Below are 56,868 nucleotides of genomic sequence, written 5' to 3'. Positions count from 1 at the left end.
GCCGTACACCCATTGGGTCTTGTCCCAGACGGTCAGTTGGTCGCCGTCCCAGCGGGCGATGGTGGCGTGCGGCTCCATCGCGTTGTGGTGGTTGCGGGCGGTCCGGTAGGTCATCTCCATGTGCACGGCGGCGGATTCCAGCGCTTTGTCCGCGTCGCCGCGGGCGTAGGTCTGGGGCTCGCCGGCCGGCGCGTCGGCCATGTCGGTGGAGGGCTGCCGGGCGTCGTAGGTCACCGTCACCAGGTCGGCGGCGTGCTGGGCGGCCTCCAACGTGGTGGCCACCACGACGGCGACCGGCTGCCCGTGGAAGAGGACCTTGTCGTCCTGGAAGACATGCAGTCGCTCGCCCGGCGGGTTGAGCGAAAGCGTGTTGGGCTGGTAGGGCAGCGCGGGGGCGTTGAGATGGCTGATCACCTTCAGCACGCCGGGCTGGGCGAGCGCCGCGCGGGTGTCGATGCCGGTCATGCGGCCTCGGCCGATGCCGCTGTCGACGACGACCGCGTGCACGGCTGTGTCGCCGGTGTGGTCGCCGGTGTGGTCGAGGGCGTACAGCGCCTTGCCGGTGACCTTCAGGCGGCCGTCCACCCGGGAGAGGGGCGCCCCGACGGCTTCCTGCGGCTGCGGACTCACGGGGTACCTCCTACGATGCGCAGTTGACGTTCGACGGTGCGTTTGAGGAGCTCGATCTTGAAGCGGTTGTGCTCCAGGGGGCGGGCTCCGTGCGCCGCTCGTTCCGCGGCCTGTGTCCACAGCGCCTGCGAGGGACGTTCGCCGATGAGGTGCCGCTCCACCGCGGGCAGCCTCCACGGCACGGTGCCCACGCCGCCGGCGGCGACCTTCGCCTCGTGGATCACACCGCCGCGCAGGTGCAGGGCGACGGCCGCGGAGGTGAGAGCGAACTCATACGACTGCCGGTCGCGTACCTTGAGGTAGCCCGACTTCAGCGGACGCGGATGGGCAGGAATCTCCACCGAAGTGATCAACTCGCCCTGCCGCAGGGCCTGTTCACGGTTCGGAGTGCTGCCCGGCCGCAGCAGGAAGTCCGCGAAGGCGACGCTGCGTGCCCCGTCCGAGCCGAGCAGGTGCACCCTCGCCTCCAGCGCCGCGAAGGCCACGGCGACGTCGGAGGGGTGCGTGGCCACGCACTGGTCGGAGGTGCCCAGGATCGCGTGGGCGCGGTTGAAACCTTGTGAGGCGGCGCACCCGGAGCCGGGCTCTCGCTTGTTGCAGGCCGCGGTCACGTCGCGGAAGTAGGTGCACCGGGTGCGCTGCATGATGTTGCCGCCGATGGTGGCCATGTTGCGCAACTGGGCGGACGCGCTCAGTTCCAGTGCCTGGGAGATGACCGGGTAGAGGGCGCGCACCTGGGGGTGGGCGGCGGCCTCGGCCATCCGCACCAGCGCACCGATGCGCAGGCCCCCGCGCTCGGTGACGGTGACCTCGTGCAGCGGCAGCGCGCTGATGTCGACCAGCGTCTGGGGGCGTTCGACGGTCTCGCGCATCAGGTCGACCAGGGTGGTGCCGCCGGCGATGTAGCGGCCGCCGCGCCGGCCGGCCTCGAGTGCGCCTTGGGTGTCGCAGACTTTGGTGAAGTCGAAGGGATACATGGTGGCCCCGGCCTCATTTCCCCTGGGCGCTCTGCTCGATGGCGCGCACGATCTTCGCGTAGCAGCCGCAGCGGCACAGGTTGCCGCTCATCCACTCGCGGATCTCCTCGGCGGAGCCGGTGTGCCCTTCCTCGATACAGCCGACGCCGGACATGATCTGCCCAGGCGTACAGAACCCGCACTGCAAGGCGTCCTGCTCGACGAACGCCCGCTGCAGCGGATGCAGCTCACCGTCCTCGCCCCCTGGGGCGAGCCCCTCGATGGTGGTGACCTCGGCGCCCTCCAGGCGCACGGCGAGCGTTAGGCAGGAGTTGACCCGCCGCCCGTCGACCAGGACGGTGCAGGCCCCGCAGGCACCGGCGTTACAGCCCTTCTTGGTGCCGGTCAGGCCGAACTGTTCGCGCAGCAGATCCAGCAGCGAGGTCCGGTTGTCGACCTCGATGTTCTCGAGTACGCCGTTGACCTTCAGCGCGATCCTGCTGGTGGGCCCCGCCTGGGTGCGGCCGGGAATGCGGGGCTCGCCGACCCGAACGCGAGAATACCCGCGGTCACGGTCTCCGTCGCCGCCATGAACGTTGTGTCGAGGCAACGGCCCATCAAGGTGGTGTGTGTCGTCAGTGGACATGTGGGTCTCCCTTCTTGGCATAGGCCGGTGCCCCGGATGTTGTTCGCTCGGTCGAGGTGTCACGCCTCGTTGCGGGCTGGTGTGAACGTGTTGAGCATTGCCGCGAGCTCTGTGGGGCGGCTGAGGGCGGGGCAGTGGCCGCTCGCGATCTCGTCGGGGGTGATGCCGAGTCGCTCACGTACGAGTCGGCGCTGGAATGCCGCGGGGAACAGCCGGTCCTCGGTGCAGAGGATGTATCGCGTCGGCGTGGTCGGATAGGTGTCGAGGGGCCAGGGCTCGTAGTAGGCGGAGTCGGAGGGCGGGGGCGGTTCCCTTCTCGACACCTGGTCGGCCAGGTGCTTGGGCACGTCGTGGAAGTAGCCGACGTATGGGTCGGAGGAGCCGGTGAGGCCACCGTCTTTGGCGGCCTGGATTCGAACAGCCTCCGGGTGTCCGGTGTTGCTCCACCAGTCGGCCGGTGATTCGCCGGGCCGGGGGATCATGGCGGTGACGTAGATGAGCCCGGCGGTGGGGAGACGTTCGGCGACCAGGGGTGCGGTGAACCCGCCGAACGAATGGGCGACAACGAAAAGCTCATCCTGTGTGTCGATGGTGTTGACGACGGTGTCGGCGTAGTCGTTCAGGGTCGCCGTATCGTCGCCGGTCCACAGGGTGGGGGCGACAGTGGTGTGTCCGAGGGATCGGAGTTCGGCTTCTACGAGGTGCCAAAACCAGCCTCCGCCGACGCCGGCGCCGTGGATGAGCGCGAATGTACTGATGGCTCGTTGCCTCTCTTGCCGCGGTGAGGGTGATGGACGCCATTCCCGGCCATGCGTCACGTACGGCGATGCCGCTGTCTTGTGGCTCGCCGGGCTGGGCCGGGCAGGGCTTGTTCAGTGCGGGGTGGAGGGCTCTGGGCCTCGTCACCTCGCCTGCCATCAGGGTTCGGGACGCCCGGGTTGTTCGGCGAGGAACATGGGCTTCAGCCTTCTTCGGTGTGCTCGACGATTGCCGCGATGGCCAGGTCCCAGAGTTCGCGTGGCGGTTGTTGATGCCCGGCGCCGGGGAGGGGGACCAGCCGCGCGCCGGGGATCTCGGCGGCGAGGGCTTGGCCATGCTCGAAGGGGAACATCGGGTCGGTGGTGCCGTGCAGGACCAGGGTGGGGGCGGTGATCTGGTCGAGCCGGAAGCCGGCCGGGGTGTCGTAGTCGAGGACGAAGTGGTTGGTCATCGAGGCGGCCATGTCCCGGGTTCGATCGACCTCCTGGGCGGCGAGCCGTCGGTAGTGCGGCTCGTCGAACCCGAGGCTTCCCGCGTACGGCCGTTCGGCCTCGACCCGATAGACCACCACTGCGTCGCGGTCGGTCCAGTCGGGCCCGGGTTCGGGGTCGGTGAACGTGGCCATCACCTGTGGACTCGGCGGTGGGAGCTTACGATCGTGCTCGGCCGGGACGGCGGGGCTGGTTGAGGCCAGGCACAAGGTGATCACCCGTTCGGGGTGTTCGAGGGCGATGCGCTGGGCGATGTCGCCTCCCTTCGACAGCCCGACCAGGTGTGCGCGACGCACTCCCAGGGCGTCCAGGATTCGCAGCGGGTCGGTGGTCAGATCGTGGGCGGTGTACGACGGCCGCCCGGGCGGTGAGCTGGCCGACCGGCCGGTGTCGCGGTGGTCGTAACGCACGACGTGGCGACCCGCCTCGGCGAGCCGGGTACAGAACCCCTCTTCCCACCAGACCATCGACTGTGCTCCGCCGGCGATCAACAACACGGTGGCATCGGCTGGGTCGCCGAACGTCTCGTAGCACAGGTCTATCCCGTCGATGGTGATCATCTGCTCGGTCATGGTGCGTTCCTCTTGGTCGTGGCGGGCCGGGTGCCGGTGGGCCGGCCGCTGTCGGTGCGGTGGGCGGTGATCAGCCATGCGCGTGAGTCGAAGACGACCCCCGCCCCGCTGGTGTGGTGGGTCTGGAGGGTGTGCCGCAGTCGTGCCCGGGCCTGGGCGGCATCGGGCGGCCTCATGCTTGCAAGGGCGTTCTGGACGTTCTGGAAGGCGTGCACGTGTTCGAAAGCTGAGGCACTGTCAGGGCCGAAGACCATGGGTTCGTGGACGTCGCCGAAGGTGATGTCGTGAAAGCCGGAGCGGCCGAGGATGGCCGAGGTGGCCGACTTGTCGGCGAGAGTGAACGGATCGAGCGTCGCGGGGGGCCTGGATTCTTGTGCGGAGGTTCCGAGGGCCGCGTAAAGGGCCGATGCCCACTCGTTGCGCTCCCGGCTCTGCCAGACGAGCATCACCAGGCGTGCGTCAGTGCGCAGCGCCCGTGCGATGTTGGTGAACGCCGCGAGGGGATCGGGGAAGAACATCGTTCCGAAGCGGCTGATGGCGAGGTCGTAGTGCGCGTTGGGGAAGGCGTACACCTGGGCGTCGCCGTGCCGGTAGGTCACGTTGTCGAGATGTGCGGATGCAGTGAGTGCGCGGGCACGCCGCAGCATCGCGGCGGAGAGGTCGATGCCGAGCACGGCCCCGGGCGCGGCGATCCGGGCGGCCTCGCGGGTCGTTTGCCCGGTGCCGCAACCGATGTCGAGTACCCGGTCGCCGGCGTGGACACCTGTGGCGGCGCGCAGCCGTGTGTTGTGCGCGCGAAGTTCGGCGTCGTAGGCGTCCGCCGGGTCCGGCCCGTCTCTACGCTGCGCCGCCAGGGCGTCGCGTTCAGGTTCGGTCATGGTCCCTTCCTGATGAGTTCAGGCCAGGTGCGATCTGGTCCGCCGTCGCAAGTGGTGCCTTGTGGGGTCGGATCCGGTGCGCGGCCAGCGGGATCCCGATTGACATCACCGCGGCCAGGACGAGCAGGCCACTGAAGCCCCAGAGCGCCATGAGCGGCCCCGCCGCCGCGGCCGCGGCCGCGGCCATGACTGTCATGGCGGTGTCGGCGCCGCCTTGCACGCGGGTGTCACCCATTGAGCATGCGGCGATGTGCGATGAGGCCGCCACGGTGCACACCGACCAGCCGAGGCCGACCAGGAAGAGGCCCAGTCCATGCGTGAACGGGCTCTGCCCGAACCAGCCGGCCAGCACCACGAGTGAGACCAGCAGCACGGCCCCTCCCGTGACCAATGCCGTTGGCACTCCGGCTCTGTCGGACAGGATGCCGGACAGGGGGGCGAACGCGTACATTCCGAGGAAGTGGGCTGAGAGGGCAGCGCCGATGGCGGTATGGGCTGCGCCTTGGTGGTGCATTTCCAGCGGCGTCATGACCATGACGGCCACCATGGTGGCGTTGGCGAGCATCAGTGCTGCGATAGCCGGGCCGACCGGGGAGGCATGAGGCTGAGGTCGCACACGGTGGCGTTCGGCTTGGTGGCCGGCCGGCCGTCCCAAAGTTCGGGCGACGATCAGCGGGTCGGGTCGAAGCAGGCTGAAGATCACCAGTGCCGCGATGAGCGCACCGGTCATGTCGACCAGCAGCGGACCAGCCAGCGGGTGCAGGCCGAGCCAGGTGGACACGGCCTGGGCCGGGCCGACCATCAGAGGCCCCAGCACCGCACCCACCGTGGCGACCCACACCACCATCGACAGCGTGGTGGCGTGGCGGTCCTCCGGGGCGAGGTCGGTGGCCGCGTATCGGCAACTGTTCGTTGACGCCGATGACGCACCGAGCGCGCCCATGCCGACAATCAGGAGAGCGAAGCTCTCGGTGGTCGCGGCCACGACACACATACCTGCGCCGATGGCGCCGATCAGGTAGCCGGCAGCCAGTCCGCCGCGCCTGCCCCTCCTGTTCATCAATATGGCCAGCAGGTAGGAGGCCGCCCCAGCACCCAGGATCAGGGCCGCCTGAGCCAGGCCGGCCGCGCCGGAGGAGCCGGCCAACTCGGCCGCCAATATCCCGCTCACGGCGAAGGTGAGCGCGACCGCGACGCTGCCGACGACCTGGCTCACCATGAGGAGGATCAGTGTTCTCCTCCGCACCCTTCGAACGTCGAACGGGAGTGTCATGACGATGACCTTTCGGGGCAGGTGGAGCGCTGGTCCGTGTGGGTGCTCAAGTGGGCCCGGACGCGGACTACGCGGCTCAGTGGCCGCGGCGGGCACGACCGGGCCGCCATGGGATGGCCAAGGCTGTGCCGGCCTCAATAACTGGGTGTCATTGGCCGGCGTGGCCGTTGGAGAACGACACGGGCTATCCGCTACACCCGCCCTGAGACGGACTGCCTGCCGTGATTACTGCTCTTTGCCACGCTGCATGATGTCTTCCTCCTTTCTTCGCCTGCCAGATGTGTGATGCCTTCGGGGGTGAGGCGTTCTGGTGCGGTCGATCCCCATGGCGACGGCGATGCGACGGCCGAATGCCAATTCCCTGTCGGCTGCGGACCCAAATGGCCTGCCTGTGGTCGGGCCGCACATCAATAACGAGCTGACAATTCGGAGATGTTAGCACGGCCGTGAGTCCGCGGGCGGCTGCCAATTGTTCGGTGTTTCTTGAAATATTTGCCCGGCTCTTTGGCGTCAGATAATCTGGGTTTCCGTATGGCGCGCGGAGAAAAAAGGAAGTTATCTGTGCTTCGGTATTCGCGATGCGCAAGTTCTCGCGTCGCGCCCGCCGTGGTCCTGCGGTGCGGCAATTGCGCGAAGGACCACCGGGCCCCACCCGGCCGACCGCGGGCACCGGGGCCGGACGGGTCGACGCAGCGGGGGAGAACGAATGGCCAAGGGTGCCGGACGGGCGCTTCCTGACGTCGCGGCCATCGAAGAGGCGGCTGTCCGGCTGGGTGGGCTCCCCGACCACGAGTTGGCAGGGCGCACCGCGGCGCTCCGCCGACGGGCGACTTCTGGCGAGAGCCTCGATGAGCTGTTGCCGGAGGCGTACGCGTTGGTGTCGGAGGCGAGCGCGCGGACGGAGCTGGGTCGGCGCTGTTCGCCCGCGGAGCTGCGGGCGGCGATCGCGATGCACCACGGCGCGGTGGCGGAACTGGCCGATCGCACCACCTGGGCGCCGGCGGTGACGCTGACCGTGTGCCTTGGCGCATTGGAAGGCCGTGGCGAACACCTGATGACCAGCGACGCCTCACCCCACACGGCCGAGGTGTGCCTGCTGCTGGGACTGACCGTCGGGCACCTCGTCGAGCGTATGGACGACAGGGAACGCCGCCGGGCGTACGCGGCTGACGTGACGGTCGGACACGTCGATTGGTTCGGCGCTGACCATATGAGAGACGATCTGGGCGCCGGCCAGGGGCAGTGGGTGAGACGCGGGACGCGCCGGGCGGTGGTGACCGACGCCGACCACGTCCTGCTCGATCGGCCGTTCATCAAGCATCTGGCCCTCCAGTCCGGCGGCGAGATCGTGGCGGCGCTGAACCTGCGCGGCTATCTGCGGCTGTACGACCACCTCGCGGGTGTGAGCGCGACTGCGGCCGGCGGAGCCGCCGAATTCGCCCACCTGTACGGCCTGGAGGTGGAGCCGATCGCCGAGGATCGGGCGGTGACCCGGCTCGACCACGGCATCATGGTCTTCGGCACCGCCGACGGGCATGGCCACCCCGCAGACCATCGGCCGGCACGCCCATCCGAAAGCCAAGCCCGAACAACCCGCGGCCGCTGCGCCGGAACCCGGCGCCGGGATCGACTACCTGCGCCTGCTCGACGATCAGCAGACCGCCACTCTGGCCACCCGGATCAACTACACCGCGCTGACCAGCAAGGACACCGGCCGGCATGGTGAAGACGAACAATCCGCGTCCACGCACGGTGCGGTTCTGGCCGGAGAGGAGCAGTCGTGACCGACCGCCTGCAAGGCTTCTTCGGCTTCACCAAGATCCCGTTCGGCCGTGACCTGGCACCCGGCATGATGCACCGGCATGCCACTCACGGCGAGGCCACCGCCCGCATCACCTGGTGCGTCGCCGAACGCGCCCTGGGGGTGGTCACCGGTGAGGTCGGCGTCGGCAAAACGGTGGCCACCCGGGCCGCGATCGCCTCGCTCGACCCGGCACATCCCGATCTATATCGGCAACCCTGATGTCGGCGTCCGCGGTATTCACACCGCCATCGTCACCGCTCTGGGCGGCGTCCCCAAGCCACCCAAGGCCACGTTGATCCCGCAGGCCAACGATGCGCTGGCCACCGAGCCGGCCGTACGCGGCCGCACTCCGGTGCTCATTCTGGACGAGGCGCACCTTCTGGGGCACGACCAGCTGGAGTCGGTCCGCATGCTGACCAACCATGAGATGGAATCCTCCAGCCCGTTCGCCTGCCTGCTCATCGGGCAGCCGACCCTGCGCCGCAAGATCAAGCTCGGTGTCCTGGCGGCGCTGGATCAGCGCATCGCGGTCCGCTACCACATGAACGGCATGGCCCGCCAGGAGACCGTCGACTACCTCCGTCACCACCTCGCCCTGGCCGGCCGCACCGACCCTCTCTTCACTGAAGACGCCGCCAATCTGATCCACATCGCCAGCCGCGGCTATCCCCGGACCATCAATAACCTAGCCATTCAGGCTCTGCTGGCCGCCTTCATCGTCGACAAGACCATCGTCGACGAAACCGCCGCACGCGCGGCCGTCAACGAAGTCATCACTGCGGAGTGAAAGGTCGCGGACCGACGCTCGGGAGTATCTCTGAACTTCAACGCATGTCGCGTGATCACAGCCAGATCATCTCGCAATCGGTCCCTGGTGCTTGACCTCAAGCCGAGTTGAGGTTGGATGCTTCACCCATGCGAGCGATCATGGCGACCCGGTTCGGCGCCCCTCATGTTCTAGAACTGTAAGCGGGCCGGGTCCAGGGGCGACTCGCCCTCTCCGATCATGGAGCCTGACCATGGCAGCCCAGATCACCACTTGTCCTCTGAACTGCAGAAACCGTCCCAGTGGTTCAGTCAAGAAGAAAACGCATCCTGCTTGCCGACTGATCAGGGTCCGATCACGAAATATGTGCCTGATCCAGTAGTCGCCCATCGTCGACACCGATGCTCCGAGTTTCGGTTGATTCCTTGGTCATTCGTCGTCCGGGCCGACCGCCACACAGCGGATCAAGCATCAGACGGCAGGGCTGATCGACCTGTCACATCCAACGTATTGGCGGCCGATGTGGAAGGCAAAGTTGGCCTGCATGACCATCTCGCAGATCCTTTCCACCGTCCAAATATGGTGTGCTATATGGCCCACGTACTGTCTTGCGGCTTTAGCCGGCGCGTCTCCTTCTACGGCCAGGGTCAGGGCCGCTATCTCAACCTTTAGCGCGTCTAGCGTGCCAGTTCCTATATCGCTGATGGCGTACCTGTGTATGAAACCGAATAGTCTGTCCAGAAGATCGGAGGCTGCGTCGCCTGCTGTCCCCATCCTATCGATGATGGTGCGGAAAACCAGGCACGGCACGATCTCACCCTGCTTGGCCCTGCTGGACGAAGCGGAGGCGATCGCCAGTCTTTCGCAGGCATATTTGCCTGGCGTTACCGGTGTGCCTTTCATGCGCATTTCTTCGTCCCAGTACGCCTCGAATGGAGCAGGCTTGAAATGCAGGCCACGCACCGAGTTGCGCCCGATCAGCGCCATTTCCACAAAGGGGTGACGCAAATTTGCTATCTCCCATATCGGCAGGTCCGCCGTCACGACGGATCCGCTCGTCAGATCATCGCCTTGGAACATGTGGTCTTGAACAGCGCATAGTCTCCCATAGACCTGGGCCAGGCGCTCAGCATCCAAATATCCCCCTGCCATTTGTGGCATGCTCGATCCAAGTTCGGTCGAGCACAGCAGATCTCGTCCGACATCTATGACATCTGTGCCCGGGCCCGTCATCGCGAGATCCCACATCATCTGACGATCGTGACCGCTGTTTTCTCTTTCCTGGACACAATAGCCGAGAATGCCCGAATCGCAGAGCTGCTGATGGAGAAACTCTTCGCGATTCTGCTGAAGCATCAACTGTACCGTCTCGCCTCCCAATCTCGCTTCCTGTATGGCTATCTCCAGATCCGCTTTGTAAGCCGTGTACAGTGAGTTTATTGCTGTCGCGATGGCGCGCTCTGCCGATGGCGGATGCTGCAAACTTTCGTGCATTGCCAGCCACCACGCTTCATACCACTCCCGCCCTTTCACGGATCCCGTCATTTGTGCAAAGCCGTGCTCGTAGAAGAAGAACGAGTCCTGAACTGCATTCAGGTCAGCGGTACAGTTGTCGGCGCCGGCCACCAACCATTGAGTCGCGGTTGTTCCGCAGGCCACATTGGGCGCCCTATAGATATTGCGCAACATGAACCGGTCCGCTATCTCCGTCCACGGGCCGGCCGGAATATGCGTGCCGTCGCGCTTTTCCATAGCGAGCCTGCCAGAGGTCGTCAATTCCTTCGCCATCCGAGCAGCTGACGTATCGCACTGCCCGACGGCCACCTGCGCCAGGCCGGATTCTTTGAGGCTCAGGGAACCCGCCGGGTGGACCAGCCTTTTTCCCAAAGCCTTTTCGAGCCGGTTGCATGCCGCCGTCACCCACTCTGCGACTCCTTTCAGAACGGTGTTGCCGCGCACCGCCTCTGTGATTGCGGTCTTCATGGCAGGCGTCAACGGGCTCAGGGGGAAGACATCGCCGTATGGCATGCTCAGGCGCGGGCACGTTCCCTGCGGGCCGGTACGACCACCAGCGGCAGCTCTGCCTCCACCGACATTTTTCGCCATAGCCTGTTCGTTGCCCGCAGCCCATCCACTGAGAAAGTCGAAAACGAGACGCGCATGCGTCGCTTGTTCATATGCGTCAGTTTCTCGACCTACTTTGAATGGTTCGGGAATTTTTGCCTCAATGAGTCGTAGGCGCTTAACGGATATTCTCGGCTCGTGCTCACAAGGGCTACTGCCGTCGTGCCGCTGCGGGGCGATCGTCACCTCGCCGTGAGGCGACCGCTGTGCCTGGCACGTTCTCCAGTCGCTCCCCGCCACGGCAGCGGCGCAGCGAGGCATTCCCCGTTCGGCCAGCCATTCTGCCAGGCTTCCTTTTCCTGCTGTGAAGCCTGTAGCCGGTATGGTGCCGTACTCTCCGCCCACACAATCGCAAGACTCGGTCAGGCGATCATCCCCAGTCCTGTGCTTTGATACGCGGCATAGCATTTTTTCGTCGTCGGCGAGTTTGGGCGAGTTCACCATCGGGTTCATTGGTCTCGTCCTTCCGTTTGTGAGCGCTTTGGAAGCTTCCCCCGAGGTCGGTGCTTTTGACCAGCTTCAACTAGCGCAGGCCGTGGCGCCTCGTAGTAGTCGCGTCAAGCGCATGGAGCCGCGTTCGGCCGTAACCGAGCCACCAGTCCGCTATCCCTTTGATTCATGACGCCGCTACTCACGGCGATCCGCCATTCCGGCGATAGCGCCATCCCGCACTCGATCCGTGGGAGCGTCCAACGGTATGTGATCGCGTCTGAGCATTGATTCCTTCGGACCACGCTATGAAGGTCTATGCCGCTTCGAGGGCATCCGTTCCACATGTTGGAACATGGGCGACACTTCCCATATCCATGTGATGGAGGTGTATCGGGATAATGGCCGAGCAGAGCAGCGGGTGGCGAGAATCACTGATCATGGTTCTTGCCTGGCTGACATCGAAAGAGACGCTGAGCGGGACGACCTGTGAAGACGCACCGGCGGTTTCATCGTCGTTCCAGGCTCGCCCTTCCGAAGCGAGTCCGGAGGGCCCGATTGCCCGTCAGAGCGATCAAGCCGCTGACCAGGCTGAAGGCTCCCTGCCGCTATTGACCGCTCAACTGTTTCCCGACGCTGTACAACAGCATGCCGGTCGACCTCGACCGACTCCGGGCGGAGATCGACTCCGTACGGCCAGTCCGGGCAGGCCTTCCTCCATGCCTTCTACGCGCTGCGCCTTTGGCGAGCCGCGAAGCCTGCGGCTTGCCGACATCGTCGACAGCCAGTCTCCAGATCGGCGACCGGTGGTCCCCTTGGATTGCCGCCCATTCCAGGCAGGTGGAGCCGATGCCGGGGCGGGCTCGGCTGGTCGGTTTGGATGCCGGGCCAGCGCTCGGCCCCAAACTCGCCGACGAACTCCACGACGTCTTGGAGGCGGCCGCGGCACCAGGCCCTTCAGTTAAGGCTGAGGTAGCGGTGTCAAGGGCTGGCCGGGATCATGTTGATGCTGTGATGGTGGCCTTGTAGGTGGTCCGGTCGATGGCGGGTCCGCGGGCGTTGTATGTGGAGATCGCGCGTTTGACGATGCGGTCTTTGGTGCGGACTCGCCGGGCGGGCAGGAGATGGTCAGGACGTGGCGGCCGATGGTGCCGATCAGGTCGATGTCGGTGCCGGTGATGACGCCGGCGGCCGGGATGAGCTGGTCGTGGGCGGCGGCCAGGGCGGTGGTGAAGCCGGGCCGGTCGGGGTCGGTGCCCGGGACGCTGTCGGTGGCGTCGGTCATCGCGGTCCGCAGGACCTGGTAGGCGGTCGGCAGGGCTCAGACCTCCTGTTCGATGCCATCCGGGGTGCGTGAGCGCAGGACGTGCCCGTTCAGGATGGTGGACTTCAGCTCCGCGTAGGTGGTCTCGATCTTCCAGCGCTCGTGGTAGAGCCGGATGAGGTCGCTGCGGGGGGTGGCGGGAGGCGTCGGTGAGGGTGGTCAGCAGCCGGTAGTGGCCTCTCCGGGCGCCCGCCGTGGTGCGGATGGTGATCTCGGCGTCGATGACGCGGACGGTCAGTGCCGCTCCATGATCGAGTTCATTCGCTGCACCCGGATACCAGGGAGCCACCGTCTTGATGCCGGCTTCGGCGAGGATCTTATCCATGAGCGGCGGGAACTTCTCATCCCGATCTCGGATCAGACAGCGCGCTCGGCTGTGGGCTCGAAAACTCGATCCATGCGGTGACCTGCGGCTCTTGGGCGTCGTTATTCGAGCAGTCGCTCAGAATAGCTTGAGCGGTCGCTCAAATCGAAACGTCGGGATTTCAGTGCTGCTGCGAATCTGCAGGGTAGATACGTGACTGAATATTCGAGCTTCGCACCGTACGGCCGGTTCGAGCTCGACATGAACAGCCGTCTCGATCTTGGCCTCGCCACGCCCATCCCCGGCCAGCGGACGGAGGAACCGCAACCCGCAGCCGCCGGGTGAAGCGCCGACGACGCGGCGGAGTGGTTGAAGCCGGCTGCCGTGGCTTCGACCACACCAGGGCTCCGGCTATGGCGGGGCCGACGCCGAGCCAGCTGCCGGCGTCGATGGTCGGCCGCTGCGGACCAGGCGGTGTCGATTCAGAACCGGGAGCTTTTCAGGCTCCGTGCGGTGAGTTGGATGAGCGTTGGTTTTCTCGCAGGGGAGCCTCCCAGGTGGCGGTGATGTCGCGGGCGACATCATGGAGGAGGTCGATGAGCATGTCTGCGAGTGGTGTGAGGCTGGCGTCGGTTTTGGTCACGGCGTAGAGCTGGCGGTAGGGCCTGGGGTGGGCCAGTTCGCGATGGGTGGTGCCAGGCGCATGGGTCAGGGCCAGACGCGAGACCAGGGCCACTGCGATGCCTGTGCCGACGAGGGCCTGGGCGACGTCGTAGGACTCGGTCTCGAACCGCACGGTGGGAGTGAAGCCGGCCTCGCGGGCAGCGTCGTGGAACTGTTCGCGGGCGGCATGGCCGGCCAGGATGGAAACCCATGATTCGTCGCGCAGTTGTTCCAGGTGAAGTTCGGTGTCCGCGGGCTGCCCGGTGGCCAGTGGGTGGTCATCGGGGAGAACCACGACCATCGGGTCCAACAGGAGCGAGTGGGCCCGTAGGTGTGGGGGCGGCGCGAGCGGTGTGCCCCAGGACGCGACGATGGCGAGGTCTAGGCGCCCCGCGCTGATCTCGTCCGCTCCGCGTCCGGACACCACGTCTACGACCGAGACGTCGGCGTCCGGATGGCGGTGCCGCAGGGCCGTCAGGGCCGGTGGCAGCAGGTGCAGGGCAGCCGCCTGGAACGTCCCGATCCGCAGGCGGAGCGAGAGGTGACCGAGCAGTGCGGCCAGTTCCGCCTCGGCCCTGTCCGATGCCTCCTCCACGGTTCGACCGTGGGAGGCCAGCAGCGCACCGGCCGCGGTGAGCGTTGCTCCGCGAGGACCACGGATGACCAGGGGCACCTGCCAGTCGCGCTCGGCCTTGGCCACCTGCTGGGTGACCGCCGCGGGCGTGAGTTGGAGTGCGTGAGCCGCCGCCGTCAGGGAGCCGTGCCGCTCGATCAACGCGAGAAGCCGCAGCTGTCCCGGATCCACCACCATTCACTAATCTTAACGCTGCTCCCTTCTCTTTTAATTTCTCTTACGAGTACGGGAGTGGAAGGCTGGTGGGACACCCATCGGCCGCAATCCCCGGAAGGGGTTCTTTCCCCATGCCCACGCATGTGCCCGTTTTCATCGCCACCACCTTGCTGCTGGCGATGCTGCCAGGCGCGAGTCAAGCCCTGATGATCCGGCAGGTTCTGGAAGGCGGGCAACGTACAGTCCGAGGCACGCTCGCGGGCAACGCCACCGGCTTCCTGCTGTGGTCCACGGCCGCCGCGGCCGGGCTGTCCGCCGTCCTGCTGGCCAGCCCCACCGCGTACGCGGTGCTCCGGATCGCAGGCGGCATCGTGCTGATGATCCTCGGGGTGAACACGCTGCGGACCGCGCTCACCACCGTCACCACCCGCCCGCTCCGCGAGAGCGGGCGCCGCACCGGCTTCGCGGGCGGATATCTCACCGGCCTGAGCACCAACCTCGCCAACCCCAAGGCGGGCGTGTTCGCCGTCTCGGTGCTGCCCCAGTTCGTGACCGCGAACGGCCCGGTGTTCCTGTCAACCGTCGCCCTGGGAGCCCTGTGGGCGCTCGTCAGCGCCTCCTGGTACATGTTGCTCACCTGGGCCGTCAGCCGAGGGCGCGCCCTGATATCGCAGCCGACCGTCCTGCGGGGACTCAGCGTGACCACCGGCGTCGTCCTGCTGGGGCTGGGCGCCGCGGTGGCAGCAGGTTTCTGAGGGCCGGGCCGGTACTTCTTCCAGCGCCCGACCGGCCCTTGTGTACTGGCAGCGATCCACCAGCCGCTGTCACCCTGAGCCACTCGTCCCTTCGTCGTAGCTACGCGAGCGCAGGGCCGTTGTAGGGCTCTGCTCGGACGGGAGGTCGGGGCGGTTGTTGCTTGACACCTGCTGGAGTGAGGCACCTGCAAGCGCGATGGATAGTTGGGCGGACTGATCGTCAGCGTCCGCAGGTCGAGGACCAGGTGCTGGTATGTGCCTCGATGGCGACCGGCCTTGCGCACTCGCTCACACCGCAGCATCGAATAGGGCGACGGGGTCGTCAGCAGGAAGGCCTCGATCTACTCAGAAAGATGGCGCTTCACAACCGAGTTACCGACTGTGACCGCTTCCCAGCGAGTGCTCAAGAGCCCATTTCTCTGACACATCTCACCCACGGCCTGGGCGTGGCCCGCCGTCTGAAGACGGGCATCGTGCACGTCAATGACCAGTCGGTTGCCGACGAGCCTCAGGCTCCGTTCGGCGGCTTCAGGTCCTCCGGTTATGGCCGGTTCGGTGGCCGTTGGGGCATCGAGGCCTTCAGTAACATCCGGTGGATTACCCTCGCCTGCCAGCATGTCCGCTACCCCTTCTGAGCGTTCGGCGGCACAACGCGGATGACGTCCGCCAGCGGAGTGGCGGCGCGCCCGATCAGACGGGGGAGGTCGTCGCTCACGCCGTCGAGTTGCCCTGCCGCGATGGCCGTGTAGGTCGACACCCATGCGTCGACCTGCCAATTCGGGACGCCGTAGGAGGCGCGCGATCGATAGGCCTCCTCCACGGTCTCCGGGTGGTAGGTGATCGTGCGGCCGGTGGCCGCCGACAAGATGCCGGAAATACCGGTCATGGACAGCGACTGCGGACCCGTCATGTCATAGGTACGGCCAGCGTGCTTGGCGGCGTTCAGGAGTACGGCGGTGGCGGCGTCGGCGATGTCGTCCTGGGCCACGACCGCTGCCCGGCCATTCCCCGCGGGGCCGCGGATGACGCCGTCCTCGCCCACGAGTGCTGGCATGAAGTCGGCGTAGAAGTTGTCACGCAGGAAGGTGAAGGAGAGTCCGCTGTCGCGGATGTGCTGTTCGGTGGCCCAATGGTCACGAGCAAGGGTGAAGACAGCGTCCGGCGCAGCGCCGAAGAACGACAGGTAAACCACGTGCCGCACGCCTGCTTCCGCGGCGGCGTCCACGAACGCCTCGTGCCGGCTCAGGCGGTCGGGCGACTCTGAGGCCGAGACCATGAAGAGCACCTCGATGCCCTCCAGCGCACTCGGGGTGTCGCGGTCGCCGTACGCGCAGCGGACCGCGGTGGCGCCGGGTAGCTGAGGGGCCCGGTCGGGATGACGTACCGTCATGCGCTGTATCGCCCCTGCCGCCGCCATCCTGCGGGCGATCCGGCCGCCGATGCGGCCAGTGGCTCCCGTGATGGCGATCTTCGCATTGTCGGGTCGGGTCATTGGTGATCTCCTTCGATGAGTGCTGCGATCAGGTGGCCTGCGTCGCACTCGACGGGCAGGGCTCGGCCAGTGAGATCGCCGGGGATCTGCGGATGCGCGAGGTTGACGCGGACCAGGCGGGCGCCGGTGATGGTACGCGTGATGTGCTCGGCGGGCGGACGGATGACGCTGGGCGTGTTGAACCCGGCACCGATCTCCAGCACGAGCAGCCTGTTGACATTGTTCAGCCAGCCTTGCGGCCGGTGCCCGGCCGGTAGTGGATGCGTATGGCGTGGCAGCCCTCACGCAGGCACGGCCCGGCCGCATTGTGGATGGCGTTGTCGATGCACGGGTGCAGGGGAACGAAACAGCCGAGCAGCGCGCTGTTTGCCGCGTCGACGACTGTGTCCGCGGCGAGGCGGGTGATGTCCCCCCTGCCACAGCGCGGTGTGACCCGCCGTCGGGTAGCCGGTGTCCGGGACCTGATGGGCAATGGCCGGCAGGTCGGAAGACTCGGTGACGGAACGCGCCAGACGTTCTCCGCCGAGCAACGCGTCCAGGACCACGCCAGCGTCGTCCAGGTGTGACGCCTGCGCCGAGGGCGGTCCGAGACGGCTCGCCGCCGGGTCGTCGCGCAGCAGGTCGAGTGCCCGTCGCGTCAGCGTTCCCAGCCGCTCGGCTGGTGCGGGATCGGCCAGCGGTTCGACCGGCTCGTCCAGGCCGGTCAGGCCGCGGTAGGTCGACAGGGGGCAAGGGGCCGGGCATCGTGGCCTCCTGCTGCATTGCGGCCGGTGTCAGAACAGGCTGTTGCTGTGCGGGACGGCATCCGGAGCGGGGATGGGCGGCGTGGCGTCCCAGTGCTCGACGATCTTGCCGTTCTCGACACGGAAGAGGTCATAGAAGGCGGTCGGGGCGGAGCCGAGACGTCCCTCCGAAACCGTCAGGACGAAGGAGCCTTCGGCAACGACCTTGTGCACCGTGTCGTACACCATGTCGATGCCCTGCTCGGCGAAGGCCGCCAGAGCGGCGCCCAGTCCCTCCAGTCCGTCGCCGATGAGTGGATTGTGCTGGTGGTAGCGCTCGGTGCTGATGTAGTCGGTGATCGTGTCCACCTTGCCGCCCTGGAGGATGTTCTGCACGAACGCTGTCACCAGCGCGCGATTCGGCTCGGTCTGGTCGAGGGCGTCGACCTCGGTCGGTCCGTCTGTCTCGGAGCGGCCGCTGACGGTGGTGTCCGCCTGGGGCTGCAGGGCGTCCCAGTGCTCGGCCAGTTTGCCGTCCTGCACTCGGAAGATGTCGAAGCCCACGAGCGGCTTCGGCCCGAATCCGCGGTACGTGCCGTGGAGCGCGACGGTGTCCCCGTCCGTGATCACCCTGGCGGGCTCGTAGCGAAAGTCCGGCCCCAGGGCGGAGACCAGCACACGCAGTCCTTCAGCCCCATCGGCCGCCATAGCGCTGTGCTGCCGGTAATCAGGAGTGGCCCAGCGGTCAACCGCCGTGGCGTCCTTGTCGCCGAAAAGCTCACCCGCAGCCTGCAAGACGATGTCCTTGGCATAGCTCATCTCATTTTCCTTTCGGTCGCCGTCTTCTGGGAGAGCACATCCACGCTAGGGCCGCGACAAGGGACCGGCCGGGTAGGCTGCGGACCGATGATGGTGAAAAACCGACAATCTGCGATCCCGGAGCTGGCCTTTGCCCCGCCGGTCGGCACTCCGGCGGGGATGGAGGTGATGACCTTGAGCCGGCTCCGCGCCCGGATCTCCCGGCACCGCCTGGCGTTCCCTCAGCGGCCCGCCTTCCACCAGTTGATCACCGTCACCAGGGCCCTGTCGCCGACGTGGCAAGGGACCTCCGGGGCTGGAGGGGCCGCCTTCGGGCGCGGGGGTCATCTGAAGAGGGCGAGGTCCTCGATGTATAGGAGGGTCCCCGCAGAGAAGAACCATACGATCACGGCCGCAGAGAAGGCCAGAACTTGGGTTATGAGCAGCCTGCCGACGATTCCCGTTCTGGAGAACGAGCAGTGATAGGCGAAGAGTAGGGCGGCGACGGGAGGCAGGACGAGTGCCGCCTTCAGGAGGTTGACGTGCCACCCTCCGGCACAGGTGTTGCCACCGCACATCCCTGCCCAGCCGATCTCGATGAGGCCGAAGAAAATGATCACGAGCATGACGAGCGCACCAACACTGGCCACGGTGATCAGCACGAGGCGCTGCCGGGACGTGATCGGTAGCTGGTCGTAGGGAGCGTTCTGCGGTGTCAATCGTCGCCTCCGAGTAGCTCGTGGTGGCCAGTTGTCCTCATCCTGGCATCGATCACGCGCCTACCGGGGACGCCAGGGCCAGGGCATAGTGGATGTTTTGTTCGGTTCCTTGGTCATGTGAGGCCGATGGCGAGGCTGCGGGTGGCGTCGCGGGAGATGTGGCGGGCGGCTTGGGCGAGGTTGTCGGCTCCGGTCAGGCGTAGGGCGCCGATGGCAAGGTTGCGCAGAGTGGCCATCGCGTATGGGCATTGCCGGTGCGGATTTGGGAGTGGTCTTCCCCGTAGGTGACGTCGCGGACGTAGTGGAGTCGGTTCTCGATGCTCCAGTGGCCGCGGATCCAGGTGGCGAGGTCGGCGGGGCCGGCCTGCCAGGCGAGCAGGTTGGTGATCGCGTAGACGGTCACGGTCTGCCACTTGCCCGTCTTGCCGTCCCTGACCCGCCGTCTGATCTGCATCGCCTGGTCGGCGTGCGGGAACAGCAGTCCCGCCTTGACGGTGACGACTTTGAGAGTGCGGCGTTCATCGCGTCCGTGCCCGCGGTCACGCTCGCGGTGCTGGATGGGGATCTGTTTCCATAGCAGCCGCTTGATCTGGGTGTGCGGGGTGGGCTGGTCCTTCTTGACGATGAGCACGTAGTGCGCTCTCTTCTGCTCGACCAGGTAGGTGGCGTGATCGCGCTGCGTGTGCAGGGCGTCGGCAGTGATCACGCAATCGTTGAGATCGAGAGGTTGGAGCAGAGGTTGGAACCGGGTGATCTCGTTGGTCTTGCCGTTCACGTCGGTCTGGGCCAGTACCAGGCCGGTGATTTGGTCGAAGGCGGCCAGCAGATGAACCAGCTCACCATCGCGATCGCGTGCCCCACGCAGCGCCTTACCGTCCACCGCCACGCCTCGCCGGCGCATTCTGCCGGGGGCAGCGGGAGCGGACGCAGCCATGCCCGCTCGCTCGGCCAGCCACGAGCAGACCGCTTCGTCCAGCGCTTGGGCGTCGATCTGCTCCAGCACCCGCCGCACGGTCGACTCATCCGGTGGTTGCCAGTGCCCGCTCAGTGGGTCGCGCCGGACTCCCAGGGCGGCCATGACCTGGGCGGGTGCATCGGCGATCCACTCGCCGATCGCGGTGAACGACCGCGATCCTGCCAGCACGGCCGCCGAGGCGAGCGCCAGGAGCGAGGCCAGCGTGTGGCGGACACCTCGCGGGTCGCGTGGATCGGGGATGTGCTGGAAGCGTTCCAGAAGGTTGAGGCCGTCGGTGGCCGAGGCGGCCATCGGCGGCTGTTCGACCAGGTGGCAGAGGGCATCATCGATCGGCGATGATGACAGGGCAGGCACGGTCTTCTCAGGTGATCATTTGGCGCAGAGAACCTCGTGATCTCGAAGGGCGTGCCTGTTCGCCTACTTGAACGAGCTCCTAGCAACCTGCGGCATCGCCGGATCACTTACCCCCTGAAACGGACACTCAGGCCATCAACGCCACCTCGCCGGGGCCCTGGCCCGGCCCCGGCGTGCTGGGACACGAAGGCGCCGGTGTCGTGACCGCCGTCGGCCCGGGCGTAGCCAGCGTGACAGAGGGCGATCATGTCGTCGTCGGATGGCCCTGGTGCGGTCAGTGCCGCAACTGTCTGGCCGGCGAGCTCCGATACTGCGTCCGGCTCGGCGAGCTGCTGGTCAGTGGCGTCCGACCTGGCGGAGGACCGTCCGCACTACGCCGCGCCCTGGAGAAGGCGCCGCAACGTCGTCACGTCGAGGGAGGCCGCCACGCAGCGATTCTGGCAGACCCGGCCGCCCCCTTGCTGCGGTCGAGTTCTGGCCGCTCCCGCTTGGCTGGACCTCGAGACGGCGCATCCTGCAACGGCTGGGTGCACCTCGGCATCGCGGCTATGCGCCAACGCGGCAGCAGCCAGCAACACCGCCAGCTGTCGACGACGGTGAATACTGATGTGGCCCATCCTCGTGATCTTCCAGCCCATCACTTCGTTCCAGGCCGGACACTCGTGAACACCCGGGATACGGTGCACGGTGGCCTGCGCGAGCTGTAGGTCGGCGGCAAGCCGAGCTTGCCCGTGCTTGGTCTGCCGCCGCAATGCCTTCGCCAGGTCAGCGATGTCCTCGGGGGAGCGGGCCGGGCTGCTGGCGGGAGGAAGGGTCAAGCAGGCCGTTCTCGCCGTGTGCGCGCCAGCGGGCGTACCACTTGGCCAGGCAGCGGCGCGATAGCCCGGCCTCGGCAGCGACGTGCGCGATCGGACGGCCGGCGTCGATCCGCAGACATCCCTCCGGGGTCAGCGGTGCGTTCCGGTGTCCCCTGGCGGTGGCGCTCCTGGACTCGGTGGCCGCGTTCACCGGGAGCTCTGGGATTTCAGGGCTCCCGCGTGAGCGGCTGTGCGTGGCGTCAGCGTGCGAACTTTTCGATGGCCGCCGGCGTGACGGGGGTGAAGAAGTTGACGAGGTTGCCGTCGGGATCACGGAACAGCAGCGACCGGTTGCCCCAGGGCATCGTGGTGGGCTCGCTGACGAAGTCGGTGACGAAGCCGGTCAGATTCTGGTGTACGCGGTCCACGTCGTCGACGAGGAACTCGGTGATCACGCTGTGGTTGTCCGCCGAGCGGGCAGAGCCGGCGGCGAACAGCGGGACGGTGCGGGTGCTGGCGATCGCGAGGGTGGCGGCCGCGGTCTTGAGTTCGGCGAAGTCCTCGGTGGCCCACATCGCCGGCACCTCTGTGGCTCGCTCGTAGAACGCGACGAGGCGCGCCACGTCGCTGGTGATGATGCGGATTGAGACGAAGTCCATGGGGATCTCCTTGACTGTGATGGAGGCGTGCCACGTCGCAGGCTAGGAGAAATACTGGACAGAATCGGTCCTGTATTCGCATTAGGCTGCGAACATGTCTCGACCCACCGGCCGCGTGCTGACACTCCTGGAGCTGCTGCAGTCGGGCGGAACGCGGACGGTGGCCGAACTCGCTGACCGGCTCGGCGTCGAAGGGCGCACCGTGCGGCGGTATGTGGACCAGCTGATCGACCTGGACGTGCCCGTGGAATCGGTGCGCGGCCGCTACGGTGGGTACCGGCTCGCCCCCGGGTACCGCTTGCCTCCGCTCATGCTCAGCGACGACGAGGCGCTGGCCGTGCTGCTCGGCCTGGTCGCCTGCCGCCGAGCAGGGCTGACGACGACGCAGGGCACGGCAAGTGAGACGGCATCGGCGAAGATCCGGCGGGTGCTGCCCAAGCACATCGCCCGCCGGCTGGACACGCTCCTGGAAGCTCTCGCCTTCACGGATCAGCCCGGTAAGTTCGCCACCCCGGACGCTGGGGTCCTGCTCACCATGGCCGATGCGGTGCGCCACCGCCGACCGGTCTCGATCCGCTACAGCGACCGCGATGGACGGCGCAGCGAACGCACGCTGCACGCGTACGGGATCGTCGCCCATGCGCGCCGGTGGTACGTCACGGGCAAAGACCCCAACATCGGCGAGGACCGAACCTTCCGGCTCGATCGCATCGCAGACGCGAGGACCCTGCCCGGCTCATTCGAGGCGCCCGTGGGTTTCGATCCGGCGCAGCGCGTCTTGTCAGGATTCGCCACGGCTGAGTACCGGCATGAGGTGACCTTGCGGATCTACGGGACAGTTGAGCAGATCCGCGCCCACCTTCCCGCCAGCGTCGCGAGCCTGGAGGAGCACGCGCCCACGACAGGCGAGGACCGGGCGACCGCGTGCTGGCTGCGCGTCGAACTACGGGCGGAGCGCCTCGACTGGTTGCCTCCGGCACTCGTCGCACTCGACTGTCCGTTCGTCATCGAGCGCCCCGATGAACTGCGCGACCTCGTCATTGCGCTCGCCGATCGCCTCGCTTCCTACGCCCGCCAAGCCTGACAGCGAGGAACCGGTGTCATGAGATGCACATCTAGTGGGCGATCAAGATCTTCAAGGGAGTCTGGGCCCGCAGCACGCTGGCGCGGCGGATCGAGGCGCTGGATCCCGCGGCTGCCGCCACGGCGTGGGAGGGCACTGACCGGGCGCGGCGTCTGAGGTCGGTGGGTGGCGATCCGCCAAGGATCGAGGGCCTGTTGCAGCAGGTGCAGATCGACCACACGCCGGTCGATTCGGCGTGCATGGGCGGGTGTTGGTCCACGCGGGTGACGCGCAGCAGCCGGGCGGGCGTGCTGCGAACGGCGGACAGGTGCAGGCTGCGTTGCTGCTCGGTGCAGTGGCGGTGGCAGTCCAGCAGCACGTGCAGGCCCGAGCTGTCGATGAGGGTCAGCTCCGACAGGTCCAGCACGACGTGCTCACCTGGCCGCAGCACGTGCTGCAGTTCGTCCGCCGAAGGACTCGCCGCACTGTCCATGCAGCGGGTCCCGCAAGGGCAAGGCGACGCTCGGCATTCCCGCTTCGCGCACGCTCCATAGCACCCTGATGGGCACGAATCACCCGTCGTCGACATCGACGGGCGGGTTCTCCTCAAGAAGATGGGGTATGGGGCCGAACGTGCGGCTGGGTCTTCTCGCGCATGGAGTGCCGTTGCCGTGAATGATGGCGCGGCACCCCAGAGCCGCCCGCCTCATCCTGGCCGGCAGCCGAGGCCGGCCGGGGCGATTCACTCCTGCGAGAGCGAATCGCTTGATCACCTCTTTGCCGGGCGCTCGCCGGCAGGCATCTCTGGCACCTCGCCCGAATCTCCATGTGGTGGAGGAGGTCAGGAGCGCTTGGGCGCTCCGGGAAGCGCCGGTTCAGCGTCCGCTGCCGGCGACGATGCCGGTGTACGAGCCGATCACTTTGACTTGGGCGGGCTTGGCGGTCTTTGGCGGGATGTACGCGGCCACTTGCATCAATTCGCCCATTTTCATGTACATGTAGTACTTGCCGGGCAGAATGCCGCTGTTTTCTTGGAAGACGTAGTTGCGCTGCGAGCTCTGGATCACGTCGTAGCGCTTGGTCCGCTGGATCGTGGTGAAGACGAGCGCGCCGCCGTCGGTCGTGCGCAGCGCATAGAAGGGATACTCGGTCGCCGGCTTGACGCTCTCGGTGACCCGGGCGAACCGCTTCATTTTGGCCCGGTTCGTGGCGGCGTTGGTGGTGAGGAGGTCGGCCGCGAAGCGGCTCTTTGCGGTGTTCGTGCCCTTGCCCATCAGGTGGACGGCGTAGCCTTTGGCGAAGTCGGCGGGCGACATCAGCAGGCCGGTCGCGTCCGCCTGGTCCACTTCGGTGGCCGCGCCGGAGGCATCCGTCAGGAGCTTCGGTATGTCCTTGGCGGTGAGGTCTTTGAAGACGTCGGGGGAGTACACCTGCCGCCAGGCATTCTGATCGTGGGCGAACAGCAGGTAGGTAGGGTTCTCGGCGGTCTTACTCTTGCCCTTCCAGTACACGCTCGCCAGGAACCACCGCTTCGTGGCCGGTGCCACGATCGCGGGCTTGACGTAGCTGAACGGCGTGTACTCGTCGTCGCCCAGTTTGCGCTGGGAAAGGTAAGCGGCCTTGTCGATGTCGAGGCTGGAGCCGCCCTCGTAGGTGGCGAGAAGCTTGTCGCTCAAGACCTTGTTGGCCGCGTTGTTGCGCTTGACGTAGTCCTCGATCACCGATTCGGCCGACAGGGGCGGCGCGGTCGCCGAGGGTTTCGGCGTGACGGTGGCGGCGGGCGTCGCCGGCTCCTGTTGTGCCGCCCGGTTCAGTCCGGGCAGGGCTGAGCAGCCCGCCACCAAACATCCGGCCAGCACACCACCGGTAAAGCGTCCGAACTGCCGCACTTCACACACCTCACAGAATGGCTCTCCAAAGCTCACAAAACTACCAATACCGACATCGCTGGCTGGCCGGACCCCCTGATTGCCGCACGAGCGGTCTGCGGCACCGGCCGGCCGCTCCCGCAGGAAGGCTCTGACTCGCAGGCGGCGACCATGCGCTGGGACGGCCGGTCATGGCAGCCGGTCCCCGCGCCCGAGGACCGCACGCCGAGCGCCGCCACCGCGCGTGTCAGGTGTGTACCGAAACCGGAAGGCTCTTCATGACGCGGAGGGCGGTGTCGTCGCGGAAGTGGATGTTGCTCCGGGAACGGTCGAGGCGCAGTTCTGGGAAGCGCTGGATGATCGTACCGATGGCCACTTGTCCCTCCAGCCAGGCTAATGGTGCGCCGATGCGGTGGTGGATGCCGTAGCCCTATGGCGTTCAGGAGCCGGCCTCAAGCTGTCGAAGATGGCGGTCCTCAAGACCACACTCAAGCCCAGCCTCGACCGCCTCGCCGACGAAGACGGCATCGGTGACGCCGAACTACGCCTCGAACTCGTGATGACCTACCTGATGGGCCTGGTCATAGCCCGCTACCGGCTGAAACTCGACCGCATCGCGGCCGCGGACAGGGAGGATCTGGTCACCTGGTACGGCCCACCGTTCAGCACTACCTCACCAGCCCGGCTCCGGTCATCGTCGAGCAGTTCGGCCGTCACTTGGACGACTTCCTGGCCAACCCTGGCGCCTGCCGGCCTTCGGCGTTGGCCTCGAACGCGATCACCCCGGTCAGCGGCTTCACGAACCTGGATATGGTGGCGGTACTTTGGTCGCCATTTCCGCGTGCCAGCCGCCGTCGTCCTCGGCGTCCGGGGCGGCGCAAGCCCGGTCACGGTGGCCACTGCCGAGCGGGGCTGGGCGCGGGGTACGACCGCGTCGATCATCTCCCACACCTCGAACAGCCGTACGTCCTCGCTCCACCCCTCGGCCTCCAGCAACACCTCCACCGTCTGCGCCACCCAGGCCGAGGCCTTGGCCGGCCGGGGATGCTTGACGACCTCCCGCTGCGCCTTGCCGAGCGACTCGGCACCATGAGCAGCTGCAGCGTGTCGTCGATGGTCTTGGCCTCCCGCCGCTGCGCCATGGCCGGCAGCGTGGCCAGGCGCCGCGAGGCGGGATGCTTCTTCACCTGCCTGGAGTGCGCGGTCAGGCCGTAGCGGGCCGGCTCGTCCAGCCGCCGCTGCGGCACCGTGGCGTCCAGCTCCAGCCGGCCGAGCCCGGCGCCGCCGATCTCGGCCGCCAGATCCAGCGACTTGACGATCTGCGGCCAGGACGCCTTCGACGGGCCGGTCCGCCAGCGCTCCAGATCCGAGACCTTCTTCCTCGGCGGCACCTTCAGCAGCAGTTCCAGCACCGACCGCTGCTGCATGCTGAGCAGCCCGACCAGGGTGTCATGCAGTTCCCGCTCGCGCGCCACCAGCCGGGTCAGTGTGCTGATCCCCGGAAGCAGCACGTCGTGGTGCCGCAGCCGGCGCACCGCGTACTGGAACAACGCGGTCGGGCCGTCGCCGGCGTTCCAGACGTGCGCCCGCACCTTGCCCGCCAGCCTCGACCTCACCGGAGGCGAAGCCCTTCAGCCCGAACGCCTCAAGGTTCTCGGCCATCTCTCGCCGAAGCTGACAACCATGGCTGCCCCGGCCGCCATGCCTCAGATCAGGGGTAGAGCGTGTAGGTCTCGGTGTTGTTGCACACGATCGTGCCCGGGAGGCAGCGCTTGGCCCTGATCGTAATCCGGTCGAGGTTGGTACGGGTCGTGGACCATTTGAAGCTCTTGTGGCCCTCGTTCCGGCCGGCCTCCTTGTACCCGCCGTAGATTTTCCGCACCGTGCGCGATGTGTTCGCGTCGGGCTAACTCGGCGACGTCTTCGGGTTCGAGTCGGCCTTCGAGTGGTGGCAGCCCGAGGTGACCGGCGGCAGAAAGTTCCGCGCGATCCTGGCGGGCGGCGCTCAGGCGGGCTGACGCTCCTCCCACTGCTGGATCAGTTCCTCGACCGCGCTTGGCAGCGTCGTCTCGAAGTCGATCAGTTTCGCCGCGCGACATACCGCAGGCATACCGGCGGTCTCTAGCCTGGCTGGAGCCGCCACCGACCTGGTCGGCTGCCGGCGACGATCCAGAAGCCGATCACATTGAGGATCCATCTCGTGAAGCTCAAGAGCCTGCCCAAGGGCCGCGGTCGGCGCGCTCATCGCGGCCACCTGCGTCGTCGCCAACCCCAGCGCGGCGGCCGCGGAAGGCTTCAACTTCGATGCGCCCACCAAGGCCACCGACGTGCGCACGTTCAAGGAGTACACGGCAGCCGGCGGCGCGAAGCTCCAGCTCCGCATGGATAAGTACAAGGGAGATGACCTGATGTGGCTGAAAGCCATCTCATGATCACCGGAAGACTCATGAGATGGCTTTCTCGTCGGCCCAGGCCATCTGGCCTCAGCCTTCGATTCCTGCGTCGGGCGGTCAGCCGTCGTAGCGCCGGCCAGGACCTTCGTCTCCTCAAGGAGTTGCGATGCGAACCGCCCTCACCCTCCTGCTCGCGGCCACCCTGGCCGGCTGCGCCGCCACTCCCTCGGCGGCCCCCACCCCCACTGCGGCGGCCGTAAGCCAGGCCCCCGCTCCCGTCGCCCCCGACCGGCTACGCCCCATCACCGGGGCCCAGGTCTGCGCGGCCGTCCCCAAGTCGCTCCGGGTGTCCCTGCTCCCCGAAGACATGTTCACCGACGATGTGAACTGGAGCAACAATGTCGCGACCGCCACTGTGGCCTGGGGGGAATGCAACTGGCACCGCGGCGCCCCTCGTTCGCTGAGCGTGATCGTCCAGGCGTACGGCACGGTCACCCAGACCGCGACGGAGCACGCCAAGCAGTTGTTCGACAAGAGCAAGGCGGAGGCCGCGACACAGGCCGAAAAGCCGGACCGGAGAGCGTACACCCCACCCGTGACAGCGGATCACGGCGACGCCGCGTACCGCCGGACGGTGACCGAGACCAGCCGGTCCGGCTCTCGCGACGCCGAAGTGGTCATCCGGCAGGGGCCCTGGCTGATCACGATCACCTATCGAGGCGAAGAGCGTGACGGCGCATTGCCCGCCGAAGCCGAGCTTCGCCGCGGCGCGGACCGGTTCGCCGAGGTTTTCACCGCGGAAATGGCCAAGGACCCCAGCACCGTTGCCCCCGACGGCGACCGGCCGTGCGGAGCCATCTCCGCCACCGACGTCACCTTGGCCTTCTTCCCCTCCGTCACGGAAGTGGGCGGCAACGGAGACGCCGACCAGACCGCCTGCACCTGGGAGATCCGCGACGGGGTCGTGCAGGCCGACAGGCCCTGTGGCCGCGGAGTGATGCGACTTGGGGACATCGCCTCCCGCTGCGGCCAACTGCGCATCCACGTCAGCGACGCCAGGCGCCTCTACCGCCGGGATCTCAAGGCACAGTTCGACTTCGAGGCCGGCCACTACGCCAAGGAGGTGCCCATCAAGCGCCTCACCGGCCTCGGAGACAGGGCGTTCGCCGTCGCCCAGGAGGTCCGGGTCCTGGCCGGTGACCGCCTCATCAGGTTCACCTACGACGGTACGAACGTCGGCGGCGGCCCCCGTGACGCTCCCGGCTATCAGAAACCGGACCTCGACGAAGCCGCCCTCCGTAAGTCCCTCATCCGGACTGCCCGGAGCTTCGTGTCCGGCTTGTCCGCCCACGATTGACCGAACCCGGCAAGCCGAGCACCCACCGCGCCTGCGCCTCGGCCGCCTGACCGCGTCATCGCCCGTCTCGGCCGGGACCGGCCGGAAGGCGCCGGCGACGAGATCCGCGCCGTGGCCAAGACCCCCCGTCCGTTCCGAGGGCGGCGCCGTCGAGTGGATGTAGCACCGCTCACCTGCTGCCCCGCCTGCCGGACGGCGGCACACGCGCCCACGGCTGGCGGCGGCCGGAGCCGCGGGAGCTCCGGGCCATTGCGGGGAGTCGGCCGAGCACGACCTTTGTGGTCCGGTGCTCCGAGGTGATCGTCGCCGTGTGCCGTTCATCGCGCCTGGCACGAGCCGGGATCAGTCCTGGCCGCTGCCCTCCGACCGGCCGGGCCCGGTGAGCAGGGGCATGAGGACGGCGTCCACGATCCGGGACAGCTCCGCGGCCGCGGGTGGCTCGCCGGTGAGCAGGAACGTCTGCATGACCAGGGCGGGGCCGGTCCGGGCGATCAGCGGGAGCTCCGCTTCGGCCCGGAGCTCGCCGCGCGCGGCGGCCCGCTGCAGGATGGCCTCGACGAGGCGCAGCCGTGGTTCGACGATCCTGGCGCCGAATGCCTGTCTGAGCTCCGGCTCGCGGAGCATTTCCAGCATGACGCCGAGGCCGGGGGCGGCCATCTCGCCGGCGAGGGCGTCGGACATGATCGTGAGCGCGGCGATCAGGTTGTCCCGGGCGGAGTTGGACGCGGCGATCTCGCGGGCTTCGGGCAGCGCGTGGAGCAGGGCGTCGAGGACGAGGTCCTTCTTGGACGGCCAGCGGCGGTAGAGGGCGGCCTTGCCGGTCTGCGCGCGTCGCGCCACGCCCTCCATCGTCAGGCCGTTGTAGCCGAGGGTGGCGAGCTCGCGCAGGGTCGCCTGGTAGATCGCCTGTTCCAGTACGGCGCCGCGGCGGCGGCTCTGCGCCGCCGTCTGCTCTCGGGTTCCGCTGTCGGCCATGCCGGTAATAGTAGACGCTTGCGTCTCCAACTCTGCGATGGCTACTCTGCCCTCAACATAAGGAACGCTGGCGTCTACTAAGGCGAAGGGTGATGCGGAGTGACCGGATCGACGACGACGGCGACCGTCTGCGTGGCCGGATGCGGACCGGCCGGCGCCGTCCTGGGGCTGCTGCTGGCCCGGGCCGGGGTCGAAGTGGTGGTGCTGGAGAAGCACGCCGACTTCCTGCGTGACTTCCGCGGCGACACCGTCCACCCGTCCACACTCGACGTGCTGGACGAGCTGGGGCTGATCGACCGGTTCCTGGCGTTGCCGCACCACAAAGTGTCGACGGTCGGGTTCGTCCGCGACGGCCGCCGGCTGGACGTGGCGGACTTCTCCATGCTTGGCCTGCGATATCCCTACATCGCGTTCGTCCCGCAGTGGGACCTGCTCCACCTGCTGACCTCCGAGGCCGCCCGCTACCCTCACTTCCGCCTGCTCCTGCAGGCCGAGGCCCACGACGTCGTGCGACAAGAGGGGCGCGTCGCCGGCGTGCGCTTCCGCGACCCCGGCGGCGAGCACGAGGTGCGGGCCCACCTGACGGTGGCCGCCGACGGCCGGCACTCCGCGGTGCGCCGGGCCTCCGGCCTGCGTCCGCGCGAGTTCGGCGCGCCGATGGACGTGCTGCAGTTCCGGATCTCCCGCCGCGACACCGATCCGGACGAGGGCTACCACCTGCGCATGGCGGCGGGGAAGTCCGTCGCGGTGATCAACCGGGGCGCGTACTGGAACATCGCCTACATGATCCGCAAGGGCGGCCACGACGACCTGCGCAGAGCCGGGATCCAGACGCTGCGCGACGATGTCGCGAGCCTCGTCGGCTTCCTCGCCGACCGGGTCGGCGAGGTGACCGGCTTCGACGACACCCGGTTCCTGGAGGTCCGGCTCGACCGGCTGCGCCGCTGGCACGCGCCGGGGCTGCTGCTGATCGGCGACGCCGCCCACGCCATGTCGCCGATCGCGGGGGTGGGCATCAACCTCGCGGTGCAGGACGCCGTCGCCGCCGCCAACCTCCTGACCGGGCACCTGCGACGGGCACAGGCCAAGGGCAGGCCGGTCCCCGGCCGGGTGGCCGCCGCCGTGCAGCGGCGCAGATGGGCGCCCACCGTGGCGACCCAGGCGCTGCAGCGCGGCGCCCAGAGGTTCGGCATCGATCGCGCGCTCCGCGGACAGGCCGAGCCGCCCGACTTCAGCGCGATCGCCCGGCTACCGTTCGTGCGGGCACTGATGAGCCGCCTGCTCGGCGTCGGTGTCCGGCCCGAGCACGTACGCGTCCCGCCCATGCCGCCGCGCGGTCAGAGCGTTGAAGGACAGGGCCGATGAGGGACGGTGGCGCCGTCGTGCGCACCCAGGTGCTCGTCGTCGGCGCGGGGCCGGCCGGGCTGGTGCTGGCCGCGGTGCTCGCCGACCACGGCCTGGACGTCACGGACGTCACGATCGTGGACGCCAAGCCAGGGCCGCTCACCCATTCCCGCGCGGCCATCCTGCACGTGCGCACGCTTGAGCTGCTCGACCGGCTGGGCCTCGCCGATCGGGCGGTGGCGCAGGGGGTGCCGATGACCGGCGTCGAGATCTTCGAGCGGGGACGCCGGGCGGGCGGCTTCTCGTTCGCCGGCCGAACCTACCACCAGACGGGCCTGCTCGCCGACGTGGACCTCGCCTTCCCCGCCGGCGCAGGCCCGGGTACGGGCACGCTGCACCTCAATCTGACGCGTGACGGCTTCGTCGGCCTGTTCCGCCTGGCCGGCGGCCGGTACCGGCTCTTCGGGGCCGTCCCGCCCGGCCTCGCCCCGCCGGCTCGCCGCGCACCCGGCGCCCGGGGCGAGGTCTCCCACGAGCCCTACGGCGACGTGCCCCTCTCCCGGATCCAGGACTGGTTCGACACCTATTTCCGCCTTGACGCCCGGATCACCGCCGCCCCGTGGACCGCCCTGTTCCGGGTGCACAGCAGGATCGCCGGACGGTTCCGGGCCGGCGACGTCTTCCTCGTCGGCGACGCCGCGCACATCCACAGCCCGGCCGGCGGGCAGGGCATGAACCTGGCCGTCGGCGACGCGTTCAACCTCGGCTGGAAGCTCGCGCTGGTGGCGCGCGGGCAGGCGCACGAGCGGCTGCTCGACTCCTACGAGGCCGAGCGCCGTCCGGTCGCGGTGGCGGTGCTGCGCGGCTCCGACCGCGGCTTCGCGCTCGAAACCCTGCGGCACCCGGCCGCCCGCTGGATCAGGTCGCAGCTCGCCGGTCGTCTCATCGGGCCGCTGACGCGGCTGCCCGCGGCCCGGTCCGCGGCCTTCCGGCTGTTCTCGCAGACCTGGATCGGCTACCGGGGCAGCCCTGCCGTCGCCGGAACCTCCGGCAGGGGGCCGCGTTCCGGCGACCGGGCGCCGTACGGCCGTGTCGGCTCCACGGGCGGCAGCCTGTTCGACGTCATCGGCGGCACCCGGCACCACGTGCTGCTGTTCGAGGGTCCCGAACCCGGCCCGGCGGCCGCACACCGGAAGCGGGTCGAGGACGTGCTCCGCCGCCACCCGATCGACGTACGCGTCCACACCGTGCCTGCGGCGGAGACGACGCTGCACGCGCTCTACGGCGCTCGCCGGCCTCGCCTGTTCCTGATCCGGCCCGACGGCCACATCGCGTACGCCGGGTCCCCCGACGAGACCGGCCGCTTCGCCGCCTACCTGGACCGCCTCTGAGCGTCAGCCCGCCTTCGATGAGCTAGCCTTCGGCCGCCGTCTTCAGCATGTGAAGCATGTCCTCGTGGCCCTTGCGCAGCTTGGCGCTGCTGTAGAAGAGCGTCAGCAGGGGGCCGGCCATGGACTCCTCGATGGTCACGCGCGTTCGCCCGTCCCCGGCCGCCTCCAGCCGCATCCGGTCGATGGCCTTGACGTAGCCCATTGCGACGCCGGTCCAGGCGAGTTCCCGCTCCGGCTCCACCACGGCGAAGGTGGACTTGATCGCCTGTCCCCGGATGTTCCAGCGGAAAGGCGCGTCCGGCTTCATCTCTCCGAGCTCGATGACGTACGCGTCCGAGCGCCACTGTGGCCAGCTCCTCATGTCGGCGAGCAACTGCCACACCTTGCCGGCGGGGGCGTCGATGACGATCGAGGACAAGTCGCCGGGTCCGCCTCCGGTCGCGCCGCGTGCATCGGCGACCCCCGGATCCACCTCTCGCCGATCCGGAGGTTCGGAATGACCTTCGTGCCGCTGCCCCGGTAGCCGGGCGGCGTGCAGGCGTTCAAGATGATCATCCCTGCTCGGCAGGACCCGCTCGACGGCCGTACGTACTCACCGGTCACCGTCGGCTGGTGCTAGACGATCGCGACCTGACGTTGCCGACCGGTGAGGCGGCCGAGTTCGACATGTCCCTGCCACACCGGCTGGGCCACGGCCGGAATCATTCGACAATGTTATCTTGGGCGAACGTTGGAGCTTTCTCGAGTTGGAAAACCGCGGGGGCGGAGAAAATACCGCCTATAGTCGCGGACGAGAAAGTGAATTCCAATGCCTGGAAAATCGAAAAGCGGCGCTGGAACTTCCAAAGCGGAGAACGAGCAGTACAGCGCGCCTAACGTGCAACAGACCACTTCCGGAGACGCGCGCCTGCAGGGGTGCCTCTGCCAGTGCGGCAGTTCCTCCGGCGGCGGCAGCGGCACCGGAACCGTACTGGAGTAAATGTCATCATGAGTTCCAGCAGCACAGCCGGACAAACTGGCTCTAGCTATGAAAAGCCCAAAGTAGGGACAATGGCGCCCATCTCGCCCGGGCACTGCCACTGCAGTTGCGGCGCGAGTTCGGGTGCCGGTGCAGGCTCGGGCCCACCGCAGATGTAGGACCCGGCGACGTGGAGCTGTTGAGCCGTGTAGTCGTTCCGTCGCGACTGGCACTGATCCACCGCGACGGGCAGACACTGGGGTACAACCCCGTACTCAATCTGTGGCACCGGCTGAGCGAAGAGCAGGCCGAGGTGCTGCGGTGGCTGCGAGCCGGGCGGGACCGAAACCTGCTCACCGCGTATCTGCGGCGCAGATTTCACATCGCCGAACCTGCCGCGGCGGCTTCCGCGCGGCACATCGTCGAGTGGTGCGTTCTGCGCCGCCTGCTCTATCTGGACAGGGAACCGGAACCGCCCAAGGTGTCGCTGCCGGCGAATCCGCTGGCCGCGGTGTACTGGATCTGCACGCAGGCGTGCAACCTCCGGTGCACCTACTGCTACCAGGAGGCGATGGTCGCCCGGCCCGACGAACTGAACACCGAAGAGGCACTCGACCTGGTGGACCAGGTGGCCGAGGCGGGCGCCAGGACGATGGTGTTCACCGGCGGCGAGCCGTTCTCCCGCCGTGACCTGCTCACGGTCGCGCGCCACGCCAGGAGCGTCGGACTGAACGCGAACGTCATCACCAATGGGCACTACATCACCGAACGGAGCATCGCGTCCGTTGCCGAGACCTTCGACGTGGTCACGGTAAGTCTTGATCATGCCAGGCCGGAGCATCATGACAAGCAGCGTGGTGAAGGCTCCTGGAAACGGGCGACGCAGGCGATCCGGCTGTTGCTGGAAGCAGAGGTGAAAGTCGACGTCAATTCCGTGCTGGCACGGTTCGGACTGGCTGATGTGGGTGAGCTGCTCGCGTTCGTCAACGAGCAGCCCATTGGTCAGCACCGCATCGTGGCGCAGTTCCCCATGGGCCGTGGTTCGGCCGCCCGGGACGACGAACTGAGCCCGCAGGAGATCATCGAGCTGCCTGACCGGCTCCATGCCGTGCATACCTCGACCACTGACGGGCCGCGTCTGCGGCCCGAGGGAAGCTACAGCGACAAAGGCCGGCTTCGAGCTCATTGCGGAGCCGGTCTCAGCGAGGTCTCGGTCGATCCCGAGGGCTGGGTGTATCCCTGCAAGCTGCTGCAGTACCCGGAATTCAGAACACAGAATGTTCGGGACGCCCGGCTGGCGGACATCTACGCGAACAACCCGGCTCTGCAGCACACCCAGAAGAACGTCGCGAAGAGGCTCCAGCCGTGTGCCACCTGCATCATCCGTGACGGTTGCGGGGGCGGTTGCCGCGGCATCCAATACTCCTTCACCGGAAGCTACGACACCTCCCACCCTCTCTTCTGCGCCTATCTGCGACGGCAGTTCGAGGTACGGGCCTGGTCCAGCAGCGGAGACGGCTCCGTACCGCCCTCTTCGACGAATACGTTCGCCGGACCCGAGCGCTCCAGCTCCACCTTCTTTCCGCTTTCCGGCCTTCGCCTGCGAGAGAAACAACCATGAGCTATGTACGTCATCCGCAGGTGCTGTGGGACGACGTGGACGGGCAGTTGGTGCTCTGCCACACGGAGACGGCGCAGTATTACGAGCTCAACCCAATGGGCGAGAAGCTGTGGCGTGCCTGTGACGGCATCGATCTGGAAGCCATGACACGGTTGCTCGCGGAGACGCATCCCGAGGTCGATCTCGCGTCGCTGGCCGGCGACGTCCGTTCGTACGTGGCCACCCTGCTGGAAGAGAACCTGCTCTGCCTCCGCGAGGGCTGAAGATCGGAGATCGCCGGTGTCGGTAGCCATCAACAACGCCTGCGTCAAATGCGGTGCCTGCGTCTGGGAATGCCCCAGCGGGGCTATTTCACCCGGCGATCCACGTCCTGTGGTGACCGCAGAAAGCTGCACGGAATGCTACGGCTTTTTCGGCGAGAGCCAGTGCGTCGTCGTCTGCCCGGCTGACGCGATCGACGTCCACGCGGAACCGGTCGAAGAGCTCGCGCGCCGATTCGATGTCCTTCATTCCGGCCGCGCTCCACAGAACACATGGATCTGGACTCGGGTCGGCGTTCCCTAGCGCCCGTAGGCCTTGCACTGTTCACGCTGCGGCGGCTCCGACAGTGGGTCGCCGTCCTGCAAACGGCAAAACAATGACAACGCATGGATTCGGGTGGGCGCGGGAAGTCGCGGCCAGCGGGACACCCGCCACCATGACCGCATGATCGATCTGGCCGAGCTGGATGCGGTGCTGCTGGCGCAACTCGATCCGGTGGACCGGGCCCGGCTGGTGCGAGCGGGTCGCGCGTTCGGTGTCCTTGGTGCTCTTGCCGATGAGCCCGCCGGGGCTCGGCGTGGTCTGGCGTCGTACGGTCCACGTCCACTTCACCGTGTCGATGTCGGCAACACGCACACCGCGCCGGGCAAGGCGCGCATCTGGCGTGGGGAGAAGGGATCCGTGACACCGAGGTGGTGCCGGAGGGCACCACCTCGAAGATCGCGAGTGTCGATCTTGCTGTTACTTGCTGGTTGTGCCGGTGACCAGCGGCAGCGAGATCGACGTGCCGGACAGGTCGACGGTGACCTTGGCCCCGGTGCCGGGTTCGACGTTGCTGCTCTCGTCGAGGTTGAGGTCGTCGTTGGTTCCGGTCAGTATCAGGCCCAGCCGGTGCCCGGCCTTGAACTCGTAATCCAGCGGCAGCATCTTCCAGGTGATCTGGTAGGCCTTGCCAGGCGTCAGCGGCGCCTGGCGGCTCAGCGACTCGTGGTTCTGCGCGTCCAGGATTCCCCGGGTGACCACGTGGAAGTCGGAAGTCGCCACGTTGTCGCCGGCCTTGAGGTAGCAGCCGTCGTCATCGGCCGTGCTCTGGCCGACACAGTCTTCACCGCCGATGAACTTCAGGCCTTCCGCGGACGTCGCGCTGCTTGCGCGGTAGTTGATGCGGGTGTCGGTGCCGTAGTCGACGAGCACGACACCCAGGTTGGCGGTCGGCTCGTTCAGGGTGACCCGCAGGCTCACCGACGGCGTCCCGGACAGCCGCATCGCCTTCTTCAACGGCGGGGTCTGGAAGGCCAGCCGGTTGGGGTTGGCGGTGTCGGGGTTGTCTGCCACCGCGATCTCCGTCTGGGCGGTGTCGAGGTAGCTGCCGGTTCCGGTCGAGGGCTGGGCGCCCAGGGAGCCGTCCTGGTGCGGACGCAGGGTCGTCGTCCGCGCCGCGGGTGCGGGCCAGTCGGCCTGGGTGATCCAGCGGTCCGGACCGAGCTGCACGTCGACGCGCGGCCGGCGCGTGATGTCGTTGGAGACGCCCATGAGTTCGTGGTCGAACCACTGGTGCAGGGTGTCGACCCACACGTCGCGGCGGGCCCAGAACGGGTCTAGGTGTCCGTACTGCGTCACCCACGCCTTGCGCTGCACGTCGCGAGGCAGTTGGGTCCACCAGGTGGAGAACTGGTCGGCCATCACGTTCCGGTCCTGCATCCCCATCACCGAGAAGACGCTGGCGCGCACGTTGCGCGCCTTCGAGACCGGCCCGGTCCGGTAGTCGAGCTCCTGCCAATAGGCGTTGTCGTTGCCGGTGGCGTCGTCAGAGCCCTCGCTCATGCGCCGGCGCACCGCCGCGCACTTCTCGTCCGGATCCTCGTCAATCCGTGCGGCCATCCAGGCCTGCCCGTCCTTGATATCGGTGAGAGTGCCGTTCGCGCGCCACATGTCGTACCAACTGCTCGGTCCCGCGATCGGCACGATCGTCTCCAGCCCCTGCACCCCGGTGCCGGCGACGGCCATGGCGAGGGCACCCTCATAGGAGTGCCCGATCATCCCGGTACGCCCGGTGGTCCAGGACGCCTTGACCGGAGCGCCCTTGGCGTCGTAGGCGGTCGCCCGGCCGTTGAGCCAGTCGACGACCGCCTTGCCGCCCAGCACGTCGGACGGACCGCCGCTCGTCGGACAGCCGTCCGACAACCGGGTGCCGATCATGTCAACGGACACGAACGCGTACCCGCGCGGCACGAAGTAGTTGTCGTAGAACAGCGGGAACTTCGTCAGGTTCCCGTCCGCGCCGTACTTCTTCTTTTCAACCTCGAAGCCGACACCCGGTTCACCGAAGTACGGGCTTTGGTGCATGATCACCGGAACCTTGAGCCCGGGACCCGACTCCTTCGGCCGGATGATGTCCACCCGGACCAGATCCTTCTTACCGTCGCCGTCACTGTCGACCGTCGACTGCACCCGTACGTGCTCACGGATGGCGTCCTCGTAGGAGAAAGCGGGTTGCGTGAGCCCGCCGGAGACTTTGATCTTCGGCTTCGCCGTCGCGGACGCGGCGGGAGCAGCGGCGACCACGAGCGGAACCGCAAGTGCGACTACGGCGAGGATCCCTCGCCGTTTCAAACTGGACATGTGCCCTCCTTCGGGCTGGTAATTGCTATCGATGAAGCGCCGCAGCACGGGGGTCCGGCGAGAACCTCGGGACAAGCCCGTCAAGCGGCGTCGAGGACTTCGGTGATCTTGCGGGCCATGTCCGCCGGGGGTGAGGCGTGGGCGGCCGCTTCGGCGGCGACGAGGACGGCCCCAAGCGGGTCCGCGCCACCAGTCGTAAAGCAACCTTTTTGTGCGATTTGGCCACGAACTCACCCGTCAGGCCAGCCGCAAAGTCATAGAGCGGATCGACCGCGAAGTGGGACGGGGGCGGGCCCTGGCCGATCGGGGAGAGCCCACCTCGATCATTAGTGTCTGAGCGCCCCACGCGCAGCGAAGCACACACGCTCATGACCCGGTGGCTGACCAGGAAGAAGCCGCTGACATGGACCCGGAAGCCAACGGCTGCGCCGTGGGCCGCCAGAGTGCCCCTGGCAAGGATGCGATCTCAGAGTTCAGTCAAGGGAAGTCTGGTCCGCGATGTCGATGCCGGCCGAGCGTAGACGTGTTTCGATCAGTGTGGTCAGTCGGGTCCAGGCGGGTTTGTGCTCGTGTCCGTGGTGGGTGAGCAGGCTGTACCGGCTGGCGCTGTCGGTGCGGGCCTGGAGGCCGGCGGGGATGGGCAGCAGTTCGGGATCGGCGAGGAAGTGGTCGGCGATGGCGGTGGCGAGTTCGTCGATGCGGGGGTCGTCCGGCTCCCACTCGGCGGCCTGCCACATGCGCTGGATCAAGGACAAGTACCGAGGATCGTCCAGGGCACGCTCGATCCGGCAGATGTAGTCGTCGAAGCCTTCCGGTACGAGGGCTTTGATCAGGACCAGGCCTTCTCGGGCGGTGGCCACGTCGTCGGGGGTCAGGCCGAGGTCGGCGGCTCTGTCCAGGAGGGCGAGTGCGTGGTCGGGCAGCAGGGCCCGGTCGCCGGTGGCGAGCCGGCGTAGCGTGTCTCGTCGGGCGATCAGGTCGTCGATCCGGTCGGTGAGGCGTCGTTCGACGTCGATGAGCGCGTCGGCGAACCGGTCGGGGTCGGCGTCGAGTGTCGCTCCGATCTCGGCCAGGGGTACGCCGGCGGCGGCCAGGGTTCGGATCTGGACCAGTCGTAGCAGGTCGGCTGATCCGTAGCGGCGGTAGCCGGAGCTGTCGCGGCGGGGTTCGTCGATCAGCCGGTGCTGGTGGTAGTGCCGGATGGCTTTCACCGTGACGCCGGCGAAGGCGGCGGCCTGGCCGATGGTGACGCCGTCGGTCATCTGCTCTGCCGGCCTCGTGTTCGTGGGGTGCCGGCGAGTTCGCGTACTGCGTTCGCGATCGCGCGGAAGTCTTTGCGGACGATTTTGCTGTGGTTGCTGGTGACCTTCGCGCTCACTGTGATGGTGGGGTTGCGGGCGAGTACCGGGTCGAGGGTGGCGCGTGCGTCTTCCATTTCGTCATGGCCGCCGCCGAGGTTGGCGCCGGTGGCGACCACGTACCGGACCGGGCAGGTCACCCCGTCCAGGGTGGGACCGAGGGCGGCGCTGATCTCGATCAGCTCGATGTTGCTCTGGGCGTGCTGCTCGGCCGACATCCTCGCGGCCATGCCCAGCCTGGACAGCACCGGCAGCAGCCAGCGCATGCGGTGCCAGAACTGCCGGACCCGCTCCGGGGGAGCGTCGGGGTAGTCGTGCGGGTAGGCGCCGTCCACGGGCACCACTCCCACAGCGCGGCCCGGATTGCGGCCGGCCCAGTGCACCGCGACCGCCGCGCCGTAGGACCAGCCGACCACGATCGCCCGGTCCACGTCCCTGGCCGCGAGAACACTACCGACATCACGCACGTGCGTCTCGAACGAAGCCGCCGCGGCCGAACGCCTCGACCGGCCGCGGGCCCGCATGTCGTAGGTGATGTGCCGGTAGTCGCCGCCGAGCTCGGCGATGACCTGCCGCCAGTACGCCTGACTGGCGAACTGGCCATTAAGGTAGATCACACACGGGCCCGGCCCACCGGTATCGGTCACGGCCAGCGCACTGTCATCGACCGGAACCATGCCGGTCCAGGCGGAATGGAAATTGCTCACCCGTTCAGCCTGCACCCTGACCTAGGGTCAAGGTCAAACCCAGGCACAGGCATCGCGCACATTCGCCGAGGGGGCACGCGACCAAGCGCCTGAAGTCGTCTGAACGCAAGGCGGGCAGTCACTCGGGACCGGTAGGCAGTTACGACAAACTAACCCCCAACCCCGCATCCCGACTACGACCTCCCCCGGGCCTCCTTCAATCGGCGGAGCAGGTGTCGCTCTTCAGATGCCCGTACACCGTCGAGCACGGCACACCGAACAGGTCAGCGATCTGCTGGACAGTCTTGACTCGCGCGCGTCGTGCAACTCTTTGGGGCCTGCTCGAGCGTGAGGCGAGGGCGACGCCCCCGACCCGACCGCGTGCAGGGCGGAGGCCAGGCCGTCCAGAAGGACCTGGTGGTGAACGCGCCGGCCCGTCTGAATCTGCTCGCCGGGCTCCAGAAGCGGCTGCTCCTGGGTAGCGATCAGCTTGCCCCGTCGTTCCCTGTAACCCAAGGCTTTCCTCCGACACCACTGCTGCGCCCGGCACGCCGACGAGCGAGAGCGTCGCCACGACCCGCGAGTCTTCCGGCGTCGGAATCCTTACATCAGTAAACAAAGTTGGGCATGTGGGGGGTGAGGGTCAGAGCATGTTCTTGATCGGCTGGGGTGTTTCCGGTACGGGCTGGGCGAGGATCTCGGTCGCCTCCTGCGGTGTGAGCAGGCGGGCGTCGCGCAGGAGGTGGACGGACTCCTCCCACTGTTCCCGTGCTTCGCCGTGCCGTCCGAGGTCGTGCAGCGTGGTGCCGAGCCACCAGCGTGACACGGCCTCCTTCAGGCGGTATCCCGACTCGCGGAGCAGCCGCACGGCTTCGATGTAGCTCTCCACCGCCTCGGCCGGCCGACCGGCATGGCGGTAGGCGTCTCCCAGCGAATCCTGTGCCGTGCCCGAACCGGCCAGCGGATCCGCCTTCGGCCATAGCTTCACCACCTGGCGTGCTTCCTCGATCGCCTCATCGAAGCGCCCCTGACGGTAGTAGACGTGCACCCGGTTGTTGCGGACCACGACCGATCCCACAGGACGTTCGTCGTCGTCGTTGAGCATGAAAGCGGACTCCAGGTAGCCGAGTGCGTCGTCGAGACGTCCCGTGATCGTGTGGATGGCGGCGAGGTTGTTGAGGGCTCCCGCTTTCCGCCGGGGCAGGCCCGCGCGGTCCCAGTCGGTGAGCGCCGTCTCCAGTTGCGTGATCGCGGCGTCGTGGCGGCCCTGGTCTCGGAGAACCCAGCCCAGGAGGCTGCGGAGTTGTGCCTTGTCCTCCCATGCCGCGATGCGGTCGGCCACCTCGATGGCGTGCGCGTAGACGTCGGCCAGTTGGGTGTGCCAGCCCTGGTAACAGAAGGGCCAGTGGAGGCCGATGGCCAGGCCGATGGCGGTCGCCGGGTCAGGGCCGGCCAGTGCCTGCTGTGCGGCCGCGAGCAGGTTGTCCCGCTCGTCCTGGATCCATCGTTCCGCCTCCGCCAGATCCTTGAAAGGGCTGTCGGGCAGTTCGACGGGGCAGCGTGGCAGGGTGTCACGGCCCAGCATGGGGCTGGCCAGCCAGAGGGTGGTCAGGTAGTGGTGGAGCGCGCGCCGTACGGCGGTGATGCGTTCCTGTTCCGGCAGGTCCTGGTGTGCGCGTTCGCGGGCGTAAAGGCCGGCCAGGTCGTGGAGCCGGTAGCGGTCGGGTCCGGCGGGTTCAAGGAGGCGGGCGTCTTGGAGGCGTTCCAGGGCGGCTTCGGCGCGGTGGCGGGGCCAGCCGGTCAGGGCGGCGGTGGCGGCGGGGGTATGGGTGGGCAGGTCGAGCAGTCCGAGCAGGGGTAGCAGGTGGGCGGCGTCGTGGCCGGTGGGTTCTTCTCGCAGGTGGTGGTGGCTGACGGAGATGCTGGCGCGTACGGCCAGGTCGGCGTATTCCAGTGTGTCCAGGCGGCGGGTGGCGTCGGCCAGCCGGTCGGCCAGGTCGGACAGGGTCCAGTCGGGGCGGGCGGCCAGGCGGGCGCCGACGATGCGCAGGGCGAGGGGGAAGCCGCCGCACAGGTGGACTACCCGCTCGGCCGCCTGGGGTTCGGTGCGGACCCGGTCGGGTCCGGCCAGGCGGGACAGGAGTGCTGCGGCGTCGGCGGTGTTCAGGGTGCCTAGATGGAGGTGGGTGGCGTTGTCCAGGGTGGCCAGTGGGTCCCGGCTGGTGATCAGGACTCGGCAGCCGGGGCCGGCCGGGATGAGCGGGCGGATTTGGCGGGCGTCGCGGGCGTTGTCCAGGATGACCAGCAGGTGGCCGGTCGCGGTCAGGGAGCGGTAGCGGACGGCGGCTTCGCCGGGGTCGGCGGGGACGGCGGTGCCGTCCAGGCCGAGGGAGCGTAGTAGGTGGCGCAGGGCTTGGGCCGGGGTCAGCGGGTCGAGTCCTGGGGTGGATCCGTGCAGGTTGAGGTAGATGACGCCGTCGGTGAACCGGGTGGCCATGGCGTGGGCGGCGTGGACGGCCAGGGCGGATTTGCCGATGCCGCCGGGTCCGTCGATCACGGTGATGGCGGGTCCGTCGTTGGGGCCGAGGGCGGTGCGCAGGTGGTCGATCTCGGTGGCGCGGGCGGTGAAGGTGTGGGTGTCGGCGGGTAGTTCGGCCGGGATGTACGGCTGGCTGATCGTGGTCTGCTGGGCCGGGGTGGTCAGGTCGAGGGCGGGGTCGTTGACCAGGACGGCCTGGTGCAGGCGGCGTAGTTCGGTGCCGGGTTCGATGCCGAGTTCGGAGATCATGATCTTGCGGGTGTTCTGGTAGACGGCGAGTGCCTCGGCCGGGCGGCCGGCTCGGTGCAGGGCGAGCATGAGCTGGGCGGTGGGGCGTTCGCGGAGGGGGTGGGCCCGTACGTGTGCGGCCAGGTCGGTGGCCACCGCGTGGTGGTCGCCGGCGGCGAGGCGGAGATCGGCGTGGTCTTCCAGGACGGTGCGGTGTTCTTCTTCCAGGCGGGTGGCTTCGATGCGTGCCCAGGGGGAGGTCAGTCCGGCCAGGGCTTCGCCTCGCCACAGTTGCAGGGCCGTGCGGAACAGGGCGTCCGCGGCGGCCCTGCTGCCTTTCGCGTGGGCGGTGCGGGCGCGTTTGGCCAGGCGGGCGAACAGGTGGGCGTCGATCTGGTCGGGTTCGAGCGCGAGCCGGTAGCCGCCGGGCATGGTCTGGATGATCTCTTCGGTGGTGTGTGGTCCGAGGGTTTCGCGGAGTTTGGAGATCACGATGTGGAGTTGTTTGGCCATGGTCGCCGCGGAACTGTCCTCCCATATGTCGGTGAGGACCCGCTCGGTGCGTACGACCTGCCCGGCGTCCATGGCGAGTCTGGCCAGCACGCCGATTCTTCGTTGCCCGGCGAGCCGGACCGGTTCGTCGCCGGCCAGGACCTGCCACGGACCGAGGAATCTGATCTCCAGCGCCATGCGTAGCGCTCCCACCCTTCTACGGAGTCGGCATTGTAGTGCGATGATCGGGCCCATTCGCGGCGATGACGGATGGAACGCCGCCCACGGACGAATTCCAGCGCCCCACATCACATGACTATGTCTAGACGTGCGGACTTACACGTGACTTGCAGCCGAATCACCGATCACCAGGGGAGACCACGCAGGACTGCCCCACCGCGTCCTGCGCAACCCGCCGAGCTCGTCAGGGTCGCGCAGACCGGTGGTGCGCGGCACCGAACTGTGCGCCTGCCGACAATTGCATCCATGCGGGGTGGCTTGGGCCAGGGCTTGATGGGCTCGGTGCCCGTCATAGAACAGTGCATACTCGCGTAGAGGGGAACTTCCCGTCCCGATCGCGGAGCAGAAAGCATGCCCGGAAGCCCGCATCGATATTCGGCATCCACATGCGGCCGCCCTCGGGGCGGGACGTTCAGCTGGCCGATCCCGTTGATATCGCGTGCCTGTGCACCAGGGTGAAAGGAACCCCGGGTGCTGCAAGCGTCGTGCAAGCGTCACCCCGGATGATCTGCCAAGAAGATCGCCGCATCCTGAGTGTGGATCGGCGACGCGCGAACAGGAACGGCATGACTGGCAGATCCTCCATCAGGACCAGGCCCGAACACTTCTGGGCACTACGGCGGTCGGCACTGTGAACAGCCTCATCCTCGACCCTGACCTGCCCGAAGCACACCGCCGGGCGATGGCGGCTCACCCCGAACTCCTGCCGCCCGACCCGCAACGGCCCGCGTGGGGCGGGCGGACGGTGGGTGACGTTCCGGCCGCCCTGGCGCTGTCGGCGCTCTGGGCCTTCCTCCCTCTCGTCCTGGCGTCGGCACAGCACGGCCGTCGCCGGATGCTCGTCGCAGGAGCGGCGCTGCTCCAAGCGGCGGTCCTCGCCGTCTGGATCCGGTACGGCCTCACGACGTTCTTCCTCGTTTGCCTGGCCGTGCAGGGCGTCGCGGCCGTGGTGCTGCTGGCCCTGGCGGGCGAATCGCCCGTGGCCGGGTACGGCCGCCGTCACCACGGCAGGTACGTACACGCCTCCATGCTCGAGCCGCTGGACGCCGCCCTGCTGAGGCGCACCGTGGACGCGACGGACATCGTGCTGCGCTCTCCCATCGACCGGGACGGCCTGCTCGACAGCATCGCCAACCGGGTGACCCTGCCCCGCCAGGCATGGGAGATCGCCGAGACGTTGACCGAGCTGACCCGGCTGCGTCGCGAACAGGACCAAGCCCGCTCCGGCCGCGTCACCGAGCGCATCTCCACCGTGCTGGCCTCGCAGGAGGAGGCGCTGACGGTCGCGACCCGGGCGCTGGCCCGGCGGATCTCCGCCCTGGAGGAGTACGCGCTGCGTACCGAGGAGGCGGAGGCCGTCTACGCCGAGTGGCGGACGCTGCAGGATCTGGCCGAGGACGGCGACGCCTACCGTGAACTGCTGTCCAGGACGGTCCGCGATCAGCTCGCGGCCGGCGAGGTCGGTCAGCTGACCGAGCGCGCGCGGCACCTGGAGGAGTCTCTGCGTGACAGCGTCGAACAAGCCCGGCTCGTGGGGCTCACCCTGCTCACCCGGGAGGGCTGACCCGTGCTCAGGACTTCCGACCGCATGCGCGGTCTCATGGCGGCGTTCCCCATGTGGGTCCGCCTCCTCGGTGGCGCTCTGCTCATCGCCGAGCTCATCGTCGGCCTCCGCCTGGCGACAGGTGACGCGAGGCCGATCACGGCGGCCCCGCCCGCGCGGGCGTTGCCCACGCCTTCCGCCGCACCGATCGACACGCCCACCCCTGCCTCCGCCGTCCCGACACCGAGTCCGTCCTCGGCCGATCTCGCGGTCACGAGAATCCCTGAGGGGACCGTCGCCACGCTCCCGCGTCACCCCGGACGAGGCTCCAAGGTGATCGGCAGGGTGACCGATCCCAAGACGGGCCTGTCGTTCGCCGAGCTCGGCGCGCCGTGGCGGAGGAGCCGTCCCATCGGTGACGGTCCCGTCAAGGACGGCCGCTACAACCTGCGCCAGACGCTGCGCACGGAGTCGTACGGCCCGGACGAGGACCGCGACTGGTGGGCGGACATCGACTCCCAGCATCTGTGGTCCGAGCTCGACGCGGGCGACAGCCTCTACGACGCCGCCCGGGCGCTGCTCGACGACAAGCAGCGCAGCGCGTTCCCGGCGGGAACGACGGGCGAGGACATCGCCTCACAACCGGTACGCCGTGGCTGGCTGCTCGCCAGGATGATGCGGATGCCGCCGAGCCCGGACGGCCGCGAGGCCTCGCGGGAGTTGTCCGTCTCGATAGCGGTCGACACCGGTCGCCCTCGCCCGGCCGTCCTGTGGATCACCATTCCCGACACCCACGAGCATCTCTGGCCGGACGTTCGCACCCTGATGAAATCCCTCAAGGTGATGCCGGTCTGAGGCCATCAGTGCCGGCTCGTCGATGACGTGCTGGGAATCCGGGACGACGCAGTGCCCTCTCGGGGGTTGATGGACCGGGCCGCGCAGGACGAACCCGATGACCTCGCCGTTGCGGAGGCATCCGTACCGTCAGCGTGCCGGTGAGCGTGCGGGAGTCAGCCGGTCTGATCGCGGACCGATCGGCGTTCCCAGGCCAGGGCCGCGACCACACCGATGGCGTAGGCGACCAGATCCCATGGGTCGGGGAACGCGCCGACCAGGACACCGCCGACGCCCGGCGGGGTCGTGCCGACTATTTGGTAGAACTCGACGGCGGCGGCGATCGCGGCCGTGGCCAGGGCGCGGCGTGCGGCGGTGGTGCGCCACAGCAGCCCCAAGAACGCGTAGACCAGCATGGTGGCGCCGACGTCACTCACGTAACCGCGGATGAACGGTTGTCCCGGGCCCCGGTAGAAGAGGGTGAACGCGCCGATGGCGAGGGCGACGCCGCCCAGAAGGATCATGGCGCGGCGCATGAGATTGACATCTTCTCCGAATCTCAACGATCAGGACGAACCGATCATAGAGCTCGTCCCTTACGACGGCATGCTGATCGCGCCAGATCGGCGATCGCATGATGGCGACAGCATGCCATGCCGGCAACGGTCACTACCCTGGACTCCCGCCGGGTGACGTGCGGACGTGCCTTCGAAGCGAGTCGCCGGCCTGAGCGTCCGTCCACAGCGCCAGCTCGTGCCGTGTCTCCCGCACCTGCGGGTGGTCGGGGCCGAGCACACGGACACGGTCGGCCAGCAGCGCCCGCAACTCCGCCGTGCCCGTGGCGGCGTCACCGGAGCGAGCGCGGAAGACGGCGTGGTTGTACCGGGTGAGCAGGGTGTCGGGGTGGTCCGGTCCCAGCACTCCGCGCCGATCACGAAGCACCGCCCGCAGCCCGCGCAGCGCGCGGTCCAAGTCGCCCGCCTCCCCGTAGAGGCAGTTGAGGTTGTGGCGGATCACCAGGGTGTCGCGGTGGTCGGCGCCGAGCACTCTGGTGCTGTCGGCCAGTAGCAGCTCCAACTCGGTGACGGCCGTGGCCGGGTCTCCCGCCTCCCAGCGCCACCAGGCGAGCTGGCCTCGGGTGTCGAGGGTCTCGGGGTGGTCGGGCCCCAGCACTCGCAGGCAGTCACCCAGCAAGCGCTTGAGGTCCGCGCACGCCCTGGCCGTGTCGCCTGACTTGCCCCGCCAGTAGGCAAGGTGGTTCAAGGCGATGAGAGTCTGGGTGTGGTCGGGGCCTAGGACGCGCACGCGCGCCTCGTACACCTGTTCCAGGATCTCCACCGCCTCGGAGGCGGCCCCCGCCTCTCCCTTCGCGTACGCGAGCCGGTGCCTGATGGCCAGGATCTCGGTGTGCTCGGGACCCAGCACCCGCACACTGTCGGCCAGCAGTTCCTCCAGCTCGGCGATCGCCCCTGCGGAGTTCCCCGTGTCGCTGCGCTGCGCCGCCAGGTTCTGACGGACGGCCAGGGTAACGGGGTGGTCGGGGCCCAGCACCCGCACACTGTCGGCCAGCAGTTCCTCCAGCTCGGCGACCGCCCCCGCGGAATCGCCGGCCCGGCCCCGCGAGTAGGCCAGGTTGTCACGTAATCGCAGGGTGTCGACATGGTCGGGGCAGAGACGGTCGACGGCGTTGGCCACCAGGTCGCCCCAGTACGCGATCGCCGCCTTCCCGAAGCCGTCCTCCTGCAGGCTCCGTCCCGCCTCGAAGAGCACCGGGTGGGGGCCCGGCCGCCACAGGGCCGGTCCCGCGTGGTCGTGAAGCGCGCCGGCGCAGGCGCGCAATGCCTGGGTGAGGACAGGCTCGGCGGCGTCGGCGGTGGGCCACGCCGACATCAGGGCATCGGCGACGGTCACCGCGAGGGCGTCCCGTGAGCCGGGGGTCGGGAACTCGCGGACGGCACGCTGGATGAGCTGATGCACCCGTACGGCCCGATGCGGGGTGTCGGGCGCGTGGTCGATCAGGCTGAGGCGGTGAAGGGCACGCAGCCCGTCGTAGGCGTCCTCCGCAGAGACCGCTCGGCCGCGTTGGGCAGCGAGGTGAGCCAGGACGGGCGGGCTCGTCATGACCGGTTCCGGGATGCCGTTCGGCTCCAGCAGCGCGGCGACCGTCAGCAGCGGGCGGGCGATCCCGGCGGGCCGGGCCTGATCGGCGTGCTGGATTCCCAGGGACCAGGCGGCCGCCACGATCGTGCGATGGTCGTCTGGAAGGCCGCTGTCGTCGGGCATCACCTCGGCCAGGGTGCGGCGCCGGTCCGCCAGCCGCCGCCGGTACGCGGCGCACTCCAGGTCGGCGTCTATGAGGTAGGACACCCCCTGCGCCAGCGCCAACGGGAGATACCCCAGATCGGCTGCCAGCCCGTCGAGTTCCCGCTCCGGTTCGGCCCGGCTGGGAGCGTGCGCGGCGAGCTTGGCGGCCAGATAGGCACGCGCCTCCGCCGGGGTGAAGACGGCGATGTCGAGCCGGCGGCGGCCCTGGCCCGACAGGACGGCGTCCCGGCGCCGCGTGGTCACCACCATCTGCCCCGCGGACTCCTGGGGGAACGGCCACAACCCGCGCACGTCGGCGGGATCCTGCACGTCGTCCAGGACGAGCAGCCAGGGGACCGGCGCGGTCTGCGTCCAGGCCAGGAACCGCTGGGCCGCGTCCTCGGCGTCGCGGGCCTGCTCTCCCAAGCCGAGCGTGGCGGCGGCCTGGGCATAACCGGCCACGATCTGCGGGCGCGCGGTGGCAGGCACCCATACCAGCACGTCCACGTCCTGCCGCTGCCAGACCTGGCGCGCGTACGCGGCGGCCAGTTGCGTCTTGCCGATGCCTCCCATCCCGGTCAGCACCACTCCGCCTCGCTTCGCCGCCCTGGCCAGCCGGTCGATCGCCGCGCGGCGCTGGAGGCAGTCGGCCGCCGGGGGGATCACCCCCACCCGGCTTCGCCGGACGACCCACGACGACGCCGTATCCCGCCGTGCGGGCCGCCCGCCGCGTCCTGTGCCCTCGCGGCGTTCGAGCAGAGCCTGTACGCGCGTGCGTTCCCACCACTCCGGTGGCGGAGCGGTGAACTCGGGCGACCTCTGCCTGGCACGTTCGGTGAGGAAGGCGACCAGCCACCGGGCGACCCCTGGATTGACGGGAACGTTCCGGCCATTGCGCCAATCGCTCCAGGAAGCGGCCGCCACCTTCAGCGGTGGGACCTGAGCCGCGGCCTGACGCCGCAGAACGCCGCCGTCCGGAGCGCCGGCGGCCTCGTGCAGGGCCCGTAGCGCGGCGGCGTATCGGGCTGTGGTGCTCTCGGGTCGGCTCATGCCGGTCCCCCTCCCGGCCGGGTTCGGATCGTAACCGCCCGGAAAACCGGCTCACTCCGATGTTTTCCGAGGTACACCATTCTGCCCATCTGCTCCGGGCCACGACGAGGCACACGCGAAACCATCCGAACCGGTCCAATGGCGGCCTGTCCGCAGGAGGTTCAGTCATGCCGAACAGCTCATTCCCCGTCTCCTCCACTCGCCCCGCGCACAGCACCGCGAGGCGCGGCTGGTCGCTGGCGCTGGCCGCCGTCGTGGCGCTGACGCCGGCCCTCGTCCTCGGCGGCTCCGCCGACGCCCAGGCCGCCACCGCCACCGCCACCGCCACCGCCACCGCCACCAAGAGCTACGTGTTGCGGCGGGACTTCCATCGCGGCGACTGCACCATGTTCCACGGTGCGAGGTGGACTCTGAGCTCCGACGGCTACGCCACCTTCACCGGCGTCGTGACCAGCGGTGATGACGATGATGCGTGGCTGATGCGGGTGACCCTCCTCAACGCGAGCGGGAAGGACATCGGCAAGATCACATCGAGCAGCCACAACGACGACCGCACGAAGTTCGTGAAGAACCTCCCCGACTCTTCGCGGCAGTACACGTGGGAGATCAAGCGCGGGGACACGCCGGGCTACACGGGCCCCAGCGCCACGTATCCGCCGCACCTGTACGCGCAGATCAAGGGTATCCACATGAACGGTTCCCGCTGCTGACTTCGAGCACACCGGCCAGCTACCGCGCGGAAGCCGTTCAGCGGCCGGTCAAGGACCTGAAGTGGGTGAGCCTCGCGAGGTCCTTGCGCACGTCGGCGTGGTCACGTCCCTGGACGCGGACACGTACCGGAAGCACGTCCTCATACAGCTCGCAGGCCCGCCCGTGATCGCCTGCCTCGCCGGTCCATCGGGCCAGTGCGGAGCGGACGGCGAGAGTTTCCGGGTGCTCGGGACCCGAGACCCGGTCGCGGTCGCGGACGACGGCGACCAGCAGGTCGCGGGCGCCGGCCGGGTCGCCGGCCCGGCCGGACCAGTGGGCGTGGTTGGCGCGGATGGTGAGCGTGTCGTGGCGGTTCTCGCCGTAGACGCGGACGGCGACAGGGACGAGGGCGGCCAGGCGGTCACGGGCGGCCGCGGCGTCGCCTGCCTCGCCGGTCTGCCACGCCAGGTTGCTGATGGTCTGGAGGGTTTCGGGATGTTCGGGGCCGGACACGCGCTCGCGCAGGGGGAGGAGTTCGGCACACAGGTCGCGGGCGGCCGCGGCGTCGCCGGACCTGCCGGTCCAGAAGGCCAGGCGGTCCCAGGCGGTCAGCGTGTCCTCGTCTGTCACGCCCAGCACGCGTTTACGGCCCTCCAGGACGTCGGCGTACCGCTCGCGGGCGGTCTCGAAGTCGCCGGCCAGCCCGATCACGAAGGCGACGTCGTCCATCGACCACAGGGTGTCCGGGTGGTCGGGGCCGAGGCGCTCCAGGCGTGTGGCCAGCACCCGCTCGTGCAGCAGGCGGGAGGTGGGGTAGTCGCCACTCCAGGCCAGGAATTCGGCGACGCGGCGGAAGGCGGGCTCGAAGGGGTCGAGCGCGGCCACCACGTGCGGCAGCAACCGGGCGAAGGCCGGCCAGTCCTTGCGGTGCTCGGGCATCTCGGGGACCGCCGCGGCCAGCACCTCGGCCGCGGCGGCGCGCCACCTCTGTTCCTCGGCCACCTGGTCCAGGACCACGAACCGGACCAGCCGGTGCACGGATGTGCTCCCGTCGCCGACGGGCCGGACCAGGGAGTACGCCCGCAACGCCCGTACGGCGTCGTCCACCGCCGCCTCGTCGTCGAGGAGGGACCCCAGCAGGGGACGGGCCCGTGCCTCCCCCGTGAGTGAGGCGGCCGGAAGCAGCAGGCGCAGCGGGATCGCGTCGGGGGCGAGGCAGGCGAAGAACCGCAGCATCGCGATGGCCTCGGGGTTCCGGCCGGCCAGGCGTTCCAGGGCCAGCGTCCAGGTGGCGGAGACCGGCTGGTCGTACTCCCAGGGGCGGCCCCTGCTCAGCAGCTCGGTCCGGCGCCGGCGCAGCAGGGCCAGATACTCTCCCAGCGTGCGGCCGGTTTCGAGGGTGTACGCCGCGGCCTGCTCCAGGGCGAGCGGCAGCAGTCCCAGTTCCCTGGCCACCTCGGCGGAGGCCTCGGTGTCGTCGTCCCCGGTCCTGGTCCGCAGGAAGGCGGCGGCGACCGCGGGTTCGAGCGTGTGCACCTCGACGCCCAGCGGGGGCGGCCAGTGGGCGTACCGGCTGGTGATCAGCACGTGCCCGTGCCCGGCAGGGGGCAGCACCCGGCGGATCACCCCGGGGTCGGTGACGTTGTCGAGCACGAGCAGCCACGGCCCGGGGTGGGCGGCCAGGGCGGCGTGCACCTGGGCGGCCGGGTCGGCGCCGTCGATCAGGCCGCGCACCCCCAGGAGCAGCGCCAGCTCCGACAGGCCGTTCGACAGCACGACCTCGTCCTCCGCCGCGAACTGCCACACCAGGCGGTAGCCGTCCCGATGCCGGTAGGCGTACTCCAGCGCCGCGCTCGTCTTGCCCACCCCACCCAGACCGTGCAGCACGAGCATCGCGGGCAGTGCGCCCGCCTCGCGGAACCGTCGCTCGATCTCGGCCAGCAGCGCCTCGCGCCCGGCAAGCCGCAGCGGCCGGGGCATCAGCCGCACCGGATGCGCCGGAGCCGCCGCCCGCTCCTGGTACAGCGTTCCGATCGCGATCGCTCCGCGATCGGCCTGGACAATGCCGGGACCGGTCAGGCGTCGGACGGGCCCGGCCGGGGAGGGTTTCCCGTGGCCCCCGGGTCCTCCGTGGACCTCGATGGCTCCGTGGACATCGGGTTTCCCGTGGACACCGACCCGTGGATCACTCCCGCCGCGACGCCGCCGTGCGACGCCTCGATCCTGACGGTGCCACCGGCCGCCAGCCCATGATCGCCGGCCTGCGCTCCCTCGGGTCTTCGCAGCTCGCCGACCAGCCGTTCCAGTTCGGCGGCGAACTCCGGATCGCTCTCCGCCGCCTCCTCCAGCGCCAGCCGCACCCGCTGCCGCGTCCGCGGGCTCTCCCGCCCGTCCTCCGTCTCCTCCTCGAGCCGCGTCAGGGCGGGCTCGTTCCCCAGCCGCTCGGTCACGACCTCGTGCAATCGGTCCATCCCGGCGTCGATGGCCAGATCCACCTCCTCATCGGCCCGCCGGAACACCCGGCCGAACTTCTGCACCAAGTAGCCCACCGCGTAGCCGGCCAGCAATTCCAGCTCCATGCCCACCTCCTCTTGGCTATCGTGCTCCTCACCTCCGCTGTTTCGGCACGGCTCGGAGTCGGTGGGGCTCGTCGGCGTATGTCGGCCACTGAGGTGCGGTCAGAACCGGCGAACATCGGCTCTGCCGCGGAGCTTGCCGCAGGATGAAGGCGCGGCGTTCCTCGACGACCGCGCCTCCATCCGTGCGCATCCCGCGGGATCAGTCCAGCCAGCGGCCGACCCCACGCACGGTGACCTCCAGTAGTTCCGCCGGATTGTCCGGATCCGGATAGTAGATGATCATGGTGGTACCGGCCGGCAGCAGCAGTTTGATGGCCTGGACGCACCCGGCCACGGTCTGGCGCTGCGCATCGGGCCCGGTGCCGCTGACCGGCACCGCGTCGCAGACGCCGCCGCGGTTGTTCATGACGAGCCGCAGCGTGTTCTCCTTCAGCGCCACCTCCCGCGTGGCGACGCGGTAGGCGAGCTGCGTCTCAAGGTGCCAGGCCGGGGGCGCCATGGGCAGGCCGAACTGCTGCGTGTACAGCAGGCTGAGACGTTGTTCGAGGGCCGCGAGGTCGTCGTGCAGACCGCTCTCGACGGTGTAGTTCGCCCACTTCTCCAGATCGGTGACCGGCGGCAGACTCGCGATCGGCAGGCCGTTCGCGTCGAGCACCCGTCCGGACTCGTCCACGATGTAGCCCTGGTTGTTGAGCTGTTTGATGGTCTCGCTCACGTCCCTGAGCTGGTTCGCCGCGTCCTCGAACGGGCAGTGCCCGCCTTCCTGGACGCATCCGATCGGAACCGTGCGCAGTATCGACGTTGCCAGCTCGGTCTCGCGGGTCGCCCAGAGGATGGACAGATCGGATTGGCGCGCGAGCAGGTACATCGTTCCCCAGATCGAGTTGTACTCGCCGAACCGAAGTTCCTCCGGGACGTGCGACTCCACGAAGGTCCCCCTCCACTGGGACGCGTACTCGTCCCAGTCGGGATCTTCGGACAGTTCCAGGGCTCCGGTGAGGCAGTCCTTGACCGACTGCGCCGCATCCGCGACACCGCCCTTGAGGGCGTTCTTGCAATCGCCGACCAGGCCGTACTGGGAGGCGGCGTTGACCAGGTCCGCGCCGGTCAGGGCTATGTACTCTTCGGCGAGGAGTTGGGCGTCGGTCTCCCGGTTGCCGATTTCCCTGGCCGCGAAGGAGAAGATCGGGCTCAGGACGATGGACATACAGGCGTCCTGGGCTTTGCCGACGAACTGCCTCTTGCAGTGCTCGACGTTCTCCTTGGCGAAGCCGTCCGGATCGTGGAGCGGCCCCTTGGGGTCGTTCAGGATCTCTTCAGCGCGTGCGTCGCAGTCGTGGTAGCCAGGATTGCCGAGCTTGGGGGCATTCTTGCAGTGGTCTTTCAATTCCCTCTTGAGCTCGCGCAAATGTGCCTCGGCCTCAAGCCGATAGGTCTCGAACACTTCCGCGGCGATGCGAGCCGCTTCGGACGCGCTCTTGCCGGCCTCGATCTGCGCGGCGTACGCGGTGTCATAGGCGGCGTAGGCGCTGGCCGCGTCCTGTGCCGCCGAGACGGCGGAGGCGCGGGCCCAGCGGGCCGAGAGGGACGCCGACCTGGCCGACTGCTGGGCCTGCTTGGTCGCTGCGGCGGCGGTGCGGACGGCCTCGGCGGCCCGTTCCGCGGACGCGGCGGCGTCGCGGGCGTGGGCCACGGCATCGGCCGCGAACTTCCTCGCCTCGTCGGCCGCCTTGCCGGCGTCGTTCGCGTAACCGATGGCCTGCTCCGCCGCACCGCGGGCCTCCGCCGCCGCGGCCTGCGCGGTGCGCGCGAAGTCGACGGCCTGCTGCGCGATCTGCGAGGTCTCGATCATCAAGGAACTGGCGATGTAGTTGTGCGTCGCGGTCGCGTAGTCGCGCTGGGCCGCACGGTGCCGCTCCACCTCCAGGAACTCGACCTGCATCGCCGTCGTGCCGGCCAGCGCGATCTGGGCGCCGTTGCGCACCTCGGTCCCGTGGGAGTCGTCCCCGGCGATCGCGCCGACCTTCGCCCGGACGTCGATCGCGTAAGCGGTGTTGTGGTCCTTGTCGAGGAACTTCTTGAGGGCGTCCGGCCTGTCCGAACGCAGGGCGATGTTCGCCGCCTCCTCGATGTGGGTGTGGCCGGTGCCGCGGGCGTCGGAAAGGATGCCGTTGACCTCCTCCCGGTCCTCGGCGGCTCGCTCGGGGTAGTCCGGGTCCTTGAGGAACTCGATGACGTCGGACCATCCGCTGTCGAGAGCGTCCTGAGCGGCCGCTCTCATGGCCGGGCTGCCGGTGATCATGAGGCCGGTCAGCCTCGTGCGGTCGTCCTGCTCTTCCGCGGACGCGAGGCCGCTCTTGACGAACTCGATGGCGAAGAGGTCATTGTCCTCGCCGAGAGCCGTCATGGCCGCCGAACTGGTCCACGTGCCGGGCACGGTCGCGAAGTAGCGGGCCACCTCCCGCGCCTTGGGGGCCGCCGACGCGGCCTCGGTCTCCGGCGCGCCGGCGACCTCGGCGATCAGCGCGTCGATCTGCGGGGTGTGGTACTGGCCCATGGGCACATCGAAGCCGCGAGCCTCCCCCAATCGGGCCTCGGCGGCCTTCTGGCTGATGTGCCGGGCGAAGGACAGCTCAAGTTCCAGCTCCTTCTGAAGTCGTTCGGCGTCCACCTCACGCGCCGCCTTGTAAACGATCTGGGCCGTCTCGGCCGCCCGCAACGCGTCCTCCGCCGCGCGGAAGGCGTTGTTCGCGTGCTGCGTCGCCAGCTCGGCCGCGTTGACGGCGCTGCCCGCATGCTGGGCCGCGCTCGCCGCGGCGCTCGCCGACTGCTCCGCGTAGGTCACGGCGCGCGTCGCCGCGTCGCGCGCCTTTCCGGCCGCGTCCTTGGCGATGTCCGCCTGACGTACCGTCTCCTCGGTGGCGCGCCTCGCCTGGTCCGCGCTCGCTTTCGCCCGCGCGGCCGCCGCGAATGCGTTTCGGGCCTCGGCGCTGGCCGCTCCCGCATATCGCCCGGCGGCCTCGGCCGCGCGTCCGGCGGCCTCGGTGTTCGCCCTGGCCGAATCGGCGGCGGCGACCGCGGCGTGCGCCTGCTCGGTCACGACGATGATCTGATTGATGGGCGAGATCAACGCGGTGATCTCCGGACCGATCCGCTGCATGTCCCGGTTGTACTTCTCCGCTCTGGCAGCGGCCGCCGCGTCCAGCTCCGCCGCCGTCGCGGCCGCCCACGCCTCGTCCGACTTCGTGTGCGCCCGCGCCGCCGCGGTCGCCGCGCGTGCGGCGGCCCCTGAGGCCGCCCGCGCGGCCGTCGCCGCGGTCCGCGCGGCCTGTACGGCGACCCGGGACGCGGCCGCGGCACGGTCGGCGGCCTCGGCGGCGCGTTGGGCCTGACGCTTGGCCTCCGCCGACTCCTGCCCGGCCAGCGAGGCGAGGCGTTGCGCCTCTTCCGCGTCGCTCTTGGCCGCCGCGGCCTCGGCTTTCGCACGGTCGGCCTGCGCGACCGCGGAGATCGTCTCGAACGCCGCGCGGCGGGTCGCCTCCGCGGCGCTCGCCCGGAGATCGTTCAAGGTCTGGGCCTCGTTGTCCCGGGCCTGGGCCACCCCCCAGTCGATCTGGGCGAAGCGCTCCAGCATCTCCTGGCTGCCGTCCTGGAGCGCCCGGTTCGCCGCGGCCTGCACCTGCGGGCCCCCTTCGGACATCGCCCGGTTGGCGACCACGCGCAGGTCCATCCGGTACGGCACCCGCCAGCCGGAGTCGACGAACTTCCCCAGGTCCCCACGCGACCCGTTGCGCAGCACCGCGTTCGCGGCGGCCTTGACCTCCGGCCCGCCGGCCGCCTTCATCTTGTTCACCATGGCGCGCAGGTCGATCTCCCGGGCGGTCTCCCAGCCACCGTTGAGGAACCTCGCCACGGCGCCGGCGTCGTCCGAGACCAGGGCGGCATTGGCGGCGGCGGCCACCTCAGGCTCGCCCTGGGACTTGATGCGGCCGACCTGCTCACGATCGTCCTGCGCCACGAGCTGGGGAAGCCGGGCGAGCAGGGCACAGACCGCCGCTCTGTCCCCGAGCAGCGCCTGCTCGGCGGCCGGGCGCACGTTCACGCCGCCCGTCACCCACGCTTCCAGAACCACCTGACGTTCGCATGCCGGTGCTGGGGGCGGGTCCGCCGCCGCCTTCGCCTCGGTGATGGGGCTGCCCGCGAGAAGCAGCGAGAGCACGGTGCCGATGACCCCTGCCGTTCTGCCACCACGTAACGCTCGAATCGTATTCACTTCCACCATTTCCATCGATGTGGTCAATGAACGGGCCGAACGGCCGGCCGGAGCTCATGCGCCCGACCGGCCGTCCGGTATTCAGCTGACGACTCGCAGCTCCAGGAGGGTCTCGCTGCAGTTCTCGGGATAATCCGGGTGGCTCGCGTCACAGGTGGTGGCATCCGAGCGTCCGAACTGTTCGCTCTCGTCCCGTTCGACGAGCTTGGTCCGCTCCGTTCCGGTCTCCACGTTGACGACTGTCGCGTCCACGTCGTGGCCGGCGCCCGGCGAGCGGCTGTCTCCCTGAACCTCGAAGACGTTCGGGATCCGGAGCTTCACCCATCCCGTGGGCGCGAGGACCTTGAAGCACACCGCCATCACCCCGAGGTGCGGCTCGCCGACCACGGGCTGGCCGTTCAGCAGGCCCGGGAACACCTTGAGCACGCCGACCCCGTTCTCCGGGGAGGAACTGCACGAGACCCAGATGATCCCGCCGTTCCCGGAGATCAGCTCGAAGTTCTTCTCCCCGGCCTTTT

At 68.6% G+C, this 56,868-nt stretch carries 53 protein-coding genes and 2 pseudogenes (2 of these 55 running past the window's edge); 19 read left to right on the top strand and 36 right to left on the bottom strand.

The window, feature by feature from the left end:
* The 7 genes from C4V41_RS31170 to C4V41_RS31140 form a co-directional block, all read right to left on the bottom strand.
* Positions 1-630 carry the start of a xanthine dehydrogenase family protein molybdopterin-binding subunit gene (locus C4V41_RS31170; protein WP_103959528.1) on the bottom strand. It extends 1,578 nt beyond the left edge of the window, so only the first 630 of its 2,208 coding nucleotides appear in the window; it begins with the start codon at positions 628-630; its stop codon lies off the left edge, out of view.
* Complete coding sequence (locus tag C4V41_RS31165; RefSeq protein WP_103959527.1) at positions 627-1,607, bottom strand: FAD binding domain-containing protein; 981 nt, start codon at positions 1,605-1,607, stop codon at positions 627-629. The genes C4V41_RS31170 and C4V41_RS31165 overlap by 4 nt, the downstream gene beginning before the upstream one ends.
* A gap of 13 nt (positions 1,608-1,620) precedes the next feature.
* The gene (locus tag C4V41_RS31160; protein WP_103959526.1) at positions 1,621-2,232 is read right to left on the bottom strand and encodes a (2Fe-2S)-binding protein; all 612 of its coding nucleotides are present in this window, start codon (positions 2,230-2,232) and stop codon (positions 1,621-1,623) included.
* 59 nt (positions 2,233-2,291) lie between these two features.
* On the bottom strand, positions 2,292-3,050 hold the full coding sequence (locus C4V41_RS31155; RefSeq protein ID WP_235030472.1) for an alpha/beta hydrolase: 759 nt from the start codon (positions 3,048-3,050) through the stop codon (positions 2,292-2,294).
* Positions 3,051-3,193: 143 nt separating this feature from the next.
* Positions 3,194-4,054: an alpha/beta fold hydrolase gene (locus C4V41_RS31150; protein ID WP_103959525.1), complete on the bottom strand. Its 861-nt coding sequence runs from the start codon at positions 4,052-4,054 to the stop codon at positions 3,194-3,196.
* Complete coding sequence (locus C4V41_RS31145) at positions 4,051-4,932, bottom strand: class I SAM-dependent methyltransferase (protein ID WP_103959524.1); 882 nt, start codon at positions 4,930-4,932, stop codon at positions 4,051-4,053. Before C4V41_RS31145 ends, C4V41_RS31150 begins: the two co-directional genes overlap by 4 nt.
* On the bottom strand, positions 4,919-6,205 hold the full coding sequence (locus tag C4V41_RS31140) for an MFS transporter (protein WP_146103848.1): 1,287 nt from the start codon (positions 6,203-6,205) through the stop codon (positions 4,919-4,921). The genes C4V41_RS31145 and C4V41_RS31140 overlap by 14 nt, the downstream gene beginning before the upstream one ends.
* Before the next feature lie 706 nt (positions 6,206-6,911).
* Here C4V41_RS31140 and C4V41_RS31135 point away from each other — a divergent pair.
* From C4V41_RS31135 to C4V41_RS31130, 3 genes are read left to right on the top strand one after another with little or no spacing between them, the layout of a single operon-like run.
* Entirely contained in the window at positions 6,912-7,931 is a 1,020-nt protein-coding gene (locus C4V41_RS31135) for a DEAD/DEAH box helicase family protein (RefSeq protein WP_103959522.1), read from the top strand.
* A 54-nt stretch (positions 7,932-7,985) separates the two neighbouring features.
* Complete coding sequence (locus C4V41_RS63235) at positions 7,986-8,228, top strand: hypothetical protein (protein WP_200824342.1); 243 nt, start codon at positions 7,986-7,988, stop codon at positions 8,226-8,228.
* The gene (locus C4V41_RS31130) at positions 8,140-8,796 is read left to right on the top strand and encodes an ExeA family protein (protein WP_200824341.1); all 657 of its coding nucleotides are present in this window, start codon (positions 8,140-8,142) and stop codon (positions 8,794-8,796) included. Before C4V41_RS63235 ends, C4V41_RS31130 begins: the two co-directional genes overlap by 89 nt.
* Positions 8,797-9,246: 450 nt before the next feature.
* On the opposite strand, the gene C4V41_RS60915 is transcribed toward C4V41_RS31130, so the two are convergent.
* Positions 9,247-11,352, bottom strand: coding sequence for a hypothetical protein (locus C4V41_RS60915; RefSeq protein ID WP_146103847.1), 2,106 nt, complete (start codon positions 11,350-11,352; stop codon positions 9,247-9,249).
* 1,100 nt (positions 11,353-12,452) lie between these two features.
* Between C4V41_RS60915 and C4V41_RS31120 the strand changes: the two genes are divergently transcribed.
* On the top strand, positions 12,453-12,635 hold the full coding sequence (locus tag C4V41_RS31120) for a hypothetical protein (RefSeq protein WP_103959520.1): 183 nt from the start codon (positions 12,453-12,455) through the stop codon (positions 12,633-12,635).
* A 14-nt stretch (positions 12,636-12,649) separates the two neighbouring features.
* On the opposite strand, the pseudogene C4V41_RS66195 reads toward C4V41_RS31120, so the two are convergent.
* Positions 12,650-12,772: pseudogene (locus C4V41_RS66195) on the bottom strand (transposase); the annotation flags it as partial.
* A gap of 397 nt (positions 12,773-13,169) precedes the next feature.
* Here C4V41_RS66195 and C4V41_RS65450 point away from each other — a divergent pair.
* Positions 13,170-13,301, top strand: coding sequence for a hypothetical protein (locus tag C4V41_RS65450; protein ID WP_268808694.1), 132 nt, complete (start codon positions 13,170-13,172; stop codon positions 13,299-13,301).
* Positions 13,302-13,455: 154 nt separating this feature from the next.
* On the opposite strand, the gene C4V41_RS31110 is transcribed toward C4V41_RS65450, so the two are convergent.
* Positions 13,456-14,430 carry a LysR family transcriptional regulator gene (locus tag C4V41_RS31110; protein ID WP_103959519.1) on the bottom strand — a complete coding sequence of 325 codons (975 nt, stop codon included), beginning with the start codon at positions 14,428-14,430 and terminating at the stop codon, positions 13,456-13,458.
* A 110-nt stretch (positions 14,431-14,540) separates the two neighbouring features.
* On the opposite strand from C4V41_RS31110, the gene C4V41_RS31105 reads away from it, so the two are divergent.
* Positions 14,541-15,164: a LysE family translocator gene (locus C4V41_RS31105; RefSeq protein ID WP_103959518.1), complete on the top strand. Its 624-nt coding sequence runs from the start codon at positions 14,541-14,543 to the stop codon at positions 15,162-15,164.
* 353 nt (positions 15,165-15,517) lie between these two features.
* On the top strand, positions 15,518-15,799 hold the full coding sequence (locus C4V41_RS31100) for an aldehyde dehydrogenase family protein (RefSeq protein WP_235030471.1): 282 nt from the start codon (positions 15,518-15,520) through the stop codon (positions 15,797-15,799).
* On the opposite strand, the gene C4V41_RS31095 is transcribed toward C4V41_RS31100, so the two are convergent.
* From C4V41_RS31095 to C4V41_RS31070, 5 genes are all read right to left on the bottom strand, one after another.
* A complete protein-coding gene (locus C4V41_RS31095) occupies positions 15,787-16,656 on the bottom strand; it encodes an SDR family oxidoreductase (protein WP_103959517.1) in 870 nt (289 codons plus the stop codon). The genes C4V41_RS31100 and C4V41_RS31095 overlap by 13 nt on opposite strands.
* Positions 16,653-16,859 (bottom strand): hypothetical protein, encoded by a 207-nt coding sequence (locus C4V41_RS31090; RefSeq protein WP_103959516.1) that lies wholly within the window; start codon positions 16,857-16,859, stop codon positions 16,653-16,655. Before C4V41_RS31090 ends, C4V41_RS31095 begins: the two co-directional genes overlap by 4 nt.
* A 570-nt stretch (positions 16,860-17,429) precedes the next feature.
* Positions 17,430-18,197 (bottom strand): nuclear transport factor 2 family protein, encoded by a 768-nt coding sequence (locus C4V41_RS31080; protein ID WP_103959515.1) that lies wholly within the window; start codon positions 18,195-18,197, stop codon positions 17,430-17,432.
* A 323-nt stretch (positions 18,198-18,520) separates the two neighbouring features.
* Complete coding sequence (locus tag C4V41_RS31075) at positions 18,521-18,838, bottom strand: hypothetical protein (protein WP_146103846.1); 318 nt, start codon at positions 18,836-18,838, stop codon at positions 18,521-18,523.
* Between the two features lie 250 nt (positions 18,839-19,088).
* Positions 19,089-20,225, bottom strand: a complete 1,137-nt coding sequence (locus C4V41_RS31070) for an ISAs1 family transposase (protein WP_200824340.1) — start codon at positions 20,223-20,225, stop codon at positions 19,089-19,091.
* Between the two features lie 173 nt (positions 20,226-20,398).
* Between C4V41_RS31070 and C4V41_RS65445 the strand changes: the two genes are divergently transcribed.
* Positions 20,399-20,932: an alcohol dehydrogenase catalytic domain-containing protein gene (locus tag C4V41_RS65445; RefSeq protein ID WP_407670080.1), complete on the top strand. Its 534-nt coding sequence runs from the start codon at positions 20,399-20,401 to the stop codon at positions 20,930-20,932.
* A 58-nt stretch (positions 20,933-20,990) separates the two neighbouring features.
* Here the strand turns inward: C4V41_RS65445 and C4V41_RS31060 are convergent, their stop codons facing one another.
* Both C4V41_RS31060 and C4V41_RS31055 read right to left on the bottom strand, forming a co-directional pair.
* On the bottom strand, positions 20,991-21,233 hold the full coding sequence (locus C4V41_RS31060; RefSeq protein ID WP_160150459.1) for a helix-turn-helix domain-containing protein: 243 nt from the start codon (positions 21,231-21,233) through the stop codon (positions 20,991-20,993).
* 49 nt (positions 21,234-21,282) lie between these two features.
* Positions 21,283-21,681, bottom strand: a complete 399-nt coding sequence (locus C4V41_RS31055; RefSeq protein ID WP_103959511.1) for a VOC family protein — start codon at positions 21,679-21,681, stop codon at positions 21,283-21,285.
* A 94-nt stretch (positions 21,682-21,775) separates the two neighbouring features.
* Between C4V41_RS31055 and C4V41_RS31050 the strand changes: the two genes are divergently transcribed.
* A complete protein-coding gene (locus C4V41_RS31050; protein WP_103959510.1) occupies positions 21,776-22,765 on the top strand; it encodes a helix-turn-helix transcriptional regulator in 990 nt (329 codons plus the stop codon).
* A gap of 31 nt (positions 22,766-22,796) precedes the next feature.
* On the opposite strand, the gene C4V41_RS31045 is transcribed toward C4V41_RS31050, so the two are convergent.
* The 3 genes from C4V41_RS31045 to C4V41_RS65440 all read right to left on the bottom strand — a co-directional run bounded on the left by C4V41_RS31045 (position 22,797) and on the right by C4V41_RS65440 (position 24,988).
* Positions 22,797-23,237 carry an STAS domain-containing protein gene (locus C4V41_RS31045; protein ID WP_160150458.1) on the bottom strand — a complete coding sequence of 147 codons (441 nt, stop codon included), beginning with the start codon at positions 23,235-23,237 and terminating at the stop codon, positions 22,797-22,799.
* A 382-nt stretch (positions 23,238-23,619) separates the two neighbouring features.
* Positions 23,620-24,633 carry a hypothetical protein gene (locus C4V41_RS31040; RefSeq protein WP_146103845.1) on the bottom strand — a complete coding sequence of 338 codons (1,014 nt, stop codon included), beginning with the start codon at positions 24,631-24,633 and terminating at the stop codon, positions 23,620-23,622.
* Between the two features lie 226 nt (positions 24,634-24,859).
* Complete coding sequence (locus tag C4V41_RS65440) at positions 24,860-24,988, bottom strand: hypothetical protein (protein WP_268808693.1); 129 nt, start codon at positions 24,986-24,988, stop codon at positions 24,860-24,862.
* Between the two features lie 90 nt (positions 24,989-25,078).
* Between C4V41_RS65440 and C4V41_RS66190 the strand changes: the two are divergent.
* Positions 25,079-25,258 (top strand): annotated as a pseudogene (locus tag C4V41_RS66190) (TetR/AcrR family transcriptional regulator); the annotation flags it as partial.
* Between the two features lie 292 nt (positions 25,259-25,550).
* On the opposite strand, the gene C4V41_RS31035 reads toward C4V41_RS66190, so the two are convergent.
* From C4V41_RS31035 to C4V41_RS63230, 3 genes are all read right to left on the bottom strand, one after another.
* A complete protein-coding gene (locus C4V41_RS31035) occupies positions 25,551-26,228 on the bottom strand; it encodes a DUF4158 domain-containing protein (RefSeq protein WP_103959507.1) in 678 nt (225 codons plus the stop codon).
* 95 nt (positions 26,229-26,323) lie between these two features.
* Entirely contained in the window at positions 26,324-26,494 is a 171-nt protein-coding gene (locus C4V41_RS62090; protein ID WP_160150456.1) for a hypothetical protein, read from the bottom strand.
* A 123-nt stretch (positions 26,495-26,617) separates the two neighbouring features.
* Entirely contained in the window at positions 26,618-26,953 is a 336-nt protein-coding gene (locus tag C4V41_RS63230) for a hypothetical protein (protein ID WP_200824339.1), read from the bottom strand.
* Positions 26,954-27,171: 218 nt separating this feature from the next.
* On the opposite strand from C4V41_RS63230, the gene C4V41_RS31025 reads away from it, so the two are divergent.
* Complete coding sequence (locus C4V41_RS31025) at positions 27,172-28,362, top strand: hypothetical protein (RefSeq protein ID WP_103959506.1); 1,191 nt, start codon at positions 27,172-27,174, stop codon at positions 28,360-28,362.
* A 342-nt stretch (positions 28,363-28,704) separates the two neighbouring features.
* Here C4V41_RS31025 and C4V41_RS31020 read toward each other — a convergent pair whose 3' ends face one another.
* A complete protein-coding gene (locus C4V41_RS31020) occupies positions 28,705-29,337 on the bottom strand; it encodes a TetR/AcrR family transcriptional regulator (RefSeq protein ID WP_103959505.1) in 633 nt (210 codons plus the stop codon).
* Between the two features lie 99 nt (positions 29,338-29,436).
* Here C4V41_RS31020 and C4V41_RS31015 point away from each other — a divergent pair, with 99 nt between their 5' ends.
* Together C4V41_RS31015 and C4V41_RS65435 are read left to right on the top strand one after the other, a co-directional pair.
* Positions 29,437-30,702: an FAD-dependent oxidoreductase gene (locus C4V41_RS31015; protein WP_103959504.1), complete on the top strand. Its 1,266-nt coding sequence runs from the start codon at positions 29,437-29,439 to the stop codon at positions 30,700-30,702.
* Positions 30,699-32,072, top strand: a complete 1,374-nt coding sequence (locus C4V41_RS65435; RefSeq protein ID WP_103959503.1) for an FAD-dependent monooxygenase — start codon at positions 30,699-30,701, stop codon at positions 32,070-32,072. Before C4V41_RS31015 ends, C4V41_RS65435 begins: the two co-directional genes overlap by 4 nt.
* A 22-nt stretch (positions 32,073-32,094) precedes the next feature.
* Here C4V41_RS65435 and C4V41_RS31005 read toward each other — a convergent pair whose 3' ends face one another.
* On the bottom strand, positions 32,095-32,490 hold the full coding sequence (locus tag C4V41_RS31005; RefSeq protein ID WP_200824338.1) for an SRPBCC domain-containing protein: 396 nt from the start codon (positions 32,488-32,490) through the stop codon (positions 32,095-32,097).
* A 730-nt stretch (positions 32,491-33,220) separates the two neighbouring features.
* On the opposite strand from C4V41_RS31005, the gene C4V41_RS30995 reads away from it, so the two are divergent.
* The 3 genes from C4V41_RS30995 to C4V41_RS65900 are packed head-to-tail and all read left to right on the top strand — an operon-like array spanning position 33,221 to position 35,215.
* Complete coding sequence (locus tag C4V41_RS30995; RefSeq protein ID WP_146103844.1) at positions 33,221-34,651, top strand: radical SAM/SPASM domain-containing protein; 1,431 nt, start codon at positions 33,221-33,223, stop codon at positions 34,649-34,651.
* Positions 34,648-34,914: a PqqD family protein gene (locus C4V41_RS30990; RefSeq protein ID WP_103959500.1), complete on the top strand. Its 267-nt coding sequence runs from the start codon at positions 34,648-34,650 to the stop codon at positions 34,912-34,914. The genes C4V41_RS30995 and C4V41_RS30990 overlap by 4 nt, the downstream gene beginning before the upstream one ends.
* A 16-nt stretch (positions 34,915-34,930) precedes the next feature.
* Positions 34,931-35,215 carry a 4Fe-4S binding protein gene (locus C4V41_RS65900; RefSeq protein ID WP_160150455.1) on the top strand — a complete coding sequence of 95 codons (285 nt, stop codon included), beginning with the start codon at positions 34,931-34,933 and terminating at the stop codon, positions 35,213-35,215.
* A gap of 21 nt (positions 35,216-35,236) precedes the next feature.
* On the opposite strand, the gene C4V41_RS63225 is transcribed toward C4V41_RS65900, so the two are convergent.
* The 5 genes from C4V41_RS63225 to C4V41_RS30955 all read right to left on the bottom strand — a co-directional run bounded on the left by C4V41_RS63225 (position 35,237) and on the right by C4V41_RS30955 (position 43,035).
* Complete coding sequence (locus C4V41_RS63225; RefSeq protein ID WP_200824337.1) at positions 35,237-35,548, bottom strand: hypothetical protein; 312 nt, start codon at positions 35,546-35,548, stop codon at positions 35,237-35,239.
* 105 nt (positions 35,549-35,653) lie between these two features.
* Positions 35,654-37,534: a CocE/NonD family hydrolase gene (locus C4V41_RS30975; protein ID WP_103959498.1), complete on the bottom strand. Its 1,881-nt coding sequence runs from the start codon at positions 37,532-37,534 to the stop codon at positions 35,654-35,656.
* Between the two features lie 473 nt (positions 37,535-38,007).
* Positions 38,008-38,796: a MerR family transcriptional regulator gene (locus tag C4V41_RS30970; RefSeq protein WP_103959497.1), complete on the bottom strand. Its 789-nt coding sequence runs from the start codon at positions 38,794-38,796 to the stop codon at positions 38,008-38,010.
* On the bottom strand, positions 38,793-39,599 hold the full coding sequence (locus C4V41_RS30965) for an alpha/beta fold hydrolase (RefSeq protein ID WP_235030469.1): 807 nt from the start codon (positions 39,597-39,599) through the stop codon (positions 38,793-38,795). The genes C4V41_RS30970 and C4V41_RS30965 overlap by 4 nt, the downstream gene beginning before the upstream one ends.
* Before the next feature lie 622 nt (positions 39,600-40,221).
* Complete coding sequence (locus C4V41_RS30955) at positions 40,222-43,035, bottom strand: AfsR/SARP family transcriptional regulator (RefSeq protein WP_160150454.1); 2,814 nt, start codon at positions 43,033-43,035, stop codon at positions 40,222-40,224.
* A gap of 673 nt (positions 43,036-43,708) precedes the next feature.
* Between C4V41_RS30955 and C4V41_RS30950 the strand changes: the two genes are divergently transcribed.
* Positions 43,709-44,641: a hypothetical protein gene (locus tag C4V41_RS30950; RefSeq protein ID WP_103959493.1), complete on the top strand. Its 933-nt coding sequence runs from the start codon at positions 43,709-43,711 to the stop codon at positions 44,639-44,641.
* 3 nt (positions 44,642-44,644) lie between these two features.
* Entirely contained in the window at positions 44,645-45,475 is an 831-nt protein-coding gene (locus C4V41_RS30945; RefSeq protein WP_146103843.1) for a hypothetical protein, read from the top strand.
* A gap of 155 nt (positions 45,476-45,630) precedes the next feature.
* Here the strand turns inward: C4V41_RS30945 and C4V41_RS30940 are convergent, their stop codons facing one another.
* Together C4V41_RS30940 and fxsT (C4V41_RS30935) are read right to left on the bottom strand one after the other, a co-directional pair.
* Positions 45,631-45,990 (bottom strand): DUF2809 domain-containing protein, encoded by a 360-nt coding sequence (locus tag C4V41_RS30940; RefSeq protein WP_103959491.1) that lies wholly within the window; start codon positions 45,988-45,990, stop codon positions 45,631-45,633.
* A gap of 133 nt (positions 45,991-46,123) precedes the next feature.
* Positions 46,124-48,808, bottom strand: a complete 2,685-nt coding sequence (gene fxsT / locus C4V41_RS30935) for an FxSxx-COOH system tetratricopeptide repeat protein (protein ID WP_103959490.1) — start codon at positions 48,806-48,808, stop codon at positions 46,124-46,126.
* Positions 48,809-48,975: 167 nt separating this feature from the next.
* Between fxsT (C4V41_RS30935) and C4V41_RS30930 the strand changes: the two genes are divergently transcribed.
* Positions 48,976-49,518 (top strand): DUF6294 family protein, encoded by a 543-nt coding sequence (locus C4V41_RS30930; RefSeq protein WP_103959489.1) that lies wholly within the window; start codon positions 48,976-48,978, stop codon positions 49,516-49,518.
* 37 nt (positions 49,519-49,555) lie between these two features.
* On the opposite strand, the gene fxsT (C4V41_RS30925) is transcribed toward C4V41_RS30930, so the two are convergent.
* The 4 genes from fxsT (C4V41_RS30925) to C4V41_RS30910 all read right to left on the bottom strand — a co-directional run.
* Positions 49,556-51,478, bottom strand: a complete 1,923-nt coding sequence (gene fxsT / locus C4V41_RS30925; RefSeq protein WP_146103842.1) for an FxSxx-COOH system tetratricopeptide repeat protein — start codon at positions 51,476-51,478, stop codon at positions 49,556-49,558.
* A gap of 95 nt (positions 51,479-51,573) precedes the next feature.
* Positions 51,574-52,077, bottom strand: coding sequence for a chromosome partitioning protein (locus C4V41_RS30920; RefSeq protein ID WP_103959487.1), 504 nt, complete (start codon positions 52,075-52,077; stop codon positions 51,574-51,576).
* Positions 52,078-52,276: 199 nt separating this feature from the next.
* The gene (locus C4V41_RS30915) at positions 52,277-56,296 is read right to left on the bottom strand and encodes a DddA-like double-stranded DNA deaminase toxin (protein WP_160150453.1); all 4,020 of its coding nucleotides are present in this window, start codon (positions 56,294-56,296) and stop codon (positions 52,277-52,279) included.
* A 135-nt stretch (positions 56,297-56,431) separates the two neighbouring features.
* Positions 56,432-56,868, bottom strand: the 3' end of a protein-coding gene (locus tag C4V41_RS30910; RefSeq protein ID WP_146103841.1) for a S1 family peptidase. Its footprint extends 1,879 nt past the window's final position; only the last 437 of its 2,316 coding nucleotides appear in the window; its start codon lies off the right edge, out of view — the gene reads right to left on this strand; the stop codon is at positions 56,432-56,434.

This window comes from Nonomuraea solani (genome assembly GCF_900108335.1).
GTDB classification, from domain to species: Bacteria; Actinomycetota; Actinomycetes; order Streptosporangiales; family Streptosporangiaceae; genus Nonomuraea; species Nonomuraea solani.
Note: the sequence above shows the minus strand (reverse complement) of the source record. Positions and strands in the feature narration are given on the sequence as shown.

Coding starts and splice junctions, on each gene's coding strand:
- C4V41_RS31165 (WP_103959527.1), bottom strand. CDS start 1,607: ATGTATCCCTTCGACTTCACCAAAGTCTGCGACACCCAAGGCGCACTC.
- C4V41_RS31160 (WP_103959526.1), bottom strand. CDS start 2,232: ATGTCCACTGACGACACACACCACCTTGATGGGCCGTTGCCTCGACAC.
- C4V41_RS31150 (WP_103959525.1), bottom strand. CDS start 4,054: ATGACCGAGCAGATGATCACCATCGACGGGATAGACCTGTGCTACGAG.
- C4V41_RS31145 (WP_103959524.1), bottom strand. CDS start 4,932: ATGACCGAACCTGAACGCGACGCCCTGGCGGCGCAGCGTAGAGACGGG.
- C4V41_RS31140 (WP_146103848.1), bottom strand. CDS start 6,205: ATGACACTCCCGTTCGACGTTCGAAGGGTGCGGAGGAGAACACTGATC.
- C4V41_RS31135 (WP_103959522.1), top strand. CDS start 6,912: ATGGCCAAGGGTGCCGGACGGGCGCTTCCTGACGTCGCGGCCATCGAA.
- C4V41_RS60915 (WP_146103847.1), bottom strand. CDS start 11,352: ATGAACCCGATGGTGAACTCGCCCAAACTCGCCGACGACGAAAAAATG.
- C4V41_RS31120 (WP_103959520.1), top strand. CDS start 12,453: ATGGTCAGGACGTGGCGGCCGATGGTGCCGATCAGGTCGATGTCGGTG.
- C4V41_RS31110 (WP_103959519.1), bottom strand. CDS start 14,430: ATGGTGGTGGATCCGGGACAGCTGCGGCTTCTCGCGTTGATCGAGCGG.
- C4V41_RS31105 (WP_103959518.1), top strand. CDS start 14,541: ATGCCCACGCATGTGCCCGTTTTCATCGCCACCACCTTGCTGCTGGCG.
- C4V41_RS31100 (WP_235030471.1), top strand. CDS start 15,518: ATGGCGCTTCACAACCGAGTTACCGACTGTGACCGCTTCCCAGCGAGT.
- C4V41_RS31095 (WP_103959517.1), bottom strand. CDS start 16,656: ATGACCCGACCCGACAATGCGAAGATCGCCATCACGGGAGCCACTGGC.
- C4V41_RS31080 (WP_103959515.1), bottom strand. CDS start 18,197: ATGAGCTATGCCAAGGACATCGTCTTGCAGGCTGCGGGTGAGCTTTTC.
- C4V41_RS31055 (WP_103959511.1), bottom strand. CDS start 21,681: ATGGACTTCGTCTCAATCCGCATCATCACCAGCGACGTGGCGCGCCTC.
- C4V41_RS31050 (WP_103959510.1), top strand. CDS start 21,776: ATGTCTCGACCCACCGGCCGCGTGCTGACACTCCTGGAGCTGCTGCAG.
- C4V41_RS31045 (WP_160150458.1), bottom strand. CDS start 23,237: ATGGACAGTGCGGCGAGTCCTTCGGCGGACGAACTGCAGCACGTGCTG.
- C4V41_RS31025 (WP_103959506.1), top strand. CDS start 27,172: ATGCGAACCGCCCTCACCCTCCTGCTCGCGGCCACCCTGGCCGGCTGC.
- C4V41_RS31020 (WP_103959505.1), bottom strand. CDS start 29,337: ATGGCCGACAGCGGAACCCGAGAGCAGACGGCGGCGCAGAGCCGCCGC.
- C4V41_RS65435 (WP_103959503.1), top strand. CDS start 30,699: ATGAGGGACGGTGGCGCCGTCGTGCGCACCCAGGTGCTCGTCGTCGGC.
- C4V41_RS30990 (WP_103959500.1), top strand. CDS start 34,648: ATGAGCTATGTACGTCATCCGCAGGTGCTGTGGGACGACGTGGACGGG.
- C4V41_RS30975 (WP_103959498.1), bottom strand. CDS start 37,534: ATGTCCAGTTTGAAACGGCGAGGGATCCTCGCCGTAGTCGCACTTGCG.
- C4V41_RS30970 (WP_103959497.1), bottom strand. CDS start 38,796: ATGACCGACGGCGTCACCATCGGCCAGGCCGCCGCCTTCGCCGGCGTC.
- C4V41_RS30955 (WP_160150454.1), bottom strand. CDS start 43,035: ATGGCGCTGGAGATCAGATTCCTCGGTCCGTGGCAGGTCCTGGCCGGC.
- C4V41_RS30940 (WP_103959491.1), bottom strand. CDS start 45,990: ATGCGCCGCGCCATGATCCTTCTGGGCGGCGTCGCCCTCGCCATCGGC.
- fxsT (WP_103959490.1), bottom strand. CDS start 48,808: ATGAGCCGACCCGAGAGCACCACAGCCCGATACGCCGCCGCGCTACGG.
- C4V41_RS30930 (WP_103959489.1), top strand. CDS start 48,976: ATGCCGAACAGCTCATTCCCCGTCTCCTCCACTCGCCCCGCGCACAGC.
- fxsT (WP_146103842.1), bottom strand. CDS start 51,478: ATGCCCCGGCCGCTGCGGCTTGCCGGGCGCGAGGCGCTGCTGGCCGAG.
- C4V41_RS30920 (WP_103959487.1), bottom strand. CDS start 52,077: ATGGAGCTGGAATTGCTGGCCGGCTACGCGGTGGGCTACTTGGTGCAG.